The organism is Adhaeribacter radiodurans (genome assembly GCF_014075995.1).
Taxonomy (GTDB): domain Bacteria; phylum Bacteroidota; class Bacteroidia; order Cytophagales; family Hymenobacteraceae; genus Adhaeribacter; species Adhaeribacter radiodurans.
The window spans coordinates 6,228,517-6,286,187 of record NZ_CP055153.1 but is presented as its reverse complement, the minus strand read 5'-3'; the positions used below and the strand labels follow the sequence as shown (position 1 = coordinate 6,286,187).

Genomic DNA, 57,671 nt, shown 5'->3' with positions numbered 1-57,671 from the left:
GCCGCCGTAGCTAAAAGTCTTATCCCATATTTTTTTGCCTTCAACATCCAGCTTAACCACCCAGTTGCCCAGCTTATTTTCACTCTTATCCCCACTCTTTTCGGAAATAGAATAACCACTGAGTAAATACCCTTTATCTGCTGTGACTAACAAAGAGGTTAAGCGGTCATCAAGTTTGCCGCCTATAGTTTTGTCCCAGACTTTTGTACCATCTGCTTTTATCTTTACTATCCAGTAATCGGAGGAGATATTCCCATGTTGATCTTTACCTCCTTTATTATCTTCTGATTTATCATCACTTTTATCTGATCCGGACGGACCTGCCAATAAATACCCTCCATCTGGTGCCGCTACCATCGCGTAGAGTTCATCATCGCCATCCCCACCATAGGTTTTATCCCATTCCTTTTTACCATTGGCATCTATCTTTACCAACCAGTAATCAGAATAATACGACTCTTTACTCTTGTTTGCTTCCGATTTATCCTCACTCTTACCCGAGGAAGAAAAACCACCTAACAGATAGCCCCCATCCGGTGTAGCTACTACTGCCTTAAGAAAATCATAATTTTCTCCGCCAAAGGTTTTCTCCCACATTTTTTTACCTTTATTGTCAGTTTTTACTATCCAATAATCCTGGTATCGGTTACCTTTTGGCCCCCGGCCAGTTTCACTCTTGTCCCCGCTCTTATTAGAATTGGAAGTACCGCCTAGTAAATAACCACCATCCGAAGTATTTACTACAGAAGTAAGAAAATCATAAGAATTACCGCCGAAGGTTTTATCCCAAGTCTTGATTTGAGCGAAACTTACTAGTGGGAGGCTTAGGTGTAGTAAAAAGATTAGCCAGATGCTGCGCTTGTGGAACGCTAATGTCCGGGTTAATTGAACCTTTAAGGAAAGATTTATAAGTATTTTCATTAGGATTGAAATTAAGATTTGAAAGGTAAGAAGTACGTTTGCGCATACATGACTTGGCCTTAATTGAAAGTTCGCCAGCCAGAGAGGAGGGTTAGTAAATATTAAAGAGAGGCTTACCTTTTCCTATTTTCACGAATGGTTTTATTCTTTAGTATAGGGAAGTGTTTCTAAAATATAGAAGCATAAAATGGATACCACTTTAGATGTTGCAGATGAAAAAACTATTTCAAAAAGCAAGCGGGATGAGAACGTTCTCATCCCGCTTGCTGGGGTTTACTTTGTCAAGAGTAGTTTTTGTTGCTGGAGAATAGCAGGAGTTTGCAGTTGTAAGAAATATAATCCTGCCGGTTTGTTACTTGCCTGCCATTCTACTCTATACATCTGATTGGCTTGAGCTTCGCCCTGGAACAAGGTAGTAATTTCTCTTCCCTGAACATCATACACCTTCACCCTAGCAGCCTGCGTTTGGGACAGCGTAAAGCTAACGGTTACCTGTTCTCTTGCTGGATTCGGATAGGCATTTAACAGATGTAGGGTGGGTTCCTTTACTGATATGGCTAGTACTGGGGTAGTTTCTCTTTCAGCTACAATCGGTGTTTTTTCCGGCGCAATTTTCACCAACCAGAAATCATTATCGCCCTGGCTGGGCTGCGTTCTATCCCCACTTACATCAGAGTTAGAGCGCCCGCCTAGTAAGTACCCACCATCATCGGTAATCCACACGGCCCGGAGTTCTTCTTGTTGGTTACCACCCAAGCGTTTGTCCCAGAGTTTTTCGCCTTGATTATTGGTTTTAACTAACCAGTAATCACTGCTACCCTGATTAGTTTGGCTCTTATCGCCACTTATTCCGGAGAAGGATGTACCGCCTAGTACGTATCCTCCGTCATTATCTGAAATCAGAGAACGTAAAGTTTCGTCACTGCTGCCCCCGTAGGTTTTATCCCATTGCTTTTCTCCTTTACCATCTACTTGCAGCAACCAAAAGTCTTTGCCTCCTTTACTTTCCTGACTCTTATCTCCATTCTTACCCGAGGCACTTTGGCCGGCCAGAAGAATGGTGTCTTTATTAATACTAAGTAAAGAATGGAGTTGGTCTTGGTCGTTGCCACCATAACTTTTATCCCAGAGCTTATCTCCTTGGCTATTAATACGAAGAGCCCAAAAATCGGAGCCACCTTGACTAGCCTGGCTTTTATCACCAGTAGCAGAAGAGAAAGAAGTGCCGCCTAAAAGTAAATCTTCATTCTCTAACACGACTGCATCTTCTAGGTAATCATTTGCTGCTCCGCCGTACCGTTTATCCCAGCGTTTGAACCCATAATAAAAAATATCAATCTTGACTAACCAGTAATCCAGACCTCCCTGGCTGGCTTGGGTTTTATCCCTATTAACAGGAGAATCGCTGTACCCGGCCAACAGATATAATCCAGATGGTAAGGGTCTGATTTTACGTAAGTCTTCATTTCCTCTACTGCCATAACTTTGGTCCCATTGTATTTCTCCGCTACTATTTATTTTTACTACCCACATATCCTTACCACCCTTATTAACAGCAGTTTTATTTCCGTCTACTTTAGAGTCTGAACTGCCTCCTAGCAGGAAACCACCATCCGGAGTAGGAACAATGCTGTTTAGGTACTCCCGACCCGAACCACCATAGCGTTTATCCCAAAGTTTGTTACCATCGGCATCCGTTTTCATTACCCAATAATCCGTTTTACCGTAACTACCTTGGCTTTTATCGCCGGCTTGTTTGGAAGAGGAATAGCCTCCGAGTAGGTAGCCTCCATCTGCAGTCTGTATAACAGTGGTGAAGTTATCAAGGCTATTACCGCCATAGCGTAAATTCCAGGCCTCTAGAGTAGAAGGAGGGAAGGCGGTAATTTGCGTTTCTACCAGCCAGAAGTCATAATCGCCTTTACTATCTTCACTTTTTTCCCAGTCAGCATTGGAGTTAGAGTAACCGCCGAGTAGGTAACCACCATTAGGAGAAGCCACCATAGCGGTTAACACATCTGTACTACTGCTGCCAAAAGATTTATCCGAAATTCGTTGTCCATTCTCATCTATCTCCAGGAGCCAGTAATCATCCTTGCCTCTTGTTTCCTCGCTTCGATCGCCACCTTGATTTGTATAGGTATAACCAGCTAATAAATAATGCCCATTTGGTATTGCGACTATATCTATTGGTTTGGAAAAGTATGAATCACAACCAGAACCACATGGAATCATAGACCCACTAAAGAGATTATCCCAAATTTTATTACCATTCGCATCTATTTTAATTACCCAGAAAGGATATCTTCCTTCAAAACCAGAATTACCTGCCAATAAATAACCGCCATCAGGAGTAGCTATCATAGATGTTAATTGATCAAACCATTCATGGTCATAAGCTCTGCTCCAGAGTTGCTTCCCTTGTTGGTTTATCTTTACTACCCAATAATCGGAAAAATGGTCTGAATCTATATCCCTTTTCCCACCAACTAGGTAATTGCCATCAGGGGTAACTATTATAGAGGTTAAATTATCATCGAATTTTTCACCTAAAGTCTTATCCCAGAGTTTTTTACCCTCACTATCTATCTTCACTACCCAGAAGTCTGAATTAACTTGGCCATTTTCATCTAAGATACCTTTGTTGCTTTCACTTTTATCTCCACTCTTACCCGATTTGGAATCTCCCCCTAATAAAAAACCTCCATCTGGAGTAGCTAAAATTGTAGTAAGATTATCATTTAAATTTCCGCCAATCGTTTTGTCCCAGAGTTTTGTACCATCAGCATCTACTTTTACCAGCCAGAAGTCCAGCATTCCTTTACTGAGTCCGCTTTTATCGTCTTCTTTTCCCGAATCAGAAGTGCCCCCTAGTAAATAGCCCCCATCCGGAGTTGGGATAATAGTAGAAATAGTTTCAATACCTGAACCGCCATAAGATTTATCCCATACCTTATTTTTATCCTTATCTACTTTTACTAACCAATAATCCGATTCGCCCTTACTGGTCGTACTTTTATCTCCGTTGGTTCCCGAGGCAGAAGAACCGGCTAACAAATATCCACCGTCGGGAGTAGCCACCATATCGGCCAACATATCTGCATCCTTACCTCCTATGGTTTTATCCCGTTGTTTCGGGAATCTTTGAACCCTAAAGCTAGTGGTATGTTCTACGGGGCTGTAGGTGGCATTACCCGCCTGGATGGCTTTTACTACCACTATACCGTAACCAGTAAAGTGTAACTGATTACCTTTTTGAGTAGCTGGTCCGGAAACAAGTTTGAAAGTAACCGGCAACCCCGAGCTAGCCTCGGCTGATAAGGTAAACGGGGAATTGCTTAGACCTTGATCAGTGGGAGTAAAGGTAATAGTCTGTACTTTCTTATTGGGAATACCTAGCTTTACTACCCAAAAATCAGTAGCTCCATAGCCTGCTTGACTTTTATCCCATTCTTTTGCTCCCGAGTAAGCTTGTCCGGCCACCAGGCAATTGCCATCAGAAGTTAATGCCATTTCAAGGGAAAACTCATTTGTAGATTGAGTAACATCTATAAATTGATTGACATTGCTGAAGGTTTTATCCCAAAGCACACTACCTTGGGCATCAATCTTTATTACCCAAAAGCTTTCCACCTCTTTTCTAAGCTCGGACATTTCTCTACTCTTACTGGAACTAGAATAGCCTCCCAGTAAATAACCTCCATCTGGGGTAGGTAATAACGATCTTAAATCATCGGTTTTATTGCCACCAAAGGTTTTGTCCCATTCCTTGGTGCCATCCGCCTTAATCTTAATTATCCAATAGTCTCCTTTTTCATTATAACTATTTGGCTCATCCCGGGTAGGCTCACTTTTATCTAAACCAATATCCGAGTCGGCGCGCCCGCCTAATAAATAACCTCCTTGAGGAGAAACAACCAAATCATTTAGGATATCAAAACTAGATCCTCCATACGTTTTATCCCATTGTTTAACACCTTTATCGGTAATCTTAACGATCCAATAATCAGGACAGGGTTCGCCCCAAAATGAATCTTCAAAATAGAAGGAATCATCCGTACAATCACTTTTTCTAGGTTCGCTTTTATCGCCGCTTTTTTCAGAATTCGAAGAGCCGCCCAGTAAATAGCCGCCATCAGGGGTATGAACTAAGTTGGTTAATCTGTCATTGCCATCTCCGCCAATGGTTCTATCCCAGAGTTTGTTACCGCTATTATCTATTTTTACAACCCAATAATCAGATTGTTTATTACCATGCAAATTAAGAGCTTGCTTATTTTCTTCGCTTTTATCGCCGCTCTTACCGGAGTGCGAATATCCTCCCAGAATATAACCGCCATCATTGGTTTGTTGCACGGTGGTTAACCAATCAGAATTGCTGCCACCTAAAGTTTTATCCCATATTTTAGTACCATTAGCATTTAATTTTACAATCCAGTAATCCGATTCTCCTTTACCCACCTCAGTTTTATCGCCCGACTTGCCCGAAAGAGAAGTACCCCCTAAAATATACCCGCCATCTTTGGTCTGCTGAATGGATTGTAATTCATCCACGTTTCTACCCCCAAAGGTTTTATCCCATTCTTTGCTGCCATCAGCCTTTAACTTCACTACCCAATAATCCGTCCCACCTTTATTAGCCTGAGATTTATCACCGGATTGACTGGAGCCAGAAACTCCCCCCAAAATAAAGCCGTTGTCACTCGTTTTCTTCATCGCTCTGAAAATATCCTCCTTACTTCCCCCGAAGGTTTTGTCCCAGAGTTTAACTTGCGCCGTAAGCCGAATAGGGGTAAGAAAGAAACCACAGAGAATAATTATTACTGCCCATAGGGATTTAGTCCGAAGTAAGCGCCATAGTTTAGCTGCTTGAAATTGGAATAGAGGTGTTTTCATAAAGATTTGTTTCTTTGACTAAATAAATGAAAAGGAAGAGAAGAAAGTTAAGTCCATAAAAGACTGAGATGACTAGCTGACATATGACATATTAACTTAAGTGGTATTCGCGGGTAGGTTCAACTCTAAACTAAAACCTTTAATGGAGGAAAGTACCTCTTGTCGTAATTGCAAGGAGTACCTTTAACCAGGAGTAATATCAGTAGGTTAACGGACGAGCATTATTTTCCGGTGGCTATCCTGTTCTTTGGTTTGTAATCGCAAGATGTAAATACCAGCTGAGTGAGTACCAGCGTTCCATTTACAAGTATAGGTTTGATTGGCCGGCACTTCTCCCTGAAATATAGTAGATACTTCTTGCCCCTGATTATTATACACCTTTAAGCTAACATCTTGTGTTAGCAGCAAAGTAAAACGAATAGTTACCTGATCTTTGGCTGGATTGGGGTAAACCGTTAATGGACTTAATTCGGTTTTAACTATTGGCTCTGCTACCAAGGTGGCTTCCCTTTCCGCTACTATCGGACTATCTTCGGGAGCAACCTTCACCAACCAGTAATCGGTTCCTCCTTGGCTCGGCTGGGTTCTGTCGCCGCTTACTCCTGAATCCGACTTTCCACCTAACAAGTACCCTCCTTCACTCGTCTGAATAACGGCTCTTAGTTCTTCGGCTCCGCTACCGCCAAAAGTTTTACTCCACTCATACTGGCCTTCCTTATCGGCTTTCACCATCCAGTAATCACTTGATCCCTGACTATCTTGCCGCTTGTTGCCACTCTTGTTGGAGAAAGACTTACCTGCTAACAGATACCCGCCATCCTGGGTTTGAATACTGGCACGTAGTTCATCATCTTTACTGCCACCATACCGCTTATCCCACACCTTCTCGCCCGTACTACTAACTTTCAAGAGCCAGTAATCTAAGCCACCCTGACTATCTCTGATTTTATCTAATCCTGCTGGTGAATCACTTTGTCCAGCAATAAAGTAATCCTTACCTGCTTTGCCTAGAGAGAAGGCTTGATCTTCACCTATTCCCCCGTAAGTCTTATCCCAGAGTTGCTGGCCTTCATTATCTACTGCTACTAACCAGAAGTCACTCTTACCTCTACTTGCTTCTGTCTTATTGCCGCTTTTACCCGACCAGGAACTACCGCCCAGTAAGAAACCTTCTTCTGCTGTTGGTACAATGCCACCTAATACTTCTTCTTCCTTACCACCATACCGCTTATCCCAGAATTTCTCTCCCTTACTACTAATTTTCACTATCCAGAAGTCATTGCCTCCTTGACTCGCCTGCGTTTTATTTCCACTTACCGGCGAGTTACTGTACCCTGCTAAAATATATTCTCCCGTACTTAGCTGTAAGACTTTCTTCAATTCATCATAACCACTTCCGCCATAGCTCTTGTCCCACTCTTTCGTGCCCACTTTATCAATCTTGAGGAGCCAGTAATCCCGATCTCCGTGACTTGCTTCGGACTTGTCCCCGCTCTTGCCCGACAAAGAACTTCCCGCCAGTAAATAGCCGCCATCTTTCGTCTGGATGATCCGGTTTAGATAATCATCCGCAGAACCACCATAGCGTTTATCCCATAGCTTCTTGCCGTCCTTGTCGGATTTTACAATCCAGTAGTCGTTCTTACCTTGGCTAGCTTGGCTTTTATCGCCACTTACGCCTGAAGCGGAATAGCCGCCTGATAAATAACCTCCATCTGCTGTTTTAATTATAGTAGTAAAGCCTTCGTTTCCGGAACCACCGTAACGCATATTCCACTGGGCAGTAAGAGGTAGCTCTTCTTCTATTTTTACAATCCAGTAGTCTGAACTTTCTCTAAAGTTTTCACTTATATCCCAAGAGTTTTCACTTTTATCAGCGCCTAATCGAGAAACGGAATAGCCACCCAACACATAGCCTTCTTCAGCAACCGGCACAATAGCAGTGAGATGATCATTACTAAAACCGCCAATAGTCCAGTCCTTTATCTTAGTGCCGCTTTCATCAATTTTTATTACCCAATAATCATCTCTTTGCGAAGAGTAAGGATCTTCAAATCTACTTTCCTGGCTTTTATCCACTCCTTTATCTGCATCCGAAGTACCAGCCAGTAAATAATTGCCATCAGTAGTAGGAAAAATAGTTTTCAGGGTAGAATTTCCAGTAAAAAAAGACCAATAATGTCCATCGGGAAGATTTTTACTTAAACCATTGTACGTATTATCCCATACCTTATTTCCGTTTTCATCAATTTTTACCACCCAGTAATCGGTTAAATAATCATTGTACAAAAAGGTACCTAAATTGTCTTCACTTTTTTCCCCTCCTTTAGCTGCGTTGGAGGAACCCCCCAGCATAAAGCCCCCATTCTGGGTTGCGGCCAGGGAAGTCAGAACCGACCGCCCGTTCAGGTAAAAACAATTAGCTGGATCTTCTTCAAAACAATCTTCAACTTGGAAAGCTTCTGTAATACCGCCATAGGTTTTATCCCACAACTTGGTACCATCGGCTTTTAAGCGTAAAATCCAATAATCTTCCAATCCACGGGTTTCCTGGCTTTTATCACTACTCTTTCCCGAAGCAGAAGAACCACCTACCAGATAGCCGCCATTGTTCGTAGCTATGATAGCCGCTAAATTATCGGATTTATCACCCCCGTAGGTTTGGTCCCAAATTTTGTTGCCCAATTCATCTATCAGAACTAACCAGTAATCACTTTTGCCCTTCCCTGCCTGGCTTTTATCCCCGCTTTTATCAGAATTAGAAGAGCCACCTAATAGGTATTGCCTATTGCTGGTAGCCAAAATAGCGGATAGATTATCGGCCTTATTACCCCCATAAGTTTTATCCCAGAGTTTGTTACCCTGGCTATCTATTTTTACTATCCAGTAATCGGTATTCCCTTTACTAGCCTGACTTTTATCATTGCTCTTACCAGAATTGGAAGATCCCCCCAGCAAATACCCATCATCGGGAGTGGCAATTATGGAAGTAAGGCTATCCGACCCACTGCTACCAAAAGCTTTATCCCAGACTTTTTGCCCTTGTTTATTTGTTTTTACCAGCCAGTAATCTTTTTTTCCTTTATTGGCTTGGCTCTTGTTACCAGTAACACCGGAAGTTGAAAAACCGCCCAGCAAATAGCCATCATCGGAAGTAGCCACCATAGCCGTAAGTTGATCCAGATTAGTGCCCCCGAAGGTTTTATCCCAGGATTTCAGAATGTCATCTCGTACCAGAAAAGTGCGGGTGGCTTCAGCCGACTTGTAGGTAGCATTGCCCGCCTGATACGCTTTAATAATTACTTCGCCTAAACCCGTTATGGTTACCATATTACCCTTTACGGTTGCCGGGCCGGATATCACGCTAAAAGTTACGGGCAACCCGGAAGTAGCTGTAGCAGAAAGAGCAAAAGGTTTATCCGTACTATTTTTATAAGCAATGGGCTCAAAAGTAATAGCTTGGGGAATGTTCCGGCCACTATCACCCAATTTCACTACCCAGTAATCACTGAGACCTGAGCTGTAATTAGAAGTGCCAGCCACTATAAAATTCCCATCACTTGTTTGTTGAAGAGCAGCCAGCTTGTTATGACTATTTTTTTTACCTTTTACGGTTTTGTCCCAAACTTTACTTCTGTCGGCATTTAACTTTACTACCCAATAATCTGAAGTGTTAAAGTAGCCTTCCCCTTCCTCTCCATTTCTCTCTTCAGATTTATCCCCACTCGGCTTAGAATTAGAATATCCACCTAGAATATACCCGCCATCACTGGTTTGCTGAAGGGAAGTTAATTGATCGTAATTCTTTCCACCAATGGTTTTATCCCAAACTTTGCTGCCATCGGCCTGCAGCTGCACAATCCAATAATCATCACTGCCTTTTGAAGCTTCTGATTTATGGCCATTAATACCAGAAGAAGAATATCCACCTAGCAGATACCCGCCATCACGGGTTTGCTGCACCGAGGTTAAATAATCCCCATTATCACTCCCAATCGTTTTATCCCATTCTTTGCTGCCATCGGACTTCAGCTTTACTACCCAATAATCTCCGCTTTTATTGGCTTGAGTTTTATCACCGCTTTTTCCGGAACCAGATGCGCCTCCCAGAATATACCCGCCATCACGGGTTTGCTGCATTGAGGTTAAATAATCCCCATTATCACCCCCAATCGTTTTATCCCATTCTTTGCTGCCATCGGACTTTATTTTTACTATCCAAAAATCGTAGACGCCTTTATTCCCTTCGGATTTATCTCCTGATTTGCCAGAATCCGTCCATCCTCCCAGAATATACCCACCATCACTGGTTTGCTGAAGGGAAGTTAATTCATCTCCCCAATCTCCCTCCCCGCCACCAAAAGTTTTATCCCATTCTTTGCTGCCATTGGCATTTAATTTTACTATCCAATAATCCCAGGTATAGGCTCTACCTCTACGATCTTCCGTTTTATCACCGGATACTCCGCCGTCAGAAACACCACCTAGAATGAAGCCGCCATCACGGGTCTGTTGTACCGAAACCAGGTGATCATTTCCCTCACTGCCAATGGCTTTTTCCCATTCTTTGCTGCCATCCGCCTTAAGCTTTACTACCCAGAAATCATTCGCTCCTTTCGAAGCTACCGTTTTATTACCGCTGATTCCGGAACCGGACCAACCTCCCAGAATGTAGCCTCCATCATTCGTCCGTTGTACTGAGCTTAGCACTTCCTGATTACTACCGCCAAAAGTTTTATTCCAGATTATATTTTGGGCAAAGGTTTTAGATTGAAAGCACAGAATTAATAATAGATAAAGGCTAATAAATCGCCAATCAGGCACCATAGCCCGATTTAGTTGAGTTAGGCCAAAAAGAGATAAAGGTGTTTGCATAAAAGAATTGGTTATATTAAAGAAGAAGTACAAAATGCGTTTTGGTTAAAAGATGGCAAGCAGACCTTTAGCTTCAGCTGCCAGAAGAAGAGCCGGTAAAGAAAAGTATGTTGCGGTGCTTTCCTTTTATTCTATATTTAGTAAATTCTTAATTATTTACTAAATATTATTTATTAAGTTTTAAATAATGATTAAGTATAACTATGGAAAATTAACTTTTTGGTAGCGAACAAAATTGAAGTAGGAGCAGCTAGTATTACTCCAATTTTTTTCATAGGCTTGCTGCATCATTTAGCTAAGCTTTTTTTAATCTCGCCCTAAGCAAATCCCTCTCGGGCCGGAGAGGGATTTGGGCAAAGCTCCTATTGAGATTAGCACTCCTTCTCCGGCCGGAGAAAGAGTTGGGGAATGAGGTTTAATACAATCTCTTAAATTTTTTATTTTTAATACTTCATTAAAAGCGTATAATACTAAACTTTGAAAAAATATAACGAAATCTTTAGGGTTTGAAATGTTTCGACTAAATTAGAGTTAAGGAAAAGAACAATCAATACCCCAATTGGGGTATTTTTAGATAAGTACATTTCGCCGACTAATTAAACTTTTGATTATGCAAAACTTGGCACTAGACCTTAAAAAAGCATTGAAACTTGACCAGCATCCTTTTCTGGTCTCAGATAATCAATACCAGCAACAATTAGCCAATCATCCTTTAGTAAAAAATTTATGGACCATTGGCCATTTCTTTGTTATTGTGTCTAATCTAAGTACTTGGCACATGGGTTTGGTACACGGCGATTGCGAAGAGGTGAGCGGTTACTCGGCAGCCGAAATATTAGCTCAGGATGCCGAGTTCTCGATGCAATTTGGTTTGCCGGAAGATACTAAGTTTAACATATTGGTAACCCAATTAGGCATGCAGTATTTTAAAAGCCGGCCGGTAGAAGAAAGAGAGCTGATCTTTTTCGTTTACTTTTACCGGGCCCGAAGAAAAGATGGCAAAATAATTACGGTTCAACATCAGTGCATTCCGCTGTACTTTGATGAAGATAAAATTCCTTTTGTTTTCTCCAACATCTATACCGACATCTCTTACTTGGGGGTTACCCAAGTACCACAAGCTTTGCAAATGAACCGTTATACGCAGGAGATTTTTCATATCAACCCGCAAAGTCTGCAGTTCAATAAATCAGAAGAAGTATTCAGTGCCCGGGAGCGGGACATTATAAAGCTCTTGTTAAAAGGGTATAGCAGCCGCCTTATTGCCGAAAGCTTATGTATCAGCCAGGAAACAGTAAGAACTCACCGCAAAAATATATTAAAAAAGGCAGGTCTTAATAGCACCGTTGAATTAACAGGTTATGTTCTTACCCATGGTGTTCTTTAAATCAGAGAGTAATTCCATGCTATCTATTACATCTGCCTCCGCTATTTTACTATTTTCTAAATAAAGTAAATATAATAGACGGAGAATAGGAGTAAGTATAGAAAGCTTAGCAATTATCGGCATTGGTATTACTCCAGAAAAAAAAGTAAGCCGGATAGCATTCTTGCTACCCGGCTTACTTATACAATTAGAATTATTTACTTCGTCAGGAGTATTTTTTGTTGCTGACGAGTAGTAGGAGTTTGCAGTTGTAAGAAGTACATTCCGGCTGCTTTATTACTGGCTTGCCATTCTACTTCATACTTCTGATCAGCTTTGGCTTCGCCCTGGAACAAGGTAGTTATTTCTCTACCTTGATTGTCGTACACCTTTACACTGGCTGGTTGCGTTTGCGGTAAAGTAAAGTTTACTTTTACTTTTTCCCGGAAAGGATTAGGATACGCTTTCAGCAGGTCAAGTGTAGCCTCCTGCACCGTAGCGGGTACTACCGGAGCAACTTGTCTTTCAGCTATTATTGGGCTGTTTTGCGGAGCTACTTTCACTAACCAGTAATCGTACCCACCCTGGCTGGGCTGCGTTCTATCGCCACTCGCGTCGGAATCTGACCTTCCTCCCAAGATAAAACCACCATCTTCCGTTTGGGCCGCCGTCCGGATTTCGTCGTAGCCATTGCCACCAAAGCGTTTGTCCCAGAGCATTTCGCCGGTGCTGGTAGTTTTTACGATCCAGTAATCACTCGAACCCTGGTTGCCTTGAGTCTTATCCCCACTTTGGTCCGACTCGGAACGGCCCGCCAGTAAGTAGCCGCCATCACTGGTCAGCAAGATTGTGCGCAGCCCTTCATCACTGCTGCCGCCAAAGCGCTTATCGAATAATTTGTCGCCACTAGCGTTTATTTTAAGCATCCAGAAATCTTTGCCACCCTGGCTATTTTGGCTGCGATCTCCTTCGGCGCCGGAGGTACTGTGCCCGGCAATAAAGAAGTTACCCGTGTTCGTGCCCGTACTACCCAAGTCCATTAGGTTGTCTTCGCCACTTCCGCCAAAACGTTTGTCCCACACCTTTGTGCCCGCGCTATTTACCCGGATTACCCAATAATCGCTGCCGCCCCGGCTGTTCTGCGTTTTGTCGCCGCTAATACCCGAGTACGAACTGCCGCCCAGTAAATACCCGCCGTCCAGGGTTAAGGCTAAACCTTCCAGGTTCTCGTTTAAGGAACCGCCGTAACGTTTATCCCAAATCTTAGTACCGTTACCCGAGATTTTTACCACCCAGAAGTCTTGTCCGCCCCGGCTAGCCTGGGTTTTATCGCCGCTTACCGGGGAGTTGCTCAAGCCTGCCAGCACGTATTCGTCGTTTGAGAGTTGGAGTACTTTCTTGAGTTCATCATAGCCACTGCCGCCGTAGCGTTTATCCCATTGCTTAATGCCCGTGCTACTAATTTTCACGATCCAGAAATCGCGGTTACCGCGGCTGGCTTGCGTTTTATCGCCACTCACTTCCGAAAGCGAGCTACCCCCGAGTAAAAAGCCGCCATCAGAAGTTTGAATAATGGTGTTCAGATAATCATCACCGGTACCACCAAAACGTTTGTCCCAGAGCTTTTTCCCTGCAGCATTAGATTTCACAATCCAGTAATCATTCAGGCCGCGGCTGCTTTGGCTTTTATCGCCACTTATGCCGGAATTGGTATAGCCACCTGACAGGTATCCGCCATCAGCGGTTTTAATAACTACCGTAAAGGCATCGTTACCCGCACCGCCGTAACGATTATTCCATTGAGCCGAAAGCGGTTGTTCTTCTACTTTTATTTTTACGATCCAGTAGTCAGATCTTTGATAATAATTGCCGCTCGGGTCCCAGTTTGCTTGACTCTTATCTGCGCCTATGCCCGAAGCCGAAGAACCACCCAACACATATTCGCCCTCACCTGCCGGAACAATATCTGCTAAAAAGTCATTGCTGAAACCTCCTACAACACGGTCCCACTTTTTAGTACCTTCTCCGTCTATTTTTATTACCCAATAATCATCCCGTGCCGGCGATTCCGGATCTTCAAACCGGGGATCTTCACTTTTGCTAGCTCCTTTACTGCCATTAGAAGTACCCGCCAGTAAATAATCCCCATCAGCCATTGGAACAATCTTGTTCAGGATAGAATTTCCGGTTACAAAGAACCAGCCCTGGCCATCGGATGGGGCATCTGAGATGCCCTGATAAGTTTTATCCCATACTTTTTGGCCATCCTGATCTATCATTACTACCCAATAGCTTTTTATAAAGTAAGAATATTCGTCGCCGCCCAGGTTATCTTCACTTTTCTCAGCACCTTGATTGGCGTTGGAAGAGCCGCCCAGCAAAAAGCCACCATCCGGAGTAGCTACTAGAGACGATAGAATAGATTCCCCGAAGTAGAAATTGCAATCTTCTCCGGTGGAGGGGTCGCAGCCGCCTTGCTCAAAAGCATCCAGAGAACCGCCAAAAGTTTTATCCCAGATTTTAGCGCCGTTTTCCTGAATACGTACTACCCAGTAATCTTTTTTGGCACGGGCGGTTTGGCTCTTATTGCCGCTAATGCCCGAAGCCGAAGAACCACCCAGTAAATAACCGCCATTATCTGAAGCGACAATAGCCGCTAACTCGTCTGCTTTATTGCCACCGTAAGATCTATCCCAAAGCTTGTCACCGTCTTCGTTTATTTTTATTACCCAATAGTCGGTATCGCCTTTACTGGCCTGGCTTTTATCGCCGGTAACACCCGAGGTCGAGGCGCCACCCAACAAATAATTTCCATCGGCAGTAGCCAGCAACACGGTTAAATTATCGGCCATATTGCCGCCGTAAGCTTTATCCCAAAGCTTGTTTCCTTCGCTATCTATTTTTACAACCCAATAATCGGTTCCTCCCCGGTTTACCTGACTTCTATCTCCAGAAATACCCGAAGCTGAAGAACCGCCCAGTAAATATCCCCCATCGGGAGTAGCTAAAATAGAAGTAAGATTATCGACTCCTTTGCCGCCGTAAGAATTGTCCCAAAGTTTTTTGCCTTGTTTATCGGTTTTTACCAACCAGTAGTCTTCTCTTCCTCTGTTGGCCTGAGTTTTATTGCCGCTGATGCCGGATAATGAAGAACCTCCTAGCAAATAGCCGCCATCCTCCGTAGCCACCATAGCAGTAAGCTTGTCCAGATTAGTACCCCCAAAGGTTTTATCCCAGGGTTTTTGAATATCGTTGCGAACTAAAAAAGTACGGGTGGCTTCGGCGGGTAGATAATTTGCATTCCCGGCCTGATAAGCTTTAATGGTTACTTCGCCTAAACCTGTTACCGTAACCATATTGTTGTTTATAGTTGCCGGGCCAGATACTACACTAAAAGAGACAGGCAACCCGGAAGTGGCGGTGGCAGATAGAGCAAATGGCGCATCGCCTAAACTTTTATAAGGAATAGGTTTGAAATTGATGGTTTGGCTAATATTGGTATTACTGTTATCCAGTTTTACGATCCAATAATCATTAGAGCCTTTAGAATCTTCGGATTTATCGCCGGAAGCATCATTAATAGAAGAACCACCCAGAATGTAATTACCATCGCTGGTTTGTTGCAGAGAAGCTAAAGGATTAGGATTGGGAGATCCACCAAGGGTTCTTTCCCAGAATTTACTGCCATTGGCTTTCAGTTTAACTACCCAAAAATCTTCTATACCTTTACTTGTCTGGGATTTATCGCCGCTAAGACCTGAACGGGAAGTACCGCCCAGAACATAGCCCCCATCTGAGGTTTGCTGCAAAGCTGCTAAATCATCGGCTTGGTTTCCGCCGTAGGTTTTATCCCAAGCTTTCGTACCATTAGCACCTATTTTTATTACCCAATAATCTGTATCTCCTTTATTGGCTTGAGATTTTTCACCGCTTATTTCGGAGTAAGAAGATCCCCCTAGAATATAGCCGCCATCGTTGGTTTGGTGCAAAGAAGTTAAATTATCATCGGAAGCACCACCATAGGTTCTATCCCAGGATTTATTACCATTAGCGGAAATTTTGATAACCCAGTAATCTTTAAAGCCTCGGGAATTTTGCGATTTATCGCCACTTATACCAGAAGAAGAAAAACCACCCAGAATATAGCCACCATCATTGGTCTGCTCCAAGGCCGCTAATTCATCGGCCTGGTTACCACCAAAAGTTTTATCCCAAAGCTGGCTACCATTAGCATTTAATTTTACAACCCAGTAGTCCGATTCGCCTTTATTGGCCTGGGTTTTATTGCCACCAATACCCGAGTCTGACCAACCTCCTAAAATATAACCGCCATCGCTGGTTTGACGCACTGAATACAAATAGTCGTTTCCGCTGCCGCCTAAAGTTTTATCCCAGGCTTTGGTACCATTAGCGGCTAATTTTACTACCCAATAATCCCATTCGCCTTTACTAGCTTGTGATTTATTGCCTCCTATACCCGACTGTGATCTGCCGCCCAGAATATAGCCGCCGTCGCTGGTTTGCTGTATGGAAGTTAAGAAATCATCGGAAGTACCACCCAAGGTTCTGTCCCAAACTTTAGCGCCACTTGCATTTAATTTTACTACCCAAAAGTCATCACCGCCTCTACTATTTTGAGATTTATCCTCACTGATATTGGAACCGGAGTAGCCACCGAGAATATAACCCCCGTCCTGGGTTTGTTGGATACTACTTAATACATCCCAATCGCTGCTGCCAATAGTTTTATCCCAAATTTTATTTTGGGCAAAAGTGAGAACCGGAAGCGTTAAAAGAAGTAACAATATAACGGAGAAGCCACGCCACCTGGGCGCTAATACCGGGGTTAATGAAACCCTGCTGAAATTAGATAAAGGTTTTTTCATAGAATGTAAAATATTAGTGAGTAAAATAATGCTATTGTTAAACCTGAAATCGTGTTCTGCTTTTAGGATTTTACTATTTCTACATAAAAAATTGATTGGGTAATTTGCAATAGTTGAAATAGATAACTCCCATTTGCAGATGTATTCCTAAATTCCGCTAGCAGGCAGATTGTTACCTATTAATTTAAAATAATTTTTATTTTTAATTGGATCGTTCTTGTTAGAAGAAGCAATTAGCCCTTCTTTATTAGTATAATGTTTAGCTCTGCTGCATAAAATTATTCTACATAAGCAATAGCCATGTATTAGCTTAACTGCAATTAGTACGTGTTTTTACCAGTAAATCCCAAAAACAAGGCTTGGAATATTGCAAAAGTAGCCCATTCTCTTAAGCGAAACAGTAGAAGGTAGCCTTTACCTTTCAGAATAAAAAAAGCCGGGCAGGATAGATCCTAGCCGGCTTTTAGTAAATTTTGCTTTATTTACCTCGTTAAGAGCAGTTTTTGTTGCTGGGGTGTAGTAGGGGTTTGCATTTGTAAAAAGTACAAACCAGCGGCTTGGTTGTTCGCTTGCCATTCTACTTCATACGTTTGATCGGCTTTGGCTTCGCCCCGGAACAAAGTTGTTAATTCTTTACCTTGGTTATTGTACACCTTCACACTAACTGGTTGCGTTTGGGGTAAAGTAAAGCTCACGGTTACTCTGTCTCTGAATGGATTTGGGTACACTTTTAACAAGTTTAGCTTGGCTTCCTTTACTGGCTCAGTGGTCATTGGCAGGGCTTCTCTGGCTGCTACAATCGGACTGCTTACCGGAGCTACTTTCACGAGCCAGTAATCCATTCCTCCTTGGCTGGGCTGCGTTCTATCGCCACTCACGCCCGAGTCGGAGCGACCACCTAAGAGCAACCCACCGTCTTTGGTTTGAAAGATTGTTCTTAGTTCTTCGGTGCCACTACCACCAAATCGCTGATCCACTATTTTTTCGCCTTTTTCATCTGCTTCTACTATCCAATAATCACTACTGCCTTGGCTGGCTTGCGTTTTATCACCGCCGATACCTGAATACGAGTACCCAGCCAGAATATAATGCCCACCGGTGGCAAACTCACTAAAGCGTAATTCGTCGTCCTGGCTGCCGCCGTACGTTTTATCCCAGAGTTTGGTTCCCTTGGCATCTATCTTTACTAGCCAGTAGTCTTTTTTACCCCTACTCGCCTGGCTCTTGTCGCCACTCTTACCGGAGGTACTCGTGCCCGCCACAAACAAGTTAGTACCATTGCTTCTTCCTAAAGTGTACACCTCCTCCTGCCCATTGCCGCCCAAGGTTTTTTCCCAGAGTAAGTTTCCATCCTGATCAATTTGCACCAGCCAGAAATCGTTATTGCCCTGGCTTACTTGACTTTTATCGCCGCTGATGCCCGAGTAAGAACTACCTGCCAGCAAAAAGCCCCCACCTTGTGTGTCGCTAAAGCTACCTAGTTTTTCTTCCAGGTTGCCACCATAGCGTTTATCCCAGAGCTTTTCGCCGGTGCTGCTGAGCTTTATAATCCAGTAATCACTACTACCCCAACTAGCCTGGCTTTTATCCCCGCTTTTAGGAGAACCGCTGTTGCCACCTAACACGTACTCGCCGGATGGTAGTTGCAACACTTTCCGGAGGTTATCGGAACTACTGCCGCCAAAAGTTTTATCCCATTCTTTGTTGCCCTGTTTATCTACTTTTACAATCCAGTAATCCCAATTGCCCCGGTTAGCTTCCGTTTTATCGCCGCTATTTCCCGATAGCGAACTACCACCGAGTAAATACCCGCCGTCTCTGGTGGGATAGACGCGGTTAAGAAAATCATCTTCGCTGCCGCCATAGCGTTTGTCCCAGAGTTTTTTGCCATTTTTATCACTTTTCACAATCCAATAATCATATTTGCCCTGACTCGGCTGGCTTTTGTCTCCACCCACGCCGGAGTTGGTGTACCCCCCACTTAAGTAACCTCCATCCGAAGTTTTAGTCACGGAAGTAAGATTATCCGTACCCGAACCACCGTAACGCATATTCCACTGAGCAGTAAAGGGCTGGGCTTCTTTTGTTTTCACCAACCAGTAATCGGCGAAGCCTCTGCTAGCTTCACTTTTCTCACCTCCTATCTCTGACCTGGAAGTTCCGCCTAATAAATAACTGCCATCCGGATTTACCATTACAGAGAATAACTCATCGTTACCAGTACCGCCAATAGTTTTATCCCAGAGTATCTCCCCGCTATTATTTATTTTGATTACCCAATAATCCGTACCGCCTCGATTAATCTGGCTTTTAGCACCACTTATTTTAGAATTAGATTCCCCACCGAGTAAGTAACCACCATCCAGGGTAGTGGCAAGAGTATTTAATTTATCTCTGCTATTTCCCCCGTACGTTTTATCCCAGAGTTTCTTGCCTTTATCATCCATCTGGAGTAACCAATAATCTTTGCCCCCATAACTGTTCTGCGTTTTATCGCCACTTATTTTTGAATCCGAAGAACCACTTAACAAAAATCTTCCATTGGCGATCTCCAGCAGGCCACTCAGTTCGTCGGTTCCAGTGCCACCCAAGGTTTTATCCCATTGTTTGTTGCCCGAGCCATCTATCTTAACCACCCAAAAGTCCGCCGTTGAATGACCTTTATTAGCTTCCGACTTATCTCCCTCTTTCCCTGAGTTTGAAAAGCCGCCCACCAAATAACCGCCATCGCGAGTAGAAATAATAGAAGTTAAATTATCATCGCCAATACCCCCAAAAGTTTTATCCCATTGTTTAGTACCAGTGCCATCTATCTTTACTAACCAGTAGTCAAACGAACGTTCCCCTCTACTAGCTTCCGTTTTGTCAGCTCCATTATCCGAGTTAGAATAACCACCTAATAAATAGCCGCCATCTGCTGTAGGAATAATTACAGTAAGAAATTCGGAGAAATTACTACCAAAGGTCTTATCCCAAATTTTATTGCCATCAGAATCTAGCTTTATAATCCAGTAATCAGTAGATCCCAAATAACCTTTATTCGGTTGGGTTTTATCGCCATTTTTGCCAGTATCGGAAAAACCACCCAGCAAATAACCACCATCTGGAGTGGGCACCAGAGCCCCTAAATTCTCAATGCCATTTCCGCCAAAGCGTTTATCCCAAAGTTTAACGCCTTTACTGTCTGTCTTTACTATCCAGTAATCGTTGCGGCCCCGGCTAGCTTCGCTTTTATCGCTACTCCTTTCCGAATCTGAATCTCCTCCCAGTAAATAGCCGCCTTCCGGGGTGGAGATAATGGTTTCGAAGTAATCATAAAAATTGCCCCCGTAACGTTTGTCCCAGAGTTTGGTAAACGCTGATACATTCTCAACCAGAAAGCTACGGTAAACATCCTGAGCCGGGAAATAGCGGTCATCGCCGGCCTGCGAAGCTTTAATGGTAACCAAGCCTGTACCAGTGAGGGTAATTATATTATTTTTAAGAATAGCCGGGCCGGAGACCACGCTTAAGGTAACCGGTAGTTTTGAACTAGAAGAAACGAAAAGCGGAAAAGGCTTATTATCTAATGTTTTGTTTAAGACAGGTTCAAAGGTAATGCTCTGCCAGTTTTTGCCGCTTTCCTGCAGTTCTACTATCCAGTAATCATTTACTCTTTCGGGTTCGCTTTTATCACCACTTTGAGCCGAACTGGAAGTTCCGGCGAGCAAGTAACCCTTATCGGTAACCGCTAAAGCCGCTAATTCGTCATTCAGATTCCCCCCAATGGTTTTATCCCAACTTCTATTGCCATTTTCATCTATTTTAATAATCCAATAATCATACGTTGTATATCCTTCGCGGCCCCGATTGGCTTCTAACTTATCGCCTGCTATACCAGAGAAAGACCAGCCTCCCAACAGATAGCCATAACCCGGAATAGTAACAATAGCCGTAAGCTGATCATAATCATTCCCACCTAAGGTTTTATCCCATAGCTTCTTACCGTTACTATTTATTTTAACGAGCCAATAATCACCACTACCCCGGCTAACTTCCGTTTTGTCGCCACTAGCGGTAGAATAAGAGCTGCCCCCCAGCAAATAACCCCCATCCTTTGTAAGTGCTATTGTTGTTAAGTGATCGGCTTCGCTGCCCCCAAAGGTTTTATCCCAGATTTTATTTCCATTGGCATCTACCTTTACTACCCAGTAGTCCGAAGTTTCATAAAACCCTCTTTGGAGTAAACCCCTGTTTGTTTCACTTTTATCTCCACTCTTGCCCGATGTAGAATGCCCTCCCAGTAAATATCCCCCATCAGGAGTAGTTACCATGGATAATAATTTATCTTCATCGTTGCCGCCGTAAGTCTTATCCCAGAGTTTGTTTCCTTTTGCATCTACTTTTATCACCCAATAGTCAATCCAACCCTTATTCTCCTGGGTCTTATCGCCACTTATTCCGCCAGATTGCGAAGAACCGCCTAGCAGGTAACCGCCGTCCGGGGTAGCTACCAGAGTTTTTAATTCATCAAAATCATTGCTGCCAAAGGTTTTATCCCATTGTTTAGTGCCATTGGCACCAATTTTTACCACCCAGTAGTCATAAGTTCCGTTGTTTCCTCCTCGGTTTGCTTCACTTTTCTCGCCGCTTTTACCTGAAGAGGAGAACCCACCTAACAAAAAGCCACCATCCGGGGTAGCTATCATGGTCTGTAATTCATCCTGGCCGCTTCCCCCAAAGCTTTTATCCCATTCCTTTATTCCGTTTTTATCTGTCTTTAGTACCCAATAATCATTGGCCCCTCTTCTGCTCGTACTTTTATCACCGCTTTTCCCAGTCCAGGAAGTACCACCCAGTAAGTAACCCCTATCTGGTGTTACTACCATAGCTTTAAGCTCATCTGATTGGTATCCCCCTAAAGTATTATCCCAGATCTTGTCTTGGGCAAAAACTCTAATTAAAGAAGTAGCCCAGAATAGCAACATAAGAAGTAGACATTGCCTGCAGATATTAAAAAATTTAAAGTTTAGGCAGAAAAAGAGTAATGATAGTTTCATTGGATAGGGCAATTAATTAAGGTAAAAGTAAAATATAAAGGCACGAGACTACCGGCTCACCAGCAGCTGAAAGATTGACAGCCAGAAAGTAGAATTAGTAAATAAAGGCAGTTGATATTCTTTTATTTACTCTATAAATTAAGCATTTATACTGAATTTTACTAAATGTTTTTGCTTAAAAGTTCTGGAGATTGAAAGGATAAAAAGAGGCGCAACCAGGCTGATAGTAGGTAGCGAAAGGATAAATTTTAGAGTACTTTTTATTGTAATGGATGAGCCCTAACTGCCAAAAATATTTAAAAACTGTATCACAAAATTAAGCCGGATAGAAGATACTACCCGGCTTTATGAGACGCATATATTTACTTTTATTACTTCGTTAATAGTAATTTCTGTTGTTGCTTTTGCGTTGGGGTTTGTAGTTGCAATAGATACATTCCAGATGCTTGCTTTCCGGCTTGCCATTCAACCTGATATTTTTGGTTGGCTTGCGCCTCACCGGTAAACAAATTGGCTACTTCCCCGCCTTGGCTATTGTACACTTTTACTTGAGCAGGTTGCGTTTGGGGCAAAGCAAAACTAATTATAAACGTACCCGAAGACGGATTGGGGTGAGCCTGGAGCAGACTGAGTGTTGCTTCTGCTGCCGGTTCTGCTACCAACATGATTTCTCTGGCTGTTACAATGGGTGTAGTTTCCGGGGCTACCTTCACCAGCCAAAAATCATAACCGCCCTGGCTGGGTTGGGTTCGATTGCCACTCACCCCCGAGGTTGATTTACCGGCCAGCAAGAAGCTACCGTCATTTCCTTGAATAACTGCCCGAAGTTCTTCGGCATCGATGCCCCCGTAGCGTTTATCCCACTGGTATTTGCCGTTGGCATCGGTTTTCACGATCCAGTAATCGCTACTGCCTTGGCTGTCTTGGGTTTTGTCGCCACTTTTATTTGAGAACGATTTACCAGCCAGTAAATACCCGCCATCCCGCGTCTGGATACTAGCCCGTAATTCTTCGTCTAAACTGCCGCCATAGCGCTGGTCCCACACTTTAGCACCTGTACTCGAAATTTTCATCAACCAAAAATCTTTACCGCCCTGACTGCCCAACGTTTTATCGCCGCCGGCGGGAGAATTACTCTGGCCAGAGATAAAGAAATTGTTGCCTACTTTTCCGACAGAATAAACTTCGTCGTGACCGCTGCCACCATAGGTTTTATCCCAGATTTTAGTACCATCTTTATCCAACCGGATTAACCAGAAATCGTTGCCTCCACGGTTTACTCTGCTTTTATCGCCGCTCTTGCCTGATAAGGAACTGCCACCTAACAAATAGCCCTCATCTGAGGTCTGCACAATGCCTCCTAAAGCCTCATCTAAGTTACCACCGTAGCGTTTATCCCAAATTTTGCTACCTGTATTGTTTATTTTAACAATCCAGAAGTCGTTTTTGCCCTGGCTATTTTGGCTTTTATCGCCGCCAGCCGGGGAGTTGCTGTAACCTGCTAAAATGTATTCGCCGGTAGAAAGTTGAATAACTTTTTTGAGCTCGTCGTAGCCCGAGCCTCCGTACCGTTTATCCCATTGCTTAGTGCCCTCCTTATTTATTTTTACTACCCAGTAATCCCGGTTTCCCCGGCTTGTCTCTGTTTTATCGCCATTTTTACCCGATAAGGAAGACCCCGCTAATAAGAAACCGCCGTCTTTCGTTTGAATAATGCGATTCAGGTAATCATCATCCGTACCCCCAAAGCGTTTGTCCCAGAGTTTCTTGCCCAAGTCATCACTTTTTACAATCCAATAATCATTTTTGCCCTGACTAGGTTGGGTTTTATCGCCGCTCACGTTAGAGTTGGTATAACCACCGGATAAATAGCCGCCATCCGCTGTTTTAATAATAGTGGTAAAGCCTTCGTTGCCCAAACCGCCATAGCGCTGGTCCCAGCCTTCGTTAAGGGTATAGGTGATACTCAGAATGGGCCGGAGGGATTCAACAGTATTTTCTCGTGAAGCAATGAGCTTAGCCGTAAAGGTAGGTTCCTCGTTTACTACTTTTAAAAGCCACCCAAAGTTACCCGCTGGGTTATCTACCCAGGCTTGAACATCAGCGGTTAAATCAGAAATAACCAAAGGACCTGTTGCAACATCACCCGTACTGGCAGAAGCCGTTGGATTAAAATCGCCGCCGGGGGTAGTCCAGGGGGTACCAGGTAAAGAAGCATGGCTCCAGGTGGACTCTAATTCTCCCCAATTGGCGGTTAATTTATGCAAAGCTACCGGAACCATTCCCTTGGCTCTCGTTACAGTTAAGGTAAGAGTAGCGGCATTAATTTTACTTCCGGCCGGAATGCGGCTAAGGTCAAAGTGAAATAAGGCTCTTTGTACTGTATTCCCGCCCTGGGTTCCGGTTCTGCCTACATGAAGATTGACTAGGGAGCCTTCATTTTTTGTAGAATTAGTCGAAGATATAGCATTGTCCTTATCAGCGGGGATAGAAACGGTTACGGGAGCTTTGGCTGGTACTACCTTTTTATATTGGGAGAAAGCAGGATTAGAGGAAGATAATAAAGTAAAAAGTAGAATAAGGTTTACAAATAATGGGGATAAGATCTTTATTTTTAATGGCTTATTCTCCATTAATAACAGCAAACCTTTTTGCCTTAACGGGCACAACTGCTGGTAAAGGTTCCGGATATAACCACTTGGGGCTTGCCCAGAACAAAGTAAAACTTGTTTCATAATAGTGGGATTTAAAGGTGTGTGGAAAGACAAATAAGTTAAAGAAATTTATCGATATTTAATTAGTAGTACTATAACAGGATTCAAATTCCAGTTAAGAAATCCGCAAAAATCTAAAAAATTACTGCCAAGATTTCTTGTTCAAAGGTTTTGCTAACTATTAAATTATTAAAAGGGGTACTCTGCAGCCAAGCCAGAAAGCAGAACTGCTGGTTGGTTGCAAAGTGAAATTATTTAACTAAAATCAATTTCTCCTGTTGGCGGAGGCTAGGTGTTTGCAGTTGCAGTAAGTACAAACCAGCGGGTTTTGTACTTGCTTGCCATTCTACATGGTAGGTTAGATTAGCTTGCGCCTGGCTGTTAAACAAAGTTGTAATTTCTTTTCCTTGATTGTCATAGACTTTGATGATTGCCGATTGGCTTTGTGGTAAGGTAAATTGCACGGTTACTCTGCCTTGGAACGGGTTCGGATAAGCAGTCAAAGTCCGAGTAACAGAAACAGCTTCCTCAGCTGGAGTAGCTTCTCTTTCGGCTACGATCGAACTGGTTGGAGCAGAGAATTTCACGAGCCAGTAGTCGGTACTGCCTTGACTCGGCTGGGTTCTATCTCCACTTACCCCGAGGTGGAACGACCACCCGCCACATAGCTGCCTTCAGCTAGTTCCAGAACCGTGCGTAGTTCTTCTTCGCCACTTCCGCCTAATTGCTTATCCCATTGCAGTTGGCCTTTGTCATTGGTTTTCACCAGCCAGTAATCTTTCTTACCTTGACTTGCTTCCGTTTTGTCGCCGCTCTTATTAGAAGTTGAACTTCCGCCTAGCAAGTAACCGCCCTCCTGAGTGAGAATAACCGAACGGAGTTCTTCGTCCTGGCTGCCGCCATACACTTTATCCCAGAGCTTACCGCCTTTGCTGTTGAGCTTCAAGAACCAATAATCTTTGCCTCCTTGACCGGCCTGCGTTTTATCGCCGCCTTTACCCGACGTACTTGTGCCCGCCACAAAGAAGTTACCCGAACTAGTACCGGTGCTGCCCAGGGCTAGTAACTGGTCTTCCCCACTGCCCCCATAGCGTTTGTCCCAAAGCAAGTTTCCATCTCCATCAATGCGCACCAGCCAAAAATCAGAGTTGCCGCGGCTGGCCTGGGTTTTATCCCCGCTTACGCCTGAAGTAGAAGTGCCGCCCAGCAACAAGCCGCCGTCCAGGGTAGGAGCCAAACCTTCCAGTACGTCTTCACCGGAACCCCCGTAACGTTTGTCCCAGATCTTCTCCCCGGTAGCCGAGATTTTGAGTACCCAGTAGTCTTGTCCGCCCTGACTACCCGGACGTTTGTCGCCACTGGCCGGAGAACTGCTCGTACCAGCCAGAAGATAGCGGCCAGAAGGTAGTTGAATAACTTGCTTGAGCTCATCGTAATCCGAGCCGCCATAGCGTTTGTCCCACTGCTTCGTGCCTTGGGCATCTATCTTAACAATCCAGTAATCCCGATCGCCTTGGCTGGTCTGGCTTTTATCTCCGCTTTTATCCGACAAAGAACTGCCCGCCAGTAAATACCCGCCATCACTGGTTGAAATAATAGAATTCAGGTAATCCTCGCCACTACCCCCATAACGTTGGTCCCATTCTTTTTTGCCGTTCTTATCTGATTTGACAATCCAGTAATCTTGCTTCCCTTGGCTTGCTTGTGTTTTATCCCCACTCTTATTTGAGTTGGTGTAACCACCGGATAAGTAACCACCATCCTTTGTCTTAATTACTGTAGTAAAGTTATCCTGGCCCGAACCCCCGTAGCGCATATTCCATTGAGACGTTAGAGGTTCCTCTTCTTTTATTTTTATTACCCAGTAATCCATATACCCATTAGTAGCTTCGGATTTATCGCCATTTTTACCCGATTCAGACGCGCCCCCAAGAATATATCCCCCATCCAAAGTTTGTTGTACTGTACCTAAGTAATCATTTTTATCTCCGCCAAAGGTTTTATCCCAAATTTTAGCTCCACTGGTATTCAGTTTTACAATCCAATAATCATCCCTACCTCTACTTACTTGTGATTTATCGCCGCTGATGCCAGAATTTGAATTCCCACCCAGAATATAACCTCCATCATTGGTTTGTTGCAGGGAGTTTAAATTATCACTACGGTTTCCGCCAATAGTTTTATCCCATTCCTTGCTGCCATCCACCTTTAACTTGACAATCCAATAATCATAGTCACCTTTACTATCTTCGGATTTATCGCCAGATATTCCCGAATAAGAATACCCCCCAAGAATATAGCTGCCATCGCGGATCTGATGCACTACGCGTAAAGCATCCTCACCTGCTCCCCCAATGGTTTTATCCCATTCCATGCTGCCATCGGCCTTTAGCTTCGCTACCCAATAATCAACAGAACCTCCTCCCAGGATATACCCCCCGTCGCGAGTGGGTTGGAGTGAGGTTATCCTAATACGACTAATAACTTTATCCCATTCTTTCGTACCATCCGCTGTTATCTTCACTACCCAAGCACCATAAGAAGCTTCAGTTTTATCTCTGCTTTTGCCTGAGTAAGAATACCCAACCAAAATATAGCCCCCATCGCTACTCTGTTTAACCAAACTTAAGTTATCCAAGCCACTACCCCCGATAGTTTTGTCCCATTCTATGCTACCGTCGGCTTTTAGCTTCATTATCCTGTAATCACTGCCACTACCCCCCAGAATATAGCCTCCATCATTGGTTTGTTGCAGGGAGTATAAATTATCACTACCGCCGCTATAAATAACTTTATCCCAGTCCTTGCTGCCATCCGATTTTATCTTTACAATCCAGGTGCCTGATACTTCTTCAGATTTATCACCGCTTTTACCCGAATTAGAATACCCCCCCAGAATATAACCGCCATCAAGAGAGAGTTGAAAAAATAATCCAAATTCGTTATTACTGCCCCCTAAGGTTTTATCCCATTCTTTTCTGACAGCTCCCGGAGGATCTACGAAAAAGGAAACAATAGCTTCAGCTGGTCGGTAAGTATCCGTGCCCAATACAAAGGCTTTTACCTTCACGGTCCCAGCGGCAGTGAGTGTTATTATATTTTTATTAATGGTAGCCGGCCCAGACATAACTTGAAAGCTCACCGGCAAACCCGAACTAGCCGTAGCTGATAGGGTAAAAGGTGCCTGACCTAAGGTTTTATTCGTAATGGGCGGGAAAGTAATAGTTTGATTTTTAGTAATAAATCTATCCAGCTTTACTACCCAATAATCGGTACCGCCTTTATTAGCCTGCGTTTTATCCCCACTCTTGCCGGATTCGGAGGAACCGCCCAAAATATAGCCGCCATCTAGAGTTTGTTGAAGAGAAAAAAGTCTATCTTGCTCTTTACCCCCAATGGTTCTATCCCACTCTTTGCTGCCATTGGCTTTTATCTTTACGAGCCAGTAATCCTTCTGGCAATAGCCATATCTGTCAGTTCCTCGGCATCCTTCCGTCTTATTTCCACTAACTCCGGATTCAGAAGTACCACCCAGCAGATACCCGCCATCACTCGTCTGCTGCAGTGAAGTGAAGCCATCAAGTCCGTTACCTCCCAAGGATTTAACCCATTCTTTATTGCCATCGACTTTTAACTTCGCTAGCCAGTAATTAGTATTACCGCCTCTGGAACCTCCTAGAATATAGCCGCCATCCAGGGTCTGTTGCACCACAGAGCGCAAGTCATCGCTACCACTTCCACTAAAGGATTTATCCCATTCTTTACTGCCATTGGCTTTTAACTTCACTACCCAGTAATCTTGACCACTAGAATCTTCAGATTTATCGCCACTTTTGGGAGAATAAGAATTTCCTGTTAGAATATAGCCGCTATCACGCGTTTGCTCTAAATGGGTTAACTTATCATCATATCTTCCCCCATAAGCTTTATCCCATTCTTTACTGCCATCGGCCTTCACCTTTATTATCCAGTAATCATAGCCGCCTTTATTGGCCTGGGTTTTATCGCCACTGATGCCAGACTCAGAACTGCCTCCCAAAATATAGCCCCCATCGCTGGTCTGTTGTAAAGAGGTAAACTCATCAAACCAGTTACTGCCAAAGGTTTTATCCCATTCTTTGCTGCCATCCGGTTTTAACTTCACTATCCAGTAATAACCAGGACAGTAATCTCTATCACATTTTTGGGATGTTCCTCCAAGAATATAGCCCCCATCGTTGGTCTGTCGGACAGAAGTTAATTTGTCATCAATATCGCCGCCGTAGGTTTTATCCCACTCTTTACTGCCATCGGCTTTTAGCTTCACTACCCAGTAATCAGTAGTAGGGGTTCCAAAATGCTCTCCCCCAATACTAGGTTCCGATTTATCGCCACTTTTGCCGGAAGTAGAAGTACCTCCTAAAATATAGCCCCCATCGCTTGTTTGCTGTATTACGGATAATTCATCCCAACCATCTCCGCCAAAGGTTTTATCCCAAATTTTATTCTGGGCAAAAACATTCGCCGAAAGACTTAAATATAGAAACACAACTAAATTTATAACCCACCACCGGAGCAGCATTTTTAGATTAAGTAGCACTTGGCAGAAAAGAGATAAAGGTGTTTGCATTGATTATAGGATTAGGGTTGGTGAGGTAAGAAAAAAAACACAAAGCAGGTCTCGCTTTTTTAAAAGATAACAGCAGGTAAGTTTAAGGCCGCTTGTCAGAGAGGAGAGTAATTAAATATAGAAAATTACTTCTCTCTTTCCTATTTTGAAGGATGGTTTAGTTTTATATTTTAGTAAAATATTTATAGAAATAAGAATTAGAAGGTGTATACAGACTGTTTTATAAAAGGTTGATCTAATCTTTTAAAGCATGCATAAATTATTTACTGTTTTGTGGTTTAAAAAAACAAAGCCGGATAGTGCTTTAACTACCCGGCTTTATGTAACTATTTACTAAATTTTTACTTCGTTACTAACAATTTTTGTTGCTGGCGCAAAGTGGGGGTTTGAAGTTGTAGTAAGTACATGCCCGCCGGTTTATTACCGGCTTGCCATTCTACTCGGTACGGTTGTTTGGCTTGCACCTGGCCCTGGAACAAAGTAGCGACCTGCTTGCCTTGTATGTCGTACACTTTTAGAGTAGCGGTTTGGCTTTGCAGCAAAGTAAAGCTAACGGTAAGCCGTTCTTTGGCTGGGTTTGGCGATGCGGTGAGCAGGTTAAACGTTGCGTTGGATATTGGCTCTGCTTCTGCTACAGCCTGCCGGGAAGTAGCTAAAGCGCTGCTGAGTGGCGCTACTTTCACCAGCCAGTAATCGGTGCCGCCCTGACTGGACTGAGAACGATCGCCACTTACGCCGGAATCGGAGCGGCCACCTAAGAGCCATCCTCCGTCACTGGTCGGGAATACGGTGCGTAGTTCTTCGGCTCCGCTGCCACCAAACCGCTGATCAATTAAGCTTTTTCCTTTCTCATCTACTTGCACAATCCAGTAATCCGTACTGCCCCGACTGGCTTGGCTCTTATCGCCTCCGGCATCAGAGTAAGAAGTGCCCGCTAAAATGTAGTTGCCTTCGTCGGTGTAGGAACTGGCTTTCAGTTCATCATCTTTGGTGCCCCCAAAAGTACGATCCCAAACTTTTTCGCCTTGTTGATTTACTTTTACCAGCCAGTAATCTTTGCCACCCAGACTGGACTGGCTTTTATCGCCACTCTTATCAGAGTCGCTGGTGCCGGCCAGGTACAGGTTATCGCCGTGGCTACGCCGCACGGAGTTAACTTCATCCTGACCGCTGCCGCCGAAAGTTTTCTCCCAAAGTAAATTACCGTCTTTGTCGGTTTTTACGGCCCAAAAATCACTGCTACCCTGGTTTTCTTGCGTTTTGTCGCCGCTGATGTTAGAATAAGAACTGCCACCCAGGAAAAAGCCGCCGTCTCTGGTGTCGGTGAAACTGCCTAGCTTGTCGTCTTTGCTGCCGCCATAACGTTTATCCCAGAGCTTTTCGCCGGTGTTGCTCATTTTTACTAACCAGTAATCTTTACCGCCCTGGTTGTCCTGCGATTTATCGCCGCTCTGCGGTGAACTGCTGTATCCGCCTAACACGTATTCTCCGGAAGCTAGTTGGATTGCTTTAATCAGGTCGTCGGAGCCACTGCCTCCGAAAGTTTTATCCCATTCCTGATTGCCTTGTCCATCAACTTTTATTACCCAGTAATCCCGATCGCCTTGACTGGCTTGAGACTTATCGCCGCTTTTGCCCGACAAAGAATTACCTGCCAGCAAATACCCGCCATCTAAGGTTTGAATAACCCGGTTGAGATAATCTTCCCCGCTGCCGCCGTAGCGTTTATCCCATTCTTTTTCGCCGTTTTTATTACTTTTTACAATCCAGTAGTCGTTCATTCCCTGGCTATTTTGGCTCTTATCGCCGTTGTTGCCGGAATTGGTATAACCGCCCGATAAGTAACCACCATCCCGTGTTTTGATCACCGAGGTTAAGTTATCTTGGCCATTACCTCCGAAACGCATATCCCAGACGGTATTCAGCGTAACTTCTTCTTTCAACTTTACAATCCAAAAGTCGGTGTTACCTTTACTCGATTCACTTTTATCGCCAAAAACGGCGGAGTTGGAGGTGCCGCCTAAAATGTATTCTCCGTTGCCGGTTGGGAGTACCGAAGCCAGTACATCGTTATCGTTACCGCCCAAGGTTTTATCCCAAACTTTGCTGCCATCGGCTTTTAATTTAATTATCCAATAGTCGTAGTCGGGTGCACCGCGCGGAACCTGAGTTTTGTCGCCGGAAATAGCCGAAAAAGAATTTCCCCCTACAATATAGCCGCCATCGCTGGTCTGCCGCACCGACGTTAATACGTCGCTTTCGTTACCGCCCAGAGTTTTATCCCAATCTTTGGTACCATCGGTTTTTAACTTTACTATCCAGTAATCGTGTTGGCCGATAGAAGCCTGGCTCTTATTGCCGCTAATGCCCGACCAGGAATACCCACCCAAGATATACCCTTCGTCGCTGGTTTGCTGTAAGGATGACAAATAATCTTCGTCTGTGCCACCAATGGTTTTATCCCAGGTTTTCTCCCCGTTCGCTTCTAATTTTACAATCCAATAATCGGTGCTGCCAATCCGGGCCTGAGACTTTTCGCCGCTAATACCCGATAAAGAATAACCTCCCAAAATATACCCGCTATCTTTGGTTTGCTGGATAGAGGTTAGAACATCTTCGTACCGACCGCCAATAGTTTTATCCCAGGATTTGCTACCATCGGCTTTTAATTTTACTACCCAATAATCAGAAATGCCCCGGTTCGCTTCGGTTTTGTTCGCCCCGATGCCGGAAGTAGAATAGCCACCCAGGATATAACCACCGTCCTGGGTTGGCTGCACGGAGGTTAAATAATCTTCATTTCGGCCGCCCAGGGTTTGATCCCATTCTTTCGTGCCATTTGCGCGGAGTTTTACTACCCAGTAATCCCAACTGCCTTTGGTAGGCTGCGATTTATCGCCGCTCATACCAGAAAAAGAATAACCTCCCAGAATATAGCCACCGTCTTTGGTTTGCTGAACAGAGCTTAAATAGTCTTCTCTATTACCGCCAATGGTTTTATCCCATTCTTTACTGCCGTCAGCTCTTAATTTTACGATCCAGTAATCCTGACCACCTTTACCCGTTGCTGATTTATCGCCATTTTTGCCAGAGGATGAGCTACCCCCCAAAATATACCCTTTATCGCTGGTTTGTTGCACGGAAACTAACTGATCAGAGGAGTTACCGCCAATGGTTTGATCCCACTGTTTTTTCACCATAGAAGGCGGCTCTACCAAAAAGGAACGAGTAACGGAAGCTGGTAAGAAAATGGTAGTACCTAGTTGAGCTGCTTTTACCGTAACTGTTCCCAATCCCGTTAAAGTTAATTTATTGCCATCGCTAATGGTTGCCGGACCAGATTCAACGGTATACGTAATGGGCAAGCCCGAGCTAGTAGTAGCTTCTAAAGTAAGCGGTGGATCGTCTACGTTTTTATAAAGAATAGGCGCGAAAGTAATAATCTGGTTCAGGTTGGTGCCGCTGTTATCTAGTTTGACCACCCAATAATCATAGCCTCCTTTATTTTTTTCGGATTTGTCGCCGTTGTTACTTGTATACGAAAAACCACCTAGCAGGAAATTACCATCCGAGAGCTGCAGGATAGAAGAAAGATTATCGTCGCTGTTGCCGCCAATGGTTTTATCCCAGGCAATGGAACCATCGGTATTTAATTTCACGACCCAATAATCGTTACCGCCTTTACTTATCTGCGTTTTGTTTCCACCAATCCCCGAAGAAGAGTTACCACCCAGGATATAACTGCCATCGCTGTTTTGCTGCAAACCAGTTAAATTATCCCAACCGTTGCTGCCAATGGTTTTATCCCATTCTTTGCTGCCATCCGCATTCAACTTCACTACCCAATAATCATTGTTCCCTTTACTTGCCTGGGTTTTATCATCGCTTATGCCGGAACTAGAATAGCCACCCACAATATAACCACCATCACTGGTTTGCCGCACCGCTGTCGGGGCATCTCCATTATTACCTCCAATGGTTCGATCCCAAGCTTTACTACCATCCGCGTTTAAACTTACTACCCAAAAATCATCGCCCCCTTTACTATCCTGCGATTTATCACCACTAATATTGGCAGAAGAAACGCCAGTTACAATATAACCGCCGTTTTTAGTTTGTTGGATGGAAGTTGCCTGATCATAGCTATTACTTCCTATAGTTTTGTCCCAGGCTTTACTCCCATCGGCCTTTAATTTTACAATCCAGTAATCCTGACCACCTTTAGAAGCTTGCGATTTATCGCCACTTAAGCTGGAATTAGAATTTCCCAAGATGATATACCCTCCATCTTTGGTTTGCTGCAAAGACTGGAGTTCTTCGTTGTCGTTACCTCCTAAAGTCTTATCCCAAACCTTATCTCCTTTAGCATTCAATTTTACAATCCAGTAATCCTGACCACCTTTAGAAAACCCAGATTTATCACGGCTTTTCCCCCCATAAGTATGCCCCCCTAGTATATATCCGCCATCGCTGGTTTGCTGGACAAAACGAAAATAATCCCAATCAGAACTGCCAATAGTTCGATCCCATTCTTTGCTACCATCAGACTTTAATTTTACTATCCAGTAATCATATCCACCTTTATTATTTTCTGATTTATCAAATTTTTTGCTGGAGTAAGAAAATCCTCCCAGGATAAAGCCCCCATCGCGGGTAGGTTGCACCGAACTTAAATAATCGTCGCTGTTGCCGCCAATAGTTTTATCCCAAAGTTTGTTCTGGGCAGAAGCTTCTGCCATAAAAAGTAAATTTAGCAACAGGGTAGCTCCTAAAATGCGCCACCCGGGTGTTCCTACCCAATACTTTTTAATCAGGCAGAAACCAAATATTACTATTTTCATAAATGTATACGTTAACGAATAGGTGATTTTTAAAATTGAACTTACTCATTCGAAAAGACCAGCTACCTGACAACTGGCCACCAAAGAGCCGCAGAGAAAAACAAGTAAAAACAGAATACTGCTTCTTGTACTTCTTAGCGGGAGAGCATCAGCTTGTATTGGCTGCGTTTGAACGGGGTTTGCAATTGCAGCAGATACATACCAGCCGCTTGTTTGTCCGCCTGCCATTCTACCTGGTAGGTTTGATTGGCTTGGGCTTCGCCCTGGAACAAGATGGCCGTTTCTTTACCCTGGATATCGTATACCTTTACCTGAGTGGGTTGCGTTTGCGGTAAAGTAAATTGCACCGTTACTTTTCCCTGGAACGGATTAGGATAAGCCTTTACGCTTAAGGAGGGACTTGCTTCTACCACTTTGCTTTCGGAGAGATTAGCTGCGCTCACGATAGTGGTAGGAGCAGTTACGGTGGTTGGGGCTTCTATTACTTCAGGGGCTACTTTTACCAGCCAATAATCGGTGCTGCCCTGGCTAGCCTGGGTTCGGTCGCCGCTAATACCGGAGTCCGAACGGCCACCCAATAAATAACCACCATCGGGGGTTTGCAGTACCGCCCGAATTTCATCATAAGCATTGCCGCCAAAGCGTTTGTCCCATTGTTTAACGCCCACGCTGTTGGTTTTTACAATCCAGTAGTCGCTACCTCCCTGGCTTTTTTGGGTTTTATCACCGCTTATATCGGATTCAGAACGGCCGCCCAACAAGTAACCACCATCCGCTGTAATAATAATGGAGCGTAGTCCTTCGTCTTTATCGCCGCCGAAGCGGCTATCCCATAGTTTATCACCGTCTCCGCTAATTTTTATCATCCAAAAGTCTTTGCCGCCGCGGTTACTTTGCGTTTTGTCGCCGCCTACACCGGAGGTACTGTGGCCGGCAATAAAAAAGTTGCCCGTTGCGGTACCGGTGCTACCCAACGACATTAAGTTGTCTACTCCAGAACCGCCATAGCGTTTATCCCAAACAACGTCGCCATCCGCATTTATCCGGACTACCCAATAATCGGCGCTGCCCCGGGTACTTTGCGTTCTATCGCCGCTAATCCCCGAAAAAGAAGAACCGCCCAGCAGAAAACCATCGTCCAGGGTAGGAGCTATGCTTTCCAGGGCATCGTTGAGCGAGCCGCCGTACCGCTTATCCCAAATCATGGCGCCATTATTATTTAATTTTATGACCCAATAGTCTTGTCCGCCCCGAGTACCCTGGGTTTTATCGCCATTGGCAGTAGAATTACTAGTACCGGCCAGAATATACCTGCCGGAAGGCAGTTGAAAGACTTGCTTCAGGTCATCGACGCCACTGCCGCCAAAACGTTTATCCCACACCTTTACCCCTTCCGAATTTACTTTTATTACCCAATAGTCGCGCTCGCCCCGGCCGGCCTGGGTTTTATCGCCGCCTACTCCCGAAAGCGAAGTACCCCCGAGCAAATACCCCCCATCTACTGTTTGAATAACTGAATTTAAATAATCGTCTGAAGGGCCGCCGTATCGGCGATCCCAGATTTTTTTACCGGATTCATCGGTTTTAACAATCCAAAAATCACTCTTGCCCCGGGTAGGTTGCGTTCTATCGCCACTGTTATCCGAAGAAGAAGATCCCCCGAATAAAAAACCACTATCGGCTGTTCTGATTAAAGTGGCAAAACCATCTTTACCCGAACCCCCATAGCGAAAGTTCCACTGCGCATCCAGGAAATTATCTTCCTCTACTTTTACTACCCAATAATCTCTTTCGCCTTTACCAGCGGCGCTCTTTTCGCCACTAATCCCGGAAAAAGAACTACCGCCCAATAAATAGCCGCCATCAGGGGTAGACAATAAGGTTTGTAATTCATCGGAATTTTTCCCCCCGAAAGTTCTATCCCAAACCTTGTTACCGGTTTCGTTTATTTTTACTACCCAATAATCCTGGCCACCCCGAGTAATTTGCGTTTTATCGCCGCCAATTCCCCCCGACGTAGTACCACCGAGCATATAGCCGCCTCCCGGCAATGCAATTAAATCAGCAAAATAATCATAGGTGCGACTACCAAAAGTTTTATCCCAAACTTTAGCCCCGTTTGCGTCTACTTTTATAATCCAGAGATCTGAACCTCCTTTTCCAGAAGCGGTTTTATCGCCCTGTACACCAGAATCGGAATACCCTCCTAACAAATACCCTCCATCTTGCGTGAGCGCCAAACTATATATATTGTCGGTAGATGCTCCCCCAAAAGTATTATCCCACACTTGGGTTCCGGTGCTGTCCAGTTTTACTACCCAATAATCATCCACTCCTCTGGATTCGCCGGTTTTATCGTAGCCAATGTCCGAGTAAGAATTACCGCCCAGCAAGAAACCTCCATCCGGGGTAGCCATTACCTCCATCAGTCGGTCATCGCTGTCGCCGGTTATGGTTTTATCCCAAACTTTTTTACCGTTCTCATCAATTTTAATTACCCAATAATCCCGGTCGAGGCCGCCTCGCCCAGCTTGGCTCTTATCGCCGCTTTTACCCGAAAAAGAAGTGCCTCCTACTAAATAGCCGCCGTCTTGGGTAGGTACTACTGCTTGAAAATAATCGTAATTACTTCCTCCCAGGGTTTTATCCCACATCTTATTACCGGCGGCATCTAATTTTACGAGCCAGTAATCAAAGCTGCCTTTGCTTTTTTCGGTCTTGTCGCCACTTACATCCGAGAAAGTAGAACCACCTACTAAATAGCCGCCATCGGGCGTGGCAATTAAATCTTCGAAATAATCATACCCGCTCGTGCCAATGGTTTTATTCCAGACGATATTGCCGCTGGAATTTACTTTTACAATCCAATAATCGGCCTGTCCGCGGCTAGTTTGCGTTTTATCGCCGCTCACCCCGGACGTAGAGGTACCTCCCAGTAAGTAGCCGCCATCGGGCGTTACAACCATAGAGGTAAAATCTTCGGTTGCATTTCCCCCCAGAGTTTTATCCCATTGTTTGGTTTGCGCCCATACAGCCGGAGCAGAACCATACAGAAAAAGTAAAACCAGGAATAAAAAGCGCCAAAAACTAGCCAACGAATGATTTTCCCAAATCTCGTTGCCACGATGTACAAGTGTTTTCATGCTGTTTTGGTTTAATAAGGATTATTGTTGATAAGGGTAATCTAAGGTAAAAGCACGCGCAAAACTGTTTTAAACAGCGGCAATAGCCAGAAGAAGTCTGATGACTAAAGTATAAGCGGATAATTTTCCGGTACTTACTTTTTATTTAAAAAAAGACTAAAAAGGGAAAGAGATAACGCTATCAGCACATTTGGACAAACAACTACTTAGTATTGTTGACCCGTTAAATTCTAACTGCAATAAAAGAAAGAAGCTCATTATTGGGCAGAGAACCCATAGGAGCTAAATACATCACTGGATAGAGTAGAACTTAGTTATAACTAAGTATTTAAAAAAGCGCGTCTGAAAATAATATTAATACCAGAATAGATAGAAAATAATTTATTCGGGTAAAACAAATGTAAGCGTATTAGATACGTTTTTTAATTTAAAAAGTAGTTGTATATAGGACTTAACTGCTAATAAATTTAAAAAAAACTTTGTAAAGAAGAAATTTTTATGGATTAAATTAAATGCTATCTGAAAAATAAGCAGAATAGCTCCCATAAATTGACCTTTTTAGTAAATAATATTTCGAGATGGTTAATGTAGGTCTACAATATCTGATTTTTCAGGCTATTACCACTTAACCTTCCTTTATCTATTATAAAAGCTAAGCGGATGGAAATAAGCCGGATAGTATCTTCTATCCGGCTTGGTTGACTTAATATATTTACTTATTTTACTTAGTGAGCAGCAGTTTCTGCTGATGGAGGAGGCTAGGGGTTTGCAGTTGAATAAAATACAAACCAGCGGGTTTTTGACTCGCTTGCCATTCTACATGGTAGGTTAGATTAGCTTGCGCCTGGCTGTTAAACAAAGTTGTAATTTCTTTTCCTTGATTGTCATAGACTTTGATGATTGCCGATTGGCTTTGTGGTAAGGTAAATTGCACGGTTACTTTGCTTTGGAACGGATTAGGATAAGCAGTCAAAGTCCGAGTAACAGAAACAGCTTCCTCAGCTGGAGTAGCTTCTCTTTCGGCTACGATCGAACTGGTTGGAGCAGAGAATTTCACGAGCCAGTAGTCGGTACTGCCTTGACTCGGCTGGGTTCTATTTCCACTTACCCCCGAGGTGGATCGACCACCCGCCACATAGCTGCCTTCAGCTAGTTCCAGAACCGTGCGTAGTTCTTCTTCTTGGTTGCCGCCGAGTTGCTTGTCCCATTGTAGCACACCTTTGTCATCCGTTTTCACCAGCCAGTACTCTTTCTTGCCTTGGCTATTCTGGGTTTTGTCGCCGCTCTTACTGGAAGTAGAGCTGCCGCCTAGCAAGTAGCCACCCTCCTGGGTGAGAATAACCGAACGGAGTTCTTCATCCTGGTTGCCGCCATACACTTTATCCCAGAGCTTACCGCCTTTGCTGTTTATTTTAAGTAACCAATAATCTTTGCCGCCCTGGCTCTGCTGCGTTTTATCCCCGCCTTTACCCGACGTACTTGTGCCGGCCACAAAGAAGTTGCCAGAACTAGTACCGGTGCTGCCCAGGGTTAGTAACTGGTCTTCCCCACTGCCCCCATAGCGTTTGTCCCAAAGCAAGTTTCCATCTCCATCAATGCGCACCAACCAAAAATCAGAGTTGCCGCGGCTAGCTTGTGTCTTGTCTCCGCTTACGCCTGAAGTAGAAGTGCCGCCCAGCAGTAAGCCGCCATCCAAGGTAGAAGCAAGGCCTTCTAAGGCATCATCCCCAAAACCCCCGTAACGTTTGTCCCAGATGCGCTCGCCGGTAGCCGAGATTTTGAGTACCCAGTAGTCTTGTCCGCCCTGGCTACCTGGGTGTTTGTCGCCACTGGCCGGAGAGTTACTCGTGCCCGCCAGAAGATAGCGGCCGGAAGGCAGTTGAATAACTTGCTTGAGTTCATCGTAACCGGAGCCTCCATAGCGTTTATCCCATTGTTTATCGCCTTGTGCATCTACTTTCACAATCCAGTAATCCCGCTCTCCTCTAGAATCCTGGCTTTTATCCCCTCCTTTACTTGACAAAGAACTGCCCGCTAGTAAATACCCGCCATCACCGGTTGAAATAACCGAATTCAGGTAATCGTCTGCACTACCCCCATAGCGTTTGTCCCATTCTTTCTTGCCGTTCTTGTCTGATTTGACAATCCAATAGTCGTTCTTGCCTTGGCTATCTTGAGTTTTGTCGCCATTCTTATTTGAGTTGGTGTAACCACCGGATAAGTAGCCGCCATCTTTTGTCTTAATGATTGAAGTAAGATTGTCTTGGCCTGAACCACCGTAGCGCATGTTCCATTGATCTGCTACTATTTGCTTTTCTTTAAACTTTACGATCCAAAAATCAGAACCACCTCTGCTAGCTTCGCTTTTATATCCGCCAATCCCGGCAGAAGTAGAACTCCCCAGTAGATATTCATTATTGCTGATTGGTTGTACCATTAATATATAGTCGCCATAATTTCCGCCAATGCTTTCGTCCCAGATTTTAGTACCATCGGCTTGTAACTTCACCAGCCAGCCTCCACCAGCATTTTTTGTTTTGTCACCGTCAATTCCCTCCGTTGATCCACCCCCCAGAATATAACCGCCATCATGGGTTTGCTGTACGGAGAATAAATTATCATACCCATGCTTGCCAATCGTTTTATCCCATTCTTTGCTGCGATCCGCCTTTAACTTCACTACCCAATAATCGCTGTGAAGATACCCTTCATAATCTCCCCCTTTGTTGGCTTCGGTTTTGTCTCCCCCATCATCGGAATGAGAAGTGCCCCCTAAAATATAGCCGCCATCGCTGGTTTGTTGCACCGAGGCTAAATCATCAGAATAACCACTACCTATCGTTTTATCCCATTCTTTCGAACCATTTGCTTTCAGTTTTACTATCCAGTAATCTCCGGTAGTATAATCCCCTCCTTTGTTGGCTTCAGTTTTGTCTCCCCCATCATCGGAACGAGAAGTTCCTCCCAGAATATAGCCGCCATCTCGCGTCAGATTAATAGACCGTAATAAGTCGTAGCTATTTCCACCAATAGTTTTGTCCCAGATTTTTGTCCCGTCAGCTCTAAGTTTCACCACCCAGTAATCCGTGCGGCCTCTACTCGATTGGGATTTATCACCTTTAAAATCAGAAGAAGTAGTTCCGCCCAAAATATAGCTACCATCTGAAATGTATTGAATAGAAGCCATTATATCACTTCTATTTCCTCCAATTGTTTTATCCCAAGCTTTACTGCCATCTGCATTTAGTTTAACTATCCAGTAATCCTCTTCGCCTTTACTGGCTTCCGATTTATCACCGTTGATATCAGAGTTAGAAGTTCCCCCCAGAATATAGCCGCCATCGCTGGTTTGCTGCACAGCAGTTAATTGATCATTTAAATTTCCTCCTATGGTTTTATCCCAAGCTCTGGTTCTATCGGCGTTGAGCTTTACAATCCAATAATCATTACCTCCTTTACTATCTTCGGTTTTATTGCCGCTTTTGCCAGACGAAGTAGTACCCCCCAGAATATAGCCGCCATCACTGGTTTGTTGCATAAAAGATAAAAAATCGTCTTTACTGCCGCCAATGGTTTTATCCCATTCTTTTTCAACCATTAAAGGTGACTCTACGATGAATGAAATGGTAGCTTCGGCGGGCTGATAAGCATTATTACCAGCTACCGAACCTTTTACCGTAACGGTACCTAAGCCGGTGAGCATTATAATATTGCCTTTAATAGTGGCCGGACCTGATTTTACACTGAAGGAAACCGGCAAACCAGAGGTTGCTGTCGCTGAAAGTGCAAAAGACTGACCTAAGGATTTATTAGAAATAGGTGTGAACGTAATAAGTTGATTTTTACGGCCCTTATTATCTAATTTTATAATCCAGTAATCATCCTGGCCTTTAGAATTTTGGCTTTTATCGCCACTTTTGTTAGATCCTGAAGTCCCCCCCAGAATATAGCCGCCATCGCTGGTCTGTTGCAATGAAGCTAATTTATCAGTTAAATCACCACCCAATGAATTATCCCATTCTTTGCTCCCATCTGCCTTCAGCTTTACTATCCAGTAGTCATCGGAACAAGTACCATCATAACACTCTCCGTGGCTAGCTTCCGATTTATCGCTGCCAATGTTGGAGTCAGAAGTCCCCCCCAGAATATAGCCACCATCGGTTGTCTGCTGCAAGGAGACCAATTGGTCTATACTAACACCTCCGATAGTCTTATCCCAGACTTTGCTACCGTTGGCATTTAACTTTACTATCCAATAATCACTGTAGAGATTACCAGAAGCATCTTGTATATTATCCTGGCTTTTATCGCCACTTTTACCTGATTCAGAAGTACCCCCCAGAATATAGCCGCCATCACTGGTTTGTTGCGCGGAAGCTAAATAATCTACCCAAGCACCACCAATGGTTTTATCCCATTCTTTTGTACCATTAGCTTTTAGCTTTACTACCCAATAATCAGTAGCGCAGTTACCATCAAAACATTCATCTCGGCTTGCTTCGGATTTGTCGCCGCTTTTTCCGGACTGTGAATTCCCTCCCAGAATATAGCCGTTATCCTTAGTTTGCCGAACAGAACGTAAATAATCATCTTTATTGCCACCAATGGTTTTATCCCATTCTTTATTTCCTACAGCATTTACTTTTACTACCCAATAATCTCCGCTTTTTCTACTAGGTTCGGTTTTATCTCTACTGATATCAGAATAAGAGATACCACCTAAAATATAGCCGCCATCACTGGTTTGCTGCAGAGAAGTTAATTCATCATAACTGGAACCACCAATGGTTTTACCCCATTCTTTGCTGCCCTTGCTATTTAGCTTCATTAGCCAGTAATCCCACTCATAATTAGAATCAGAATAAATACCGCCTATAATATAGCCACCATCACTAGTTTGCAGAATAGATGATAAAAGGAAGTATGATATATTGTCGCCACCATCTGCTTTAAAGGTTTTATCCCATTCTTTGCTGCCATTTGCTCTTACTTTTACTATCCAGTTTTCCAGACTTCCTACGTCACCACCTTCGGATTTATCACCACTTTTGCCCGACCGGGAAGTCCCCCCTAGAATATAGCCGCCATCCTTGGTTTGCTGAATGGAAGTTAACTCGTCAAAATCAACTCCGCCAATAGTTTTATCCCAAATTTTATTCTGGGCAAAAACATTAGCTGAAAGACTTAAATATAGAAACAGAACTAAATTTATAACCCGCCACCGGAGTAGCATTTTTCGATTAAGTACCACTTGATAGAAAGGGGATAAAAGTTTTTGCATAAATTTTAGGATTAGGATTGGTGAGATAAGAACAGTGCTTGCAAATACTAATCTGGCTCTGTTTTAAATAAGCTAATCGTAAGCAGGTATAGATCTGCAACCAGAGAGAAGAGTGAGTAAATATATAGAGCTACTTACCTTTATCCTACTTTTTAGGTTAGTATTATTTAATAATTTAGTAAAATAATTATAAAAGTGAGAAATGGAATTTAGATTTTGTAATTATTTAGTAAATGGCTAGCGGTTTTAAGCGTCACCGCTTCACTACTCTTGCTTTAAACGAACAAAGCCGGATAGAACTCTTCTATGCGGCTTTGTTCGTTTAGTAAGTTACCAGCTTACTTGGTAAGCAATAGTTTCTGTTGTTGGCGGAGAGTAGGAGTTTGCAGTTGCAATAGGTATATGCCAGCGGGTTTATTGCTGGCTTGCCACTCTAGCTCGTACTTCTGTCCTGCTTTGGCTTCGTCCCGGAACAATGTGGTAATTTCTTTGCCTTGGCTGTCGTAGACTTTCACCTGTACTGGCTGAGTTTGGGGTAAGGTAAAGCTTACTTTTACCTGCTCGTTAAAAGGGTTCGGATAAGCCGCTAAATTTACTAAATTGGTTGCTGGCGCGAGTTCTGCTGGCTCGATTACTTCCCGGGCCGCTGCTAGAGAAGTAGTAGGAGGAGCTACTTTCACGAGCCAGTAATCAGTGCTGCCCTGGCTGGGCTGGGTTCTATTCCCACTTACGCCTGAGTCAGAGCTGCCTCCTAAGAGCAAGCCGCCATCACTTGTCTGAAAGACCGTGCTTAGCTCATCTTGACCACTGCCGCCAAAGCGTTGATCCGCTACTTTCTCGCCACTCGGGGCTACTTCTACTACCCAGTAATCACTTGTGCCCTGGCTGGCCTGGCTTTTGTTGCCGCTATTATCGGAGTAAGAAGTGCCGGCTAAGATATAATGGCCTTCGTCGGTGAAAGTACTGGCGCGGAGTTCATCGTCTTTACTGCCCCCAAAGCTTTTGTCCCAGAGTTTAGTACCGTTCTCGTCTAACTTGATTAACCAGTAATCTTTGCCTCCCTGACTAGTTTGAGATTTATCCCCTTCTTTATCTGAACTACTGGTGCCGGCTATAAACAGGTTCTCACCATGGCTTCTACCCACAGAATACACTTCATCTACTCCACTGCCGCCGAAGCTTTTCTCCCAAAGTAAGTTGCCGTCTTTGTCGGTCTTTACGGTCCAGTAATCACTCTTGCCTTGGCTGGCTTGGTTTTTATCCCCGCTCTTTCCTGACTCCGAGCTGCCACCCAGGAAAAAGCCGCCATCGGTTGTCTCGGTAAAGCTGCCTAAGGTTTCATCAGCACTGCCGCCGTAAGTTTTATCCCAGAGTTTAGCTCCGGATTTACTAATTTTTACCAGCCAGTAATCCGTGTTACCTTGACTAGTTTGAGATATATCCCTGCTCACCGGGGAGTTGCTCGTGCCACCCAGTACGTACTCGCCGGAAGCTAACTGAACTACTTTCTTCAACTCGTCATAACCCGAACCACCAAAGGTTTTATCCCACTCTTTCTTGCCTTGTTTATCTAGTTTTACAACCCAGTAATCCTGTTCTCCCTGACTAGCTTCACTCTTGTCGCCACTTTTACCGGAAAGAGAAGAACCACCTAAGAGATAACCTCCATCCAAAGTTTGAATCACCCGGTTCAGGTAATCATCACCCGTTCCACCGTAGCGCTTGTCCCAAAGTTTTTTGCCATTCTTATCGCTTTTTACAATCCAGTAGTCGTTCTTGTCCTGGCTACTCTGAGTTTTATCGCCCGAGATGCCCGAAGTAGTAAAACCACCGGAGAGATAGCCGCCGTCTGAGGTCTTGATTACCGTAGTAAGATTATCTTTACCCAACCCGCCGTAGCGCATATCCCATTGTACCTCTAAAGGCTCGTCCACCATGAGTTTCACAATCCAATAGTCAGGATCACAACCATAACCACATGGTGCTATGTCTTCACTCTTATCCAGGCCGATGCCAGACTCTGAATAGCCGCCCAGCAAATAGCCACCATCCCGGGTCTGTTGCAAGGAGGTTAATGCGTCCCAACCATCTCCCCCAATGGTTTTATCCCATTCTTTGCTACCATCAGCTCTCAGTTTCACAATCCAGTAATCACCACTACCCCTATTAAAATGGGTTTTATCGCCGCTAATGTCGGAATCAGAAGTACCACCCACAATATACCCGCCATCGTTCGTCTGCTGGACCGAGGAGAACCAATCTGACTTTACACCACCCAGAGTTTTGTCCCAAACTTTGGTACCGTTGGCCATTAGTTTTACTACCCAGTAATCTTGGGTCGGATTACCATTTCCGTCTTTTTCTCCTTTATTAGATTCCGTTTTATCTCCGCTTTTGCCCGAAAAAGAAGTGCCTCCAAGTAAATACCCACCGTCATTCGTCTGTTTAATGGAAGATAAATCATCACTATAATCCCCCCCAAAGGTTTTATCCCATTCTTTGCTGCCACTGGCTTTAAGCTTTACTATCCAATAGTCTCCACTGCCTCTACTAGCTTCTGATTTATCTGCGCTTTTGCCGGAAAAAGAAGTACCCCCTAAAATATAGCCGCCATCGCTGGTCTGTTGTACCGAGGATAAGTTATCACCACTATTCCCCCCGATGGTCTCATCCCATTCTTTGTTGCCCGCAGCATTCAGTTTTACTACCCAATAATCAGTAGTAGGCACACCATTTATATCTTTTTCCCCCTTGTTTCCGGCAGTTTTGTCCTTGCTAATGTTGGAAGAAGAAGCCCCCCCCAGAATATACCCGCCATCGCTGGTTTGTTGTACCGAGGATAAGTTATCATCACTATTCCCTCCACTGGTTTTGTCCCATTCTTTGGTGCCATCCGCCTTTAACTTCACTATCCAATAATCATAGGTCCAATTACCATTTGGATCATTTACATAATCCTGGCTTTTATCTCCGCTCTTATCCGACCGGGAACTCCCTCCCAGAATATAGCCGCCATCCCGGGTCTGCTGTATGGAAGCAAGGAAGTCTATATAAGTTCCACCAATGGTTTTATCCCATTCTTTGGTGCCATCCGCCTTTAACTTCACTACCCAGTAATCTGTATAACAGCCACCATCCCCACACCCTTTATTCGGTTCACTTTTATCGCCGCTTTTGCCGGACCAAGAATATCCACCCAGAATATAACCGCCATCCCGAGTCTGTTGCGATGAGGTTAACACGTCGTGATCATATCCCCCATAGGTTTTATCCCATTGCTTTTTCAACACGGATGGCGCTTCTACTTCGATAGTTTGGATTGCTTCGGCTGGTCCGTAGGTAGCATTACCTGCCTGGTAAGCTTTCAAGGTAACGGTGCCCGTTCCGGTGAGAGTCAGGATATTACCTTTTACTTTGGCGGGCCCCGAAACCACAATAAAGGTAACCGGCAACCCAGAACTAGCGGTAGCTTTTAAGGTAAATGGCGCCTCGCCTAAACTTTTATAAGAAATAGGAGCAAAGGTAACGTACTGGCTAATGTTGGTATCACTGTTTTCTAGCTTTATTATCCAGTAATTACAGCATCCTTTATTAGCTTCCGTTTTATCTCCACTAATGCCGGATTGGGAAGTTCCGCCCAAGATGAAACTACCATCCTTAGTTTGTTGCAAGGCACTTAATCTATCGCTATCATTCCCGCCAAAGGTTTTATCCCATATTTTGCTGCCATTGGCATCTATTTTTACTAACCAATAGTCATCGGTAAGACTTCCAAAGTCTTCTTGTCCGCCTCTATTTGCTTCTGTCTTATCACCGCTGATGCCGGAATCGGAAGTACCCCCTAACACATAGCTGTCATCGCTGGTCTGTTGCAAGGCTCTTAAGCGGTCCTGAGTACTTCCCCCAAAAGTTTTGTCCCACTCTTTGGTACCATCGGCCTTTAGCTTTACTACCCAGTAATCGCCTTCGCCTTTACTGGCTTCGGTTTTATCTCCGCTGATACCTGAAGAAGAAGTACCCCCCAGAATATATCCGTCATCTTTAGTTTGTTGCAAGGCACTTAAGTGTTCGCCATTATTCCCGCCAAAGGTTTTATCCCATATTTTACTACCATCCGCCTTAAGCTTTATTATCCAGAAATCACCATAAGTATTCAAATCAATATAGTCAGAATAAGTACCACCCAGAATATAACTACCATCCCTGTTTTGGTGGAGAGAAGAGAATTCCCCGCCAGCAATAACTTTATCCCAAACTTTGTTTCCATCAGCTTTCAACTTCACCAGCCAGATCCCGATTTCCGCTTCCGTTTTATCACCGCTGAGGCCGGACATAGAAGTGCCTCCTATAATGTAGCCTCCATCCGGAGTTTGTTGGATAGATTGTAAATAATCATTCCAGCCTCCCCCAAAGGTCTTATCCCATTCTTTGTTGCCATCGGCATTTAACTTTACTATCCAATAATCGGTGGTATAATCCTCCCCTCTATTATCCTGAGTCCTATCGCCGCTCTTTCTGGAATCAGACCATCCACCCAGAATGTAGCCGCCATCTTTGGTTTGTTGCAAGGAGGATAAAAAGTCGTTCCTATCACCACCTATGGTTTTATCCCATTCTTTACTGCCGTCGGCCCTTAACTTTACTACCCAGTAATCGCTCTCGCCTTTACTAGCTTCGGTTTTATCGCCGCTGATGTCCGAACCAGAATAGCCTCCCAGAATATACCCGCCATCCCGAGTCTGTTGCAAAGCGCCTAATCCATCGCCATTATCCCCGCCAAAGGTTTTATCCCAAATTTTATTTTGGGCAGAAACATTCGCTGAAAGACTTAGATATAGAAACAGAACTAAGTTTATAACCCGCCAATGGAGCAGCACTTTCCGGTTAAGTAGCACTTGATAGAAAAGAGATAAAAGTTTTTGCATAAATTTTAGGATTAGGATTGGTGAGATAAGAACAGTGCTTGCAAATACTAGTTTGGCGCTACTTAAAAAAGCAGGTATAGGTCTGCTAACTCAAGGGAGAATGGATAAATATAATGAGCCGCTTACCTACTTCCTATCTTTTAGGTTGGTAATATTTTATAATTTAGTAAAATATTTATATAAATGTTTTACTAAATGGCATATTCCTGAACTTGCTTAGCAGAAGAATAGCTTAATCTGTTAAACGGCACTAATTCAATACTTTTGACTTTAAACGAACAAAGCCGGATAGAACCCTTCTATCCGGCTTTGTTCGTTTAGTAAATTACCAGTTTACTTGGTGAGCAATAATTTCTGTTGCTGACGCAGTGTAGGGGTTTGCAATTGCAGCAAGTACATACCGGCCGGTTTGTTGCTGGCTTGCCATTCTACTTCATATTTCTGATTGGCTTGCGCCTGACCGTTAAACAAAGTAACAATCTCCTTACCTTGAAGGTCGAACACCTTTACCTGCGCGGGTTCGGTTTGGGGTAAGGTAAAATGAATGGTTAACCGACCGGCAAATGGATTGGGAAAAGCATTTAGTTTACCTAATTCCTTATTTACAACGGATGCTTGTGCGGGGGTAGTTTTCCGGGCAGCTACTTTTGGCGCGCCAATGGATATAGGCGCCACTTTTACCAGCCAGTAATCAATACCTCCCTGGCTGGGTTGCGTTCTATCCGCGCTCACACCTGAGTTGGAGCGGCCGCCCAGTAAATAACCCCCATCACTGGTTACTAATGCCGTCCGGATTTCGTCGTAGCTGCTGCCACCAAAGCGTTTATCCCATTCTTTTATTCCCGTGCTGGAAGTTTTAACGATCCAGTAATCACTCGAACCCTGGTTAGTTTGCGTTTTGTCACCGCTTACGCCAGATTCGGAACGGCCCGCCAGTAAGTAGCCGCCATCCGGCGTTAATAAAATCTTGCGTAAACCTTCTTGGCCGTTGCCCCCAAAGCGCTTATCGAATATTTTAGTACCATTATCGTTTATTTTGATCATCCAGAAGTCTTTGCCGCCCTGACTCGTCTGGCTCTTATCGCCGCCTATGCCGGAGGTACTATGACCCGCCAAAAAGAAGTTGCCCGTAGAAGTGCCCGTGCTACCCAGGTCCATCAGGTTGTCTTCGCCGGCACCACCGTAACGTTTGTCCCAAACTTTGTTTCCGTTGCCGTCTACCCGCACGAGCCAATAATCGCTACCACCCTGGCTCGCTTGCGTTTTGTCGCCGTTTTTACCTGACAGCGAACTTCCGCCCAGCAAAAATCCGCCATTAAGTGTAAGCGTAATACTTTCCAGATTTTCGTCTAAGGAGCCGCCATACCGTTTGTCCCATAACGGTGAGCCCTTGCCATTGATTTTTATCACCCAATAATCTTTTCCGCCCCGGCTGTTCTGACTTTTATTGCCTCCAGAGGGCGAGTTGCTGTTACCCGCCAGCACAATGTTACCGTTGGCTAATTCCTGGATTTGCTTTAACTCATCAAAACCACTGCCCCCGTAACGTTTATCCCAGAGTTTAGCACCAGTACCGGAAATTTTGACAAGCCAAAAATCACGATCACCCCGGCTAGCTTCGCTTTTATCGCCGTTGTTGCCGGATAAGGAAGTACCACCCAGCAGGTAGCCGCCATCAAGGGTGGGCACAATAGTAGCAAGATAATCATCCTGGGAGCCACCGTAACGTTTGTCCCACAGCTTTTTGCCATCTTTGTCGCTTTTTACAATCCAGTAGTCGTTGCGGCCCCGGCTGCTTTGCGTTTTGTCGCCGCTCAACGTAGAAGGAGAAGAGCCGCCGGATAAATAACCTCCGTCGGGAGTTCTAATTACTACGCTAAACCCTTCGTCGCCGGACCCACCGAAACGACTATCCCATTGAATGTTGGATACAACCGGTTCCTTAATGGTAATGGTATAATCTTCCGTTTCGCCGTTATCTGTGGCCGTACACGCGCCGGTGCTAGCAAAGGGATTTTGGTTTTGCGTACGTACCCGTAGCCGGCGTACCCCATCGGTAACACCCATTGGAATTGTAATAGTACCGTTTAAAATATTTTTAGCAGTTGCTACACCGGTATAAACAAATTCTCCGGCATCGTTAAAGTCACCATCACTGTTATAATCGATCCAGATGCCAAAACCTTGCTGGTAAGCAGAATTAGACTGAAGTCTGATCGGGTACTTTTGACCTCTTTCCAGGGTAGCAGTTAAACTACCAGCAGGATTATAATTAATGTAAGCATTCTTGTTGCCGTTGCAGCCGGAAGCATTATTTACTAAAGTATGTAAGCTAAAATCGGTGATGCTGATATTGTTACCGCAAGCCGTTTTAATGGCAGGAATGCAGTAGGCTGATTTATAGTTGGAAGTTATGGACCCGGAAATAAAATACTCGCCCAGCGAACCATAGTTAGAATTGGCTCCTAGCGTACCCTTCGCCCCATCAATGTATAAATAATAGGTGCCCGCCGTTAAAGTCCTGTTCATGGAAGCCGATATACTGGCAGAATCAGCTACGGCAACCGTGGTAAGAGCTTCATTTTTAAGAGTTAGTCGCACATCTAAATCAGGATGGCTTGAATGGGATGTTACGGTTAAGGAAAGAATGCCGCCTTCGGTAGTAAAAGAAAAAACATCCGTATCCGTCCGGGTAGTAATAACGCCTTTGTTTTTTTCCGGCAGCACCGTTCCGTTCACATCTTTTATAATGCGGGTAGCATCTTTGTACGTGTTACTATGATCATCGGCCCGGAAGTTAAAGCCATTTGTAGCAATAATTGCTAAGTCATCTTCGGTATTATCGGCCGAAGGGTACTCGCCCTTACTCCATTGCGCCTGCGGCGAATAAAAAGAAGCGCCCATAATGGGGGCCCAGTTTTCCTGGCCATAAAAGTAAGTTTCAACCGGTGAAATTCTGCCATCGTGGTGCAATTTTAAAGTATGGCCCACTTCATGCGAACCCGTATCGCCGGCTCCTTTTGCCCCAGTATTAAATACCCAGCAAGGGGAATTATCGTTCCAGTTAAAAGATCCTACGTAAGCAGTGCCGCCAACAGGTTTGTACCATTCATAAGTAGGGGTAAAAATTACCCGCATCCGGCGTTCGGCGGGAACACGCAGAAACACCGATTCGTTGGTAGTAATGTTGAGCGCGTAAGGACGATAATCTTCACTTATAATTTCCCATGCCTCTATTATTTCTTGGGTAGTTAAAGTAGAGGGTGCTGCATTAATGGGATTGCCCCCATTCCAAGGAGTTCCGCTCACGGTTTGTCCATCAAAATCAAGTAATACTACTGCACTAGCCCCAGGCAAACTTTCCAGCATAGGTACAACTTTTGTAGCCGGAGCGGCCGCCTGGTTGTTTAATATTCCTTTAGGTTCAAGTTGCGGTTCCAGACCTACACAAATTACTTTATCTATATCTACTTCTTGTAAGTAGGCCTGGCCGTTACTGGTTGATAAATATTGGTACGCTTTTTTCTGGTCCGGTAAAATAATGTTACCAGACAGGTTATTACCGGCAGCTTTCAGAAAAAAAGAGCCATTTGTTTGAGCCGCAATACTTCCCATAAATAATTCGGTGGGTCCTTCTTTTTTGCGCACATTTACGTGTAAAGTCAATGCGCCATGACCCGGCAATGAATGCTTAATTTGATTATATAAAGAAATTGCATTTGTAGTTTTGGCATTAGCTTTTGTCCGATAAGCAGCTAGCAAGTCGGCGGTTTTACCTAAGTTAATTGGTGTTTGAGCCTTTAGAGGCACGGTTAATCCCAGCCAGCACAAAAAGAAATAAAAGCATTTATAAAAGTTTTTCATATTATTTAATAAGTATACTTTTTAATAAAAGAGCCAGGTGAAACTCTGTTTAAGAACCTTTTCCTGCTTAGATGCTAGCAGTAGATGCGGGTATTAAAAATTGTTTTTAGTTAAATATTGATTTCAGCGGTATTATTTTTTACCATTCTGTAGGCGCTAGTTTCTGGGCAGCCTAACTTCTTAATTTTTTCGAACGCAAAAAGCCAGAGCGCAACCGGATAACCCGTGGAAATAGGAAGTAAGAATGAACACAGAAAATTATGGCTACTACTATTGCGGCAGATTTTGTTTCCTACTTTATTCTTTTTTGCAGTTCCATAAGCCTGCCTTTAGAAGCTGCCTGGCACGGCGGCTACCAAAAGAAGTTACTTTATTTAAATGTAGCTCTCCCCTAATCAATTGCCGAAGAAACTGCAGTAGCTTACTACCATTATTTTTCGGATGATTTAAAAGTTGGCTGCGATAAATGAACGACTGAAAAAACGAATTAAAACAACAGAATAGTGTTGAGGAGTCAACTATGCGTAATTACCTGATTGAGATGAACCTGGTTGAGGGAAGTTAAGGTACGCGTATTTTCATAAACTAATAATTTAAAGTAAAATAATAAAATGTAATGGTACACGAAAACCGTTCAGCAATATTGGAACATGTTACAGAGGATTCATAAGCATTTATTTACTTTCTAATACAAATATCTTATTATTAACAGTATTTGTTTGAAAGCTTAAATGGGTCGCAATGTAGCGGATGTAATTATGCAGAACAATACCAAAACTTAGGTATTTTTACTTATTTTTAAGAGTATTATTCTTTGATAAAAGTAAATGATGAATTAACAAAAGCCATTGAAGTTGATATAATATCCGAAAATACTTTCTTTTCTGCTAATGCTGCTTCGATGATCTTTACGCAAAACATCTGAAGTAAAAATAAGATTTACCGAATAAGTATTATGGATAATTTTTGAAATAGCCGAAACAGATATTACCTGCTTAAAAGCAATTTCTGATGCTGCCGAAGAGTAGGTGTTTGTAGTTTTAACAGGTACATGCCAGCGGGTTTAGTACCGGATTGCCATTCTACTTCATATTTCTGATTGGCTTGGGCTTCGCCCTGGAACAAAGCGGTGGTTTCCCGGCCTTGACTATCGTATACTTTCACATCGGCCTGCTGGGTTTGCGGTAAGGTAAAGTTTACTTTTACTTGGTTTCTAAATGGATTGGGATAAGCTTGGAGTAAATTTACTTTTATTTCTCCCTTTGGCCCGGCTATTATCATAGCTTCTCTTGTGGCTACTATCGGGCTAGTTATTGGTGCTACTTTCACCAGCCAGTAATCCGTACTCCCTTGACTGGGCTGGGTTCTATCCCCACTTACGCCCGAAGCCGAGTGGCCTCCTAAGAGCAAACCACCGTCATAGGTCTGAAACACAGTTCTAAGTTCTTCTTGCTCACCTCCCCCCAATCGTTGATCGGCTATTTTCTCGCCACTCGGCGCTACTTCTACTACCCAGTAATCACTTGTTCCTTGGCTAACTTGCGTTTTGTCGCCACTAATATTGGAGTAAGAAGTACCCGCTAAGATATAATGCCCTGCGTGGGTGAAAGTACTAGCTCTTAATTCATCGTCTTGGTTGCCGCCAAAGCTCTTGTCCCACAACTTGATTCCTTTTTCATCCAGTTTGATTAACCAGTAATCTTTGCCACCCCGGCTTTCCTGCGTTTTGTCGCCGCTTTTACCTGAGCTACTCGTACCAGCAATAAATAAGTTAGAGTCGTGACTTCTGCCTACGGAATATACTTCATCCCTATCGCTGCCGCCAAAAGTTTTCTCCCAAAGTAAATTGCCGTCTTTATCTACTTTAACTACCCAGTAATCACTGCTGCCTTTGCTAGCCTGACCTTTATCGCCGCTTTTGCCTGACCAGGAACTACCGCCTAGCAAAAAGCCTCCGTCTTTGGTGTCGGTAAAACTGCCTAATACTTCATCCTGATTACCTCCGTAACGTTTATCCCAGAGTTTCTCGCCTTTGCGGCCAATCTTAATTATCCAGTAATCATTTTTTCCTTGACTATCTTGGCTTTTATCACCGCTCACCGGAGAACCACTGTGCCCGCCCAGCACGTACTCGCCCGTAGCAAGTTGCGCTACTTTTATTAGTTCGTCGGGCCCACTACCTCCAAAAGTTTTGTCCCACTCTTTCTTACCTTGCGCATCTACTTTCACAATCCAATAATCCCGTTCGCCTTTATTACTTTCGGACTTATCACCACTCTTACCTGAGAGGGAAGAACCACCTAAGAGGTAACCGCCGTCCTGGGTTTGAATAATGCGGTTGAGGTAATCATCGGCAGAGCCACCATAACGTTTATCCCACAACTTCTTACCATTCTTATCGCTTTTCACTACCCAATAGTCGTTCTTGCCTTGACTTGCCTGGCTTTTGTCGCCGCTGCTGCTCGAGTTGGTATAGCCACCCGATAAGTAGCCGCCATCACTGGTTTTAATAACAGAAGTAAGATTATCCTGATCAGTACCGCCATAGCGTAGGTCCCAAGTCGTTTTATAAGGCTGTTCTTCTTTGAGCTTTACAATCCAATAATCAGTACCACCTCTACTATTTTCCGATTTATCGCCACTGCGAGTAGATAGGGAAAGTCCCCCTAGGATGTAGCCGCCATCCATCGTTAGTTGGGCGCAGGTTAATCGCTCTGCCTCATCGCCCCCAATAGTTTTATCCCAAACTTTGTTGCCAGCAGCATCTAGCTTCACTACCCAGTAATCGCCACCTCCTGCGCCGGAGTTAATGTTTATATCTCGCCAACCTTGAGATTTATCTCCACTTATTCCAGAGTACGAAGATCCGCTTAGAGTAAATCCTCCGTCGCTGGTCTGGTGTACCGAAGTCAAGTAATCATAACTATCTCCCCCAATAATTTTATCCCATTCTTTTTTGCCGGCAGCATTCAGCTTAACAATCCAATAATCCTCAAATCCTTTTGATGCTTCAGAGATATCCCCTGATTCGCTGGGTTCGGAGTTACCTCCCAGAATATAGCCTCCATCGCTGGTTTGTTGGAGAGAACTTAAGTTATCATTTTCGCTGCCGCCGTATGTTTTATCCCATTCTTTACTACCATCCGCTTTTATTTTAACTATCCAATAATCTGGATAGCCAATAGAACCTCTGTTATTTTCCGTTTTATCGCCACTTAGACCAGAGCTAGAACTTCCTCCTAAGATATACCCTCCATCGCTAGTTTGTTGCATGGAACTTAAATTATCATAACTAGTTCCGCCGTAAGTTTTATCCCATTCTTTGTTACCATTAGCATCCAACTTTACTACCCAAAAATCACTAACCGGACTATTCTCGTTACTGCCTCCTCTATTAGGCTCCGTTTTATCACCGCTGATATCCGAATAAGAATATCCTCCCAGAAGATACCCTCCATCACGGGTCGGCTGCAAGGCGGTTAATTCATCCCGCTTATTACCGCCAAAAGTTTTTTCCCAAGCTTTACTACCATCGGGGTTGAGCTTTATCACCCGGTAATCCGTTAAACTATAGTTACCCCCATTGTCTGATCTCCCTCCCAGAATATAGCCACCCTCCCGAGTGGGTTGTAACACGGTCATACCACCTCCTAAAACAGTTTTATCCCATTCCTTTTTACCATTAGAATTTACTTTTACTATCCAGGCTCCTAAATTTGCTTCGGATTTATCTCCACTTTTGCTCGACTCTGAATCGCCACCCAGGATAAAGCCTCCATCATTGGTTTGCCAAACAGAACGTAAATTATCATCTTGGTTGCCACCCAAGGTTTTATCCCATTGTATTTTGACAACGGTAGCCGCTTCTACTAGAAAGGATTGGGTAGCTTCTGCGGGTTGATACAAAGCATTACCTGCCTGAGAAGCTTTTACCTTAACCCTTCCCATACCAGTAATGGTGATTAGATTGTTCTTTATTTTTGCCGGGCCCGATACAATCTTAAAAGTAACTGGTAAGCCCGAAGAAGCAGTAGCTGACACCGTAAAAGGAGCATCTTTTACTGTTTTATATAAAATAGGAGCGAACTTAATTTTTTGAGTCATACCTAGTTCGTCATTAGCGAGTTTCACGATCCAATAATCGGTAGAGATTGTTGAACCTTTCCTGTCTTGGGATTTATCCCCACTTTTGCCGGACCAAGAAGTTCCTCCTAACATATATTCCCCATCTCGTGTTTGTTGAAGCGATGATAAATTTTCGCCTTCATTCCCGCCAATAGTTTTATCCCATTCTTTGGCACCATCGGACTTTAATTTTAATATCCAAAAATCTGCTCCTCCCCTTCTAACTTCGGTTTTATCTCCGCTCTTACCGGATAAAGACTGGCCACCTAATAACAAGCTTCCATCCAGGGTTAATTGCAGAGAAACTAATTCATCTTGGTTGTTCCCTCCAAAAGCTTTATCCCAATCTTTAGCACCGTTTGCCTTTAGTTTTACTAGCCAATAATCAGCAGTTGGTTGCCCTATAGCATCCTTCCCGCCTTTACTCGCTTGAGTTTTGTCACCGCTAATGTCGGAGTTGGAAGAACCGCCCAGAATATAGCTGCCATCAAAAGTCTGTTGGATAGATGCGAGCTGATCGTTTCGTTCTCCCCCAATCGTTTTGTCCCATTCTTTACCGCCATTCGCTTTCAACTTCAATACCCAGTAATCAGGAGGATAATAACCAACACCAAAGTCATCCTTTTTCCCATGATTATCTTCTGTTTTATCGCCACTCTTACCGGAGTTGGAATATCCTCCTAAAATATAGCCCCCATCTTTAGTCAGTTGAACCGTACGTAGGTTATCATCTCCCATGCTACCAAAAGTTTTATCCCATACTATTGTACCATCGGCCTTTAACTTAATTAGCCAGTAATCAGAGGTAAACCAAGGACCATAATTACCGGCAGATTTGTCTCCACTTTTCTCGGACCTAGAAGTGCCTCCCAGAATATAAGCGCCATCACTGGTTTGCTGGATAGATGATAAATTATCATCTTCATTTCCACCAATTGTTTTATCCCATTGTTTAGTGCTATCGGCTTTTAGCTTTATTATCCAGAAATCGGTACCACCTTTATTAGTTTCTGTTTTATCACCGCTGATTCCTGAATAAGAATTTCCCCCCAGGATGTAGCCCCCATCACTGGTCTGCAATAGCGTAACTAAATCGTCAGGCTGGTCGCCGCCAAAAGTTTTATCCCATTCTTTGGTGCCATTGGCCTTTAATTTTACTATCCAGTAATCAGTAGGGCAGTATTCATCGTAACAAGGACCCTTATTCGCTTGGCTTTTATCCCCGTTAATACCAGAATTAGAACTTCCTCCCAGAATATAGCCTTTATCTCGGGTTTGCTGCACGGCGACTAAGTCATCATAACTATCGCCGCCTAAGGTTTTATCCCAAACTATATTTTGGGCGAAGGTTACAGGCGATAAGTTTAAGTACAACAATAGCAGAAGAATACTTAAAAGGCGCCATCGAAGTGTGTTTACTTGGTTTGATAAGACTAGACGTGAGAAGGATAAATGTGGTTTCATAAGAAGAAGGGGATAGCAGATAGCAAAAAAGTAAATAACTACATATTAAAGCTCACTTTTATAGCATTTTGAGCTTAATAGCTAAGCTAAAAGCAGGTGGTAATATTTGCTTTATACTTAAATATAGGTATTTAGCCCAGAATTAGTAATAAAATTCTAAGTTTATTTGAAATTTGGTAGATATCTACTCATTTAAATTCCGAAACAGGTTTATCAAAAAACAAAGCCAGATAACATTGTTGCTTTCTGGCTTTGTTGAGGAACTAAGATCAGTTATTTATTCAAAACCAATCCCTGCTGATAGCGTTGCCTAGGCGTTTGCAGTTGAAGGAAGTGCAAACCGGCAGCTTTGTTAGGAGCTTGCAGTTTTGCTTTATACTTCTGATGGGTTTTCGCTTCGCCCTGAAACAAAGTAGTGATTTCTCTGCCCTGACTATCGTACACTTTCACGTCAGTTAGCTATGTTTGCGGTAAGGTTTGGTTTACGAATGGATTGGTGAATTAGGATAAGCCTGGAGTAAATTTACTTTTTATTTCTTCCTTTGGCCTGGCCATTGCTTCTCGGACTGCAATGGTAGAACGGGTAAGAGGCGCTACATTCACTACCCAATAATCATTATCAAATTTAATAGTAGCTTCCGATTTATTGCCAAAAATACCTGAAGAAGAGTAATCCCCTAGAATATACTATTCTGCTCCATCTAATTCAAAAGAAAATTCAT

At 43.8% G+C, this 57,671-nt stretch carries 18 protein-coding genes (2 of these 18 only partly in view); 2 read left to right on the top strand and 16 right to left on the bottom strand.

The annotated features are described in order from the left end of the window. The 3 genes from HUW48_RS24825 to HUW48_RS24815 form a co-directional block, all read right to left on the bottom strand. Window positions 1–921, bottom strand: the 5' end (the start) of a protein-coding gene (locus HUW48_RS24825; RefSeq protein WP_182413488.1) for a T9SS type A sorting domain-containing protein. Its footprint begins 3,612 nt before the window's first position; the window shows 921 of its 4,533 coding nt (coding positions 1–921); its start codon is at window positions 919–921; its stop codon lies beyond the left edge, outside the window. A 273-nt stretch (window positions 922–1,194) separates the two neighbouring features. Beyond that, window positions 1,195–5,817 carry a T9SS type A sorting domain-containing protein gene (locus tag HUW48_RS24820; protein WP_182413487.1) on the bottom strand — a complete coding sequence of 1,541 codons (4,623 nt, stop codon included), beginning with the start codon at window positions 5,815–5,817 and terminating at the stop codon, window positions 1,195–1,197. Window positions 5,818–6,024: 207 nt separating this feature from the next. Next, complete coding sequence (locus HUW48_RS24815; RefSeq protein WP_182413486.1) at window positions 6,025–10,692, bottom strand: T9SS type A sorting domain-containing protein; 4,668 nt, start codon at window positions 10,690–10,692, stop codon at window positions 6,025–6,027. Window positions 10,693–11,302: 610 nt separating this feature from the next. Between HUW48_RS24815 and HUW48_RS24810 the strand changes: the two genes are divergently transcribed. After that, window positions 11,303–12,079, top strand: a complete 777-nt coding sequence (locus tag HUW48_RS24810) for a LuxR C-terminal-related transcriptional regulator (protein ID WP_182413485.1) — start codon at window positions 11,303–11,305, stop codon at window positions 12,077–12,079. A gap of 197 nt (window positions 12,080–12,276) precedes the next feature. Here HUW48_RS24810 and HUW48_RS24805 read toward each other — a convergent pair whose 3' ends face one another. From HUW48_RS24805 to HUW48_RS24760, 10 genes are all read right to left on the bottom strand, one after another. After that, a complete protein-coding gene (locus tag HUW48_RS24805; protein ID WP_182413484.1) occupies window positions 12,277–16,944 on the bottom strand; it encodes a T9SS type A sorting domain-containing protein in 4,668 nt (1,555 codons plus the stop codon). Between the two features lie 482 nt (window positions 16,945–17,426). Next, entirely contained in the window at window positions 17,427–21,911 is a 4,485-nt protein-coding gene (locus HUW48_RS24800; protein ID WP_182413483.1) for a T9SS type A sorting domain-containing protein, read from the bottom strand. Between the two features lie 443 nt (window positions 21,912–22,354). After that, window positions 22,355–24,718, bottom strand: coding sequence for a DNRLRE domain-containing protein (locus HUW48_RS24795; RefSeq protein WP_182413482.1), 2,364 nt, complete (start codon window positions 24,716–24,718; stop codon window positions 22,355–22,357). 230 nt (window positions 24,719–24,948) lie between these two features. Then, window positions 24,949–25,284 (bottom strand): T9SS type A sorting domain-containing protein, encoded by a 336-nt coding sequence (locus HUW48_RS24790; RefSeq protein WP_182413481.1) that lies wholly within the window; start codon window positions 25,282–25,284, stop codon window positions 24,949–24,951. Between the two features lie 47 nt (window positions 25,285–25,331). Continuing rightward, complete coding sequence (locus tag HUW48_RS24785) at window positions 25,332–29,306, bottom strand: hypothetical protein (protein WP_182413480.1); 3,975 nt, start codon at window positions 29,304–29,306, stop codon at window positions 25,332–25,334. Between the two features lie 341 nt (window positions 29,307–29,647). Continuing rightward, window positions 29,648–34,147: a T9SS type A sorting domain-containing protein gene (locus tag HUW48_RS24780; protein ID WP_182413479.1), complete on the bottom strand. Its 4,500-nt coding sequence runs from the start codon at window positions 34,145–34,147 to the stop codon at window positions 29,648–29,650. A gap of 134 nt (window positions 34,148–34,281) precedes the next feature. Beyond that, a complete protein-coding gene (locus tag HUW48_RS24775; RefSeq protein ID WP_182413478.1) occupies window positions 34,282–37,290 on the bottom strand; it encodes a T9SS type A sorting domain-containing protein in 3,009 nt (1,002 codons plus the stop codon). 721 nt (window positions 37,291–38,011) lie between these two features. Then, a complete protein-coding gene (locus HUW48_RS24770; RefSeq protein WP_182413477.1) occupies window positions 38,012–42,571 on the bottom strand; it encodes a T9SS type A sorting domain-containing protein in 4,560 nt (1,519 codons plus the stop codon). A gap of 338 nt (window positions 42,572–42,909) precedes the next feature. After that, window positions 42,910–47,496 (bottom strand): T9SS type A sorting domain-containing protein, encoded by a 4,587-nt coding sequence (locus tag HUW48_RS24765; protein ID WP_182413476.1) that lies wholly within the window; start codon window positions 47,494–47,496, stop codon window positions 42,910–42,912. Window positions 47,497–47,829: 333 nt separating this feature from the next. Further along, window positions 47,830–51,360, bottom strand: a complete 3,531-nt coding sequence (locus HUW48_RS24760; RefSeq protein WP_182413475.1) for a GEVED domain-containing protein — start codon at window positions 51,358–51,360, stop codon at window positions 47,830–47,832. Window positions 51,361–51,620: 260 nt separating this feature from the next. On the opposite strand from HUW48_RS24760, the gene HUW48_RS27415 reads away from it, so the two are divergent. After that, window positions 51,621–51,755 (top strand): hypothetical protein, encoded by a 135-nt coding sequence (locus HUW48_RS27415; protein WP_262891475.1) that lies wholly within the window; start codon window positions 51,621–51,623, stop codon window positions 51,753–51,755. A 592-nt stretch (window positions 51,756–52,347) separates the two neighbouring features. Here HUW48_RS27415 and HUW48_RS24755 read toward each other — a convergent pair. The 3 genes from HUW48_RS24755 to HUW48_RS24745 all read right to left on the bottom strand — a co-directional run. Then, window positions 52,348–56,949: a T9SS type A sorting domain-containing protein gene (locus HUW48_RS24755; RefSeq protein WP_182413474.1), complete on the bottom strand. Its 4,602-nt coding sequence runs from the start codon at window positions 56,947–56,949 to the stop codon at window positions 52,348–52,350. 273 nt (window positions 56,950–57,222) lie between these two features. Continuing rightward, entirely contained in the window at window positions 57,223–57,399 is a 177-nt protein-coding gene (locus tag HUW48_RS24750) for a hypothetical protein (protein WP_182413473.1), read from the bottom strand. Window positions 57,400–57,636: 237 nt separating this feature from the next. Further along, on the bottom strand, window positions 57,637–57,671 hold the 3' end of the coding sequence (locus HUW48_RS24745; RefSeq protein ID WP_246343615.1) for a metallophosphoesterase. Its footprint extends 1,072 nt past the window's final position; only the last 35 of its 1,107 coding nucleotides appear in the window; its start codon lies beyond the right edge, outside the window — the gene reads right to left on this strand; it ends in the stop codon at window positions 57,637–57,639.

Bases quoted from the DNA above. Each gene is read 5' to 3' on its own strand.
- HUW48_RS24785 (WP_182413480.1), bottom strand. From the start codon at position 29,306: ATGCAAACACCTTTATCTCTTTTCTGCCAAGTGCTACTTAATCTAAAA.
- HUW48_RS24770 (WP_182413477.1), bottom strand. From the start codon at position 42,571: ATGCAAAAACTTTTATCCCCTTTCTATCAAGTGGTACTTAATCGAAAA.
- HUW48_RS24775 (WP_182413478.1), bottom strand. From the start codon at position 37,290: ATGAAAACACTTGTACATCGTGGCAACGAGATTTGGGAAAATCATTCG.
- HUW48_RS24815 (WP_182413486.1), bottom strand. From the start codon at position 10,692: ATGCAAACACCTTTATCTCTTTTTGGCCTAACTCAACTAAATCGGGCT.
- HUW48_RS24805 (WP_182413484.1), bottom strand. From the start codon at position 16,944: ATGAAAAAACCTTTATCTAATTTCAGCAGGGTTTCATTAACCCCGGTA.
- HUW48_RS24760 (WP_182413475.1), bottom strand. From the start codon at position 51,360: ATGAAAAACTTTTATAAATGCTTTTATTTCTTTTTGTGCTGGCTGGGA.
- HUW48_RS27415 (WP_262891475.1), top strand. From the start codon at position 51,621: ATGGCTACTACTATTGCGGCAGATTTTGTTTCCTACTTTATTCTTTTT.
- HUW48_RS24800 (WP_182413483.1), bottom strand. From the start codon at position 21,911: ATGTTGCTATTCTGGGCTACTTCTTTAATTAGAGTTTTTGCCCAAGAC.
- HUW48_RS24810 (WP_182413485.1), top strand. From the start codon at position 11,303: ATGCAAAACTTGGCACTAGACCTTAAAAAAGCATTGAAACTTGACCAG.
- HUW48_RS24755 (WP_182413474.1), bottom strand. From the start codon at position 56,949: ATGAAACCACATTTATCCTTCTCACGTCTAGTCTTATCAAACCAAGTA.
- HUW48_RS24780 (WP_182413479.1), bottom strand. From the start codon at position 34,147: ATGAAAATAGTAATATTTGGTTTCTGCCTGATTAAAAAGTATTGGGTA.
- HUW48_RS24820 (WP_182413487.1), bottom strand. From the start codon at position 5,817: ATGAAAACACCTCTATTCCAATTTCAAGCAGCTAAACTATGGCGCTTA.
- HUW48_RS24795 (WP_182413482.1), bottom strand. From the start codon at position 24,718: ATGAAACAAGTTTTACTTTGTTCTGGGCAAGCCCCAAGTGGTTATATC.
- HUW48_RS24765 (WP_182413476.1), bottom strand. From the start codon at position 47,496: ATGCAAAAACTTTTATCTCTTTTCTATCAAGTGCTACTTAACCGGAAA.